The sequence below is a fragment of the Thioclava kandeliae genome (assembly GCF_040297545.1).
Taxonomy (GTDB): Bacteria; Pseudomonadota; Alphaproteobacteria; order Rhodobacterales; family Rhodobacteraceae; genus Thioclava; species Thioclava kandeliae.
Genome location: NZ_JAYWLC010000006.1, coordinates 168,826 through 223,899, shown reverse-complemented (window position 1 = coordinate 223,899; position 55,074 = coordinate 168,826). Strand labels below are relative to the sequence as shown.

General features: G+C 60.4%; 52 protein-coding genes (1 of these 52 only partly in view). 33 read left to right on the top strand and 19 right to left on the bottom strand.

The window, feature by feature from the left end; translation table 11 throughout:
• Nucleotides 1–287 precede the first annotated feature (287 nt).
• The 3 genes from VSX56_RS10140 to VSX56_RS10130 are packed head-to-tail and all read left to right on the top strand — an operon-like array spanning nucleotide 288 to nucleotide 4,669.
• Nucleotides 288–851 carry a PAS domain-containing protein gene (locus VSX56_RS10140; RefSeq protein WP_350936815.1) on the top strand — a complete coding sequence of 188 codons (564 nt, stop codon included), beginning with the start codon at nucleotides 288–290 and terminating at the stop codon, nucleotides 849–851.
• Between the two features lie 7 nt (nucleotides 852–858).
• Complete coding sequence (locus tag VSX56_RS10135) at nucleotides 859–4,284, top strand: chemotaxis protein CheB (RefSeq protein WP_350936813.1); 3,426 nt, start codon at nucleotides 859–861, stop codon at nucleotides 4,282–4,284.
• Nucleotides 4,268–4,669 carry a response regulator gene (locus VSX56_RS10130; protein ID WP_350936811.1) on the top strand — a complete coding sequence of 134 codons (402 nt, stop codon included), beginning with the start codon at nucleotides 4,268–4,270 and terminating at the stop codon, nucleotides 4,667–4,669. Before VSX56_RS10135 ends, VSX56_RS10130 begins: the two co-directional genes overlap by 17 nt.
• A 105-nt stretch (nucleotides 4,670–4,774) precedes the next feature.
• On the opposite strand, the gene VSX56_RS10125 is transcribed toward VSX56_RS10130, so the two are convergent.
• Entirely contained in the window at nucleotides 4,775–6,388 is a 1,614-nt protein-coding gene (locus VSX56_RS10125) for a BCCT family transporter (RefSeq protein ID WP_339113857.1), read from the bottom strand.
• A gap of 227 nt (nucleotides 6,389–6,615) precedes the next feature.
• On the bottom strand, nucleotides 6,616–6,789 hold the full coding sequence (locus VSX56_RS10120; protein ID WP_038075379.1) for a DUF1328 domain-containing protein: 174 nt from the start codon (nucleotides 6,787–6,789) through the stop codon (nucleotides 6,616–6,618).
• Between the two features lie 301 nt (nucleotides 6,790–7,090).
• Here VSX56_RS10120 and VSX56_RS10115 point away from each other — a divergent pair, with 301 nt between their 5' ends.
• The 4 genes from VSX56_RS10115 (at nucleotide 7,091) to queC (ending at nucleotide 10,434) form a co-directional block, all read left to right on the top strand.
• The gene (locus VSX56_RS10115; protein WP_339113858.1) at nucleotides 7,091–7,504 is read left to right on the top strand and encodes a phage holin family protein; all 414 of its coding nucleotides are present in this window, start codon (nucleotides 7,091–7,093) and stop codon (nucleotides 7,502–7,504) included.
• Nucleotides 7,501–8,439: a hypothetical protein gene (locus VSX56_RS10110; RefSeq protein WP_350936808.1), complete on the top strand. Its 939-nt coding sequence runs from the start codon at nucleotides 7,501–7,503 to the stop codon at nucleotides 8,437–8,439. The genes VSX56_RS10115 and VSX56_RS10110 overlap by 4 nt, the downstream gene beginning before the upstream one ends.
• A 146-nt stretch (nucleotides 8,440–8,585) precedes the next feature.
• On the top strand, nucleotides 8,586–9,641 hold the full coding sequence (locus tag VSX56_RS10105; protein WP_339113860.1) for an AI-2E family transporter: 1,056 nt from the start codon (nucleotides 8,586–8,588) through the stop codon (nucleotides 9,639–9,641).
• A 97-nt stretch (nucleotides 9,642–9,738) separates the two neighbouring features.
• A complete protein-coding gene (queC, locus tag VSX56_RS10100) occupies nucleotides 9,739–10,434 on the top strand; it encodes a 7-cyano-7-deazaguanine synthase QueC (protein WP_339113861.1) in 696 nt (231 codons plus the stop codon).
• On the opposite strand, the gene mog is transcribed toward queC, so the two are convergent.
• Together mog and VSX56_RS10090 are read right to left on the bottom strand one after the other, a co-directional pair.
• Complete coding sequence (gene mog / locus VSX56_RS10095) at nucleotides 10,435–10,971, bottom strand: molybdopterin adenylyltransferase (RefSeq protein WP_350936804.1); 537 nt, start codon at nucleotides 10,969–10,971, stop codon at nucleotides 10,435–10,437.
• On the bottom strand, nucleotides 10,968–12,197 hold the full coding sequence (locus VSX56_RS10090; protein ID WP_350936802.1) for an argininosuccinate synthase: 1,230 nt from the start codon (nucleotides 12,195–12,197) through the stop codon (nucleotides 10,968–10,970). Before VSX56_RS10090 ends, mog begins: the two co-directional genes overlap by 4 nt.
• A 271-nt stretch (nucleotides 12,198–12,468) precedes the next feature.
• Here VSX56_RS10090 and ilvA point away from each other — a divergent pair, with 271 nt between their 5' ends.
• Nucleotides 12,469–13,716 (top strand): threonine ammonia-lyase IlvA, encoded by a 1,248-nt coding sequence (ilvA, locus tag VSX56_RS10085; RefSeq protein ID WP_339113864.1) that lies wholly within the window; start codon nucleotides 12,469–12,471, stop codon nucleotides 13,714–13,716.
• Nucleotides 13,717–13,783: 67 nt separating this feature from the next.
• Here ilvA and VSX56_RS10080 read toward each other — a convergent pair whose 3' ends face one another.
• The gene (locus VSX56_RS10080) at nucleotides 13,784–14,113 is read right to left on the bottom strand and encodes an Hpt domain-containing protein (protein ID WP_339113865.1); all 330 of its coding nucleotides are present in this window, start codon (nucleotides 14,111–14,113) and stop codon (nucleotides 13,784–13,786) included.
• Between the two features lie 155 nt (nucleotides 14,114–14,268).
• On the opposite strand from VSX56_RS10080, the gene VSX56_RS10075 reads away from it, so the two are divergent.
• Nucleotides 14,269–15,552 carry a PP2C family protein-serine/threonine phosphatase gene (locus VSX56_RS10075; RefSeq protein WP_339113866.1) on the top strand — a complete coding sequence of 428 codons (1,284 nt, stop codon included), beginning with the start codon at nucleotides 14,269–14,271 and terminating at the stop codon, nucleotides 15,550–15,552.
• Nucleotides 15,553–15,555: 3 nt separating this feature from the next.
• On the opposite strand, the gene VSX56_RS10070 is transcribed toward VSX56_RS10075, so the two are convergent.
• From VSX56_RS10070 to VSX56_RS10050, 5 genes are all read right to left on the bottom strand, one after another.
• Entirely contained in the window at nucleotides 15,556–16,728 is a 1,173-nt protein-coding gene (locus VSX56_RS10070) for an HlyD family type I secretion periplasmic adaptor subunit (protein WP_350936799.1), read from the bottom strand.
• A 3-nt stretch (nucleotides 16,729–16,731) separates the two neighbouring features.
• Nucleotides 16,732–18,993: a type I secretion system permease/ATPase gene (locus VSX56_RS10065; protein WP_339113868.1), complete on the bottom strand. Its 2,262-nt coding sequence runs from the start codon at nucleotides 18,991–18,993 to the stop codon at nucleotides 16,732–16,734.
• A gap of 14 nt (nucleotides 18,994–19,007) precedes the next feature.
• Nucleotides 19,008–20,276 carry a TolC family protein gene (locus VSX56_RS10060; RefSeq protein ID WP_339113869.1) on the bottom strand — a complete coding sequence of 423 codons (1,269 nt, stop codon included), beginning with the start codon at nucleotides 20,274–20,276 and terminating at the stop codon, nucleotides 19,008–19,010.
• A 71-nt stretch (nucleotides 20,277–20,347) separates the two neighbouring features.
• Nucleotides 20,348–23,170, bottom strand: a complete 2,823-nt coding sequence (locus VSX56_RS10055; RefSeq protein WP_350936796.1) for an Ig-like domain-containing protein — start codon at nucleotides 23,168–23,170, stop codon at nucleotides 20,348–20,350.
• A gap of 185 nt (nucleotides 23,171–23,355) precedes the next feature.
• Nucleotides 23,356–23,805: an NUDIX domain-containing protein gene (locus tag VSX56_RS10050; protein ID WP_350936794.1), complete on the bottom strand. Its 450-nt coding sequence runs from the start codon at nucleotides 23,803–23,805 to the stop codon at nucleotides 23,356–23,358.
• 132 nt (nucleotides 23,806–23,937) lie between these two features.
• Here VSX56_RS10050 and hslO point away from each other — a divergent pair, with 132 nt between their 5' ends.
• The 6 genes from hslO (at nucleotide 23,938) to VSX56_RS10020 (ending at nucleotide 30,464) form a co-directional block, all read left to right on the top strand.
• Complete coding sequence (gene hslO, locus VSX56_RS10045; RefSeq protein ID WP_350936791.1) at nucleotides 23,938–24,960, top strand: Hsp33 family molecular chaperone HslO; 1,023 nt, start codon at nucleotides 23,938–23,940, stop codon at nucleotides 24,958–24,960.
• On the top strand, nucleotides 24,953–25,549 hold the full coding sequence (locus VSX56_RS10040) for an NUDIX hydrolase (protein ID WP_339113873.1): 597 nt from the start codon (nucleotides 24,953–24,955) through the stop codon (nucleotides 25,547–25,549). Before hslO ends, VSX56_RS10040 begins: the two co-directional genes overlap by 8 nt.
• Entirely contained in the window at nucleotides 25,546–26,691 is a 1,146-nt protein-coding gene (locus tag VSX56_RS10035) for a CCA tRNA nucleotidyltransferase (protein WP_350936788.1), read from the top strand. Before VSX56_RS10040 ends, VSX56_RS10035 begins: the two co-directional genes overlap by 4 nt.
• A 64-nt stretch (nucleotides 26,692–26,755) precedes the next feature.
• Nucleotides 26,756–28,582 carry an ABC transporter ATP-binding protein gene (locus VSX56_RS10030; RefSeq protein ID WP_339113875.1) on the top strand — a complete coding sequence of 609 codons (1,827 nt, stop codon included), beginning with the start codon at nucleotides 26,756–26,758 and terminating at the stop codon, nucleotides 28,580–28,582.
• Nucleotides 28,583–28,644: 62 nt separating this feature from the next.
• Nucleotides 28,645–29,877, top strand: a complete 1,233-nt coding sequence (locus tag VSX56_RS10025) for a class I SAM-dependent RNA methyltransferase (RefSeq protein ID WP_350936786.1) — start codon at nucleotides 28,645–28,647, stop codon at nucleotides 29,875–29,877.
• 83 nt (nucleotides 29,878–29,960) lie between these two features.
• Nucleotides 29,961–30,464: a L,D-transpeptidase family protein gene (locus tag VSX56_RS10020; protein WP_350936784.1), complete on the top strand. Its 504-nt coding sequence runs from the start codon at nucleotides 29,961–29,963 to the stop codon at nucleotides 30,462–30,464.
• A 74-nt stretch (nucleotides 30,465–30,538) separates the two neighbouring features.
• Here the strand turns inward: VSX56_RS10020 and dalA are convergent, their stop codons facing one another.
• Together dalA and hemH are read right to left on the bottom strand one after the other, a co-directional pair.
• Entirely contained in the window at nucleotides 30,539–31,048 is a 510-nt protein-coding gene (gene dalA, locus VSX56_RS10015; RefSeq protein WP_339113878.1) for a divisome-associated lipoprotein DalA, read from the bottom strand.
• A gap of 122 nt (nucleotides 31,049–31,170) precedes the next feature.
• Nucleotides 31,171–32,232, bottom strand: a complete 1,062-nt coding sequence (gene hemH / locus VSX56_RS10010; RefSeq protein ID WP_350936782.1) for a ferrochelatase — start codon at nucleotides 32,230–32,232, stop codon at nucleotides 31,171–31,173.
• Between the two features lie 158 nt (nucleotides 32,233–32,390).
• Here hemH and otsB point away from each other — a divergent pair, with 158 nt between their 5' ends.
• Both otsB and VSX56_RS10000 read left to right on the top strand, forming a co-directional pair.
• Entirely contained in the window at nucleotides 32,391–33,122 is a 732-nt protein-coding gene (gene otsB / locus VSX56_RS10005; RefSeq protein ID WP_350936780.1) for a trehalose-phosphatase, read from the top strand.
• A gap of 1 nt (nucleotide 33,123) precedes the next feature.
• Nucleotides 33,124–34,470 carry an alpha,alpha-trehalose-phosphate synthase (UDP-forming) gene (locus VSX56_RS10000; protein ID WP_350936778.1) on the top strand — a complete coding sequence of 449 codons (1,347 nt, stop codon included), beginning with the start codon at nucleotides 33,124–33,126 and terminating at the stop codon, nucleotides 34,468–34,470.
• On the opposite strand, the gene VSX56_RS09995 is transcribed toward VSX56_RS10000, so the two are convergent.
• Complete coding sequence (locus tag VSX56_RS09995; RefSeq protein ID WP_350936775.1) at nucleotides 34,467–35,300, bottom strand: methyltransferase domain-containing protein; 834 nt, start codon at nucleotides 35,298–35,300, stop codon at nucleotides 34,467–34,469. The two genes, VSX56_RS10000 and VSX56_RS09995, sit on opposite strands and share 4 nt — an antisense overlap.
• On the opposite strand from VSX56_RS09995, the gene VSX56_RS09990 reads away from it, so the two are divergent.
• The 3 genes from VSX56_RS09990 to VSX56_RS09980 all read left to right on the top strand — a co-directional run bounded on the left by VSX56_RS09990 (nucleotide 35,299) and on the right by VSX56_RS09980 (nucleotide 36,867).
• A complete protein-coding gene (locus VSX56_RS09990) occupies nucleotides 35,299–36,105 on the top strand; it encodes a double zinc ribbon domain-containing protein (RefSeq protein ID WP_350936773.1) in 807 nt (268 codons plus the stop codon). The two genes, VSX56_RS09995 and VSX56_RS09990, sit on opposite strands and share 2 nt — an antisense overlap.
• A gap of 36 nt (nucleotides 36,106–36,141) precedes the next feature.
• Entirely contained in the window at nucleotides 36,142–36,399 is a 258-nt protein-coding gene (gene grxC / locus VSX56_RS09985; protein ID WP_339113884.1) for a glutaredoxin 3, read from the top strand.
• A gap of 63 nt (nucleotides 36,400–36,462) precedes the next feature.
• Complete coding sequence (locus VSX56_RS09980) at nucleotides 36,463–36,867, top strand: MarR family winged helix-turn-helix transcriptional regulator (RefSeq protein ID WP_406871127.1); 405 nt, start codon at nucleotides 36,463–36,465, stop codon at nucleotides 36,865–36,867.
• A 139-nt stretch (nucleotides 36,868–37,006) separates the two neighbouring features.
• Here VSX56_RS09980 and VSX56_RS09975 read toward each other — a convergent pair whose 3' ends face one another.
• The 3 genes from VSX56_RS09975 to VSX56_RS09965 all read right to left on the bottom strand — a co-directional run bounded on the left by VSX56_RS09975 (nucleotide 37,007) and on the right by VSX56_RS09965 (nucleotide 39,479).
• On the bottom strand, nucleotides 37,007–38,122 hold the full coding sequence (locus VSX56_RS09975) for a site-specific DNA-methyltransferase (protein WP_339113886.1): 1,116 nt from the start codon (nucleotides 38,120–38,122) through the stop codon (nucleotides 37,007–37,009).
• Nucleotides 38,123–38,292: 170 nt separating this feature from the next.
• Entirely contained in the window at nucleotides 38,293–38,925 is a 633-nt protein-coding gene (gene rnhB, locus VSX56_RS09970) for a ribonuclease HII (protein ID WP_350936768.1), read from the bottom strand.
• Between the two features lie 56 nt (nucleotides 38,926–38,981).
• Nucleotides 38,982–39,479 carry a hypothetical protein gene (locus VSX56_RS09965; protein ID WP_339113888.1) on the bottom strand — a complete coding sequence of 166 codons (498 nt, stop codon included), beginning with the start codon at nucleotides 39,477–39,479 and terminating at the stop codon, nucleotides 38,982–38,984.
• A 207-nt stretch (nucleotides 39,480–39,686) separates the two neighbouring features.
• On the opposite strand from VSX56_RS09965, the gene VSX56_RS09960 reads away from it, so the two are divergent.
• The 13 genes from VSX56_RS09960 (at nucleotide 39,687) to VSX56_RS09900 (ending at nucleotide 52,258) form a co-directional block, all read left to right on the top strand.
• Nucleotides 39,687–39,971 carry a hypothetical protein gene (locus VSX56_RS09960; protein WP_339113889.1) on the top strand — a complete coding sequence of 95 codons (285 nt, stop codon included), beginning with the start codon at nucleotides 39,687–39,689 and terminating at the stop codon, nucleotides 39,969–39,971.
• On the top strand, nucleotides 39,943–40,647 hold the full coding sequence (locus VSX56_RS09955) for a winged helix-turn-helix domain-containing protein (protein ID WP_339113890.1): 705 nt from the start codon (nucleotides 39,943–39,945) through the stop codon (nucleotides 40,645–40,647). The genes VSX56_RS09960 and VSX56_RS09955 overlap by 29 nt, the downstream gene beginning before the upstream one ends.
• 98 nt (nucleotides 40,648–40,745) lie before the next feature.
• The gene (nspC, locus tag VSX56_RS09950) at nucleotides 40,746–41,843 is read left to right on the top strand and encodes a carboxynorspermidine decarboxylase (RefSeq protein ID WP_339113891.1); all 1,098 of its coding nucleotides are present in this window, start codon (nucleotides 40,746–40,748) and stop codon (nucleotides 41,841–41,843) included.
• Nucleotides 41,844–41,892: 49 nt separating this feature from the next.
• Entirely contained in the window at nucleotides 41,893–43,137 is a 1,245-nt protein-coding gene (locus tag VSX56_RS09945; RefSeq protein WP_350936765.1) for a saccharopine dehydrogenase family protein, read from the top strand.
• Between the two features lie 175 nt (nucleotides 43,138–43,312).
• Nucleotides 43,313–45,412 carry a methyl-accepting chemotaxis protein gene (locus VSX56_RS09940; RefSeq protein WP_339113893.1) on the top strand — a complete coding sequence of 700 codons (2,100 nt, stop codon included), beginning with the start codon at nucleotides 43,313–43,315 and terminating at the stop codon, nucleotides 45,410–45,412.
• Between the two features lie 97 nt (nucleotides 45,413–45,509).
• Nucleotides 45,510–45,773, top strand: coding sequence for a DUF6525 family protein (locus tag VSX56_RS09935; protein WP_350936763.1), 264 nt, complete (start codon nucleotides 45,510–45,512; stop codon nucleotides 45,771–45,773).
• A 176-nt stretch (nucleotides 45,774–45,949) separates the two neighbouring features.
• Nucleotides 45,950–46,315, top strand: coding sequence for a ribosome silencing factor (gene rsfS, locus VSX56_RS09930; RefSeq protein WP_339113894.1), 366 nt, complete (start codon nucleotides 45,950–45,952; stop codon nucleotides 46,313–46,315).
• Nucleotides 46,316–46,327: 12 nt separating this feature from the next.
• Nucleotides 46,328–46,795, top strand: coding sequence for a 23S rRNA (pseudouridine(1915)-N(3))-methyltransferase RlmH (gene rlmH, locus VSX56_RS09925; RefSeq protein WP_350936760.1), 468 nt, complete (start codon nucleotides 46,328–46,330; stop codon nucleotides 46,793–46,795).
• Nucleotides 46,796–46,803: 8 nt separating this feature from the next.
• Entirely contained in the window at nucleotides 46,804–47,529 is a 726-nt protein-coding gene (locus VSX56_RS09920; RefSeq protein WP_339113896.1) for a hypothetical protein, read from the top strand.
• Nucleotides 47,530–47,617: 88 nt separating this feature from the next.
• Nucleotides 47,618–49,150 (top strand): 2,3-bisphosphoglycerate-independent phosphoglycerate mutase, encoded by a 1,533-nt coding sequence (gpmI, locus tag VSX56_RS09915; RefSeq protein ID WP_350936758.1) that lies wholly within the window; start codon nucleotides 47,618–47,620, stop codon nucleotides 49,148–49,150.
• Complete coding sequence (locus tag VSX56_RS09910; RefSeq protein WP_350936756.1) at nucleotides 49,150–50,304, top strand: murein hydrolase activator EnvC family protein; 1,155 nt, start codon at nucleotides 49,150–49,152, stop codon at nucleotides 50,302–50,304. Before gpmI ends, VSX56_RS09910 begins: the two co-directional genes overlap by 1 nt.
• A 21-nt stretch (nucleotides 50,305–50,325) precedes the next feature.
• Nucleotides 50,326–51,732: a S41 family peptidase gene (locus tag VSX56_RS09905; protein ID WP_350936754.1), complete on the top strand. Its 1,407-nt coding sequence runs from the start codon at nucleotides 50,326–50,328 to the stop codon at nucleotides 51,730–51,732.
• Nucleotides 51,733–51,778: 46 nt separating this feature from the next.
• A complete protein-coding gene (locus tag VSX56_RS09900; protein ID WP_350936752.1) occupies nucleotides 51,779–52,258 on the top strand; it encodes an RNA pyrophosphohydrolase in 480 nt (159 codons plus the stop codon).
• On the opposite strand, the gene VSX56_RS09895 is transcribed toward VSX56_RS09900, so the two are convergent.
• From VSX56_RS09895 to dnaQ, 3 genes are all read right to left on the bottom strand, one after another.
• Entirely contained in the window at nucleotides 52,259–53,818 is a 1,560-nt protein-coding gene (locus VSX56_RS09895) for an L-aspartate oxidase (RefSeq protein ID WP_350936833.1), read from the bottom strand.
• 2 nt (nucleotides 53,819–53,820) lie between these two features.
• The gene (nadA, locus tag VSX56_RS09890) at nucleotides 53,821–54,873 is read right to left on the bottom strand and encodes a quinolinate synthase NadA (RefSeq protein WP_350936750.1); all 1,053 of its coding nucleotides are present in this window, start codon (nucleotides 54,871–54,873) and stop codon (nucleotides 53,821–53,823) included.
• Nucleotides 54,874–54,970: 97 nt separating this feature from the next.
• Nucleotides 54,971–55,074, bottom strand: partial view of a DNA polymerase III subunit epsilon gene (dnaQ, locus tag VSX56_RS09885; protein ID WP_339113903.1) — the final stretch only. The gene runs 583 nt beyond the window's last position; only the last 104 of its 687 coding nucleotides appear in the window; its start codon lies beyond the right edge, outside the window; its stop codon occupies nucleotides 54,971–54,973.

Here is a 55,074-nt window from a genome sequence, read left to right as displayed (position 1 = left end):
CCCAAACACCGCAACCCCTTTTTCAACGAAAATCATAAATTCATACAAAAATTCAAATAACATGCTGAAATATATGTATTTATTTCGATCAGTTTTATGACACAGCCACCATCCTGACACACCCGCCACACCGCCAAACCGGAATCACCACACACAAACATCAACGCAGATACGAGCGGGCGAACCTTCAGACCGACTTGACCCGCCCTCCGTCTCGCCGATCACAGTTGGCCGCGCGCGCCGGTCTGCGCTTGCCAAGTGCCGCTGTCGATGCACATTGTGTCCTCATGAGCCAGATAGATGCCCCCATTCATGATCCTCAGGATCTGCCCCCCGCGCTCGAACGCTATTTCGAGAGAAGCCGGATCGCACTTGCCCTCTCCGAAGTTGGCGAGGATGTCCCGTTATGTCTGGTCAATGACGCCTTCCTGGCGCTCACCGGCTACACACGCGAAGAGGTGCTGGGGATCAACTGCCGCTTCCTGCAAGGGGAGAAGAGCGACGCGGAAGACAAGGCCGAACTGAGCCGCTTCGTCCATGACGATATGCGTGACAGTGGACGTTTCCATGTTCTCAACTACCGCAAGGATGGCTCGACCTTCCATAACCTCGTTTTCATGTCGCGCCTGCGTGACGAGGATGGCGTCACACGCTACATGCTTGCCTCGCAATTCGACATGTCACCCGTGCTTGACCGTGCGCGGCTTGATTCGAATGACGTGACACTGGCGCGGAACCTGTCCGATATCGACAAGATCGCCAAGGAATACGGGCTCGCTATGATAAGTTCTGCCCAGTTGATCGCGGATTCGATTTCGTTGATTGCCCGTTTGAGTGTTCCAAGGACCTGAAGAGCCGATGGCCGAACTTGATAAAGACCGGATTTGCGTTGTAGGCATCGGTGCCTCGGCGGGCGGGTTGGAAGCGATCCGTGAAATGCTGGCGCAGGCCTCGCCGGATGCCAACCTTGCCTATGTCGTGATCCAGCATCTCGACCCCAATCACGAGAGTCTGCTCGCGGAACTGCTCGGGCGCCAGACATCATTACAGGTTACCCAGGCCACAGATGGGGTGACCATCGAGCGTGGGCGTGTCTATATCATCCCCCCCGGACACGGGCTTACAGTGCATAACCGCGTGCTCCACCTCACCGATTTCGCGCAACCGCGTGGCTTGCGCAGACCGATCGACGATTTCTTCGAGAGCCTCGCCCGCGATCAGGGGCGCTATGCCTCCTGTGTGATCCTGTCCGGCACCGGCGCCGATGGCAGTGCCGGTCTGCGTGCCATCAAGGAATTTGGCGGGCTATGTATCGCGCAGGATCCGGAATCGGCCAAATATGATGGGATGCCGATGTCGGCCAAGGCCACCGGGCTTGTCGACTTCATCCGCCCGCCCGGTCGCATCATCGAGACCATCAGCCAGTTCTATTCCCATAGCTCCCTGCAGTTCGATGACGACAAGCTCGGCCGTTCTATCGAGGAGCTGGTCCCTGATATCTGCGCCGTCGTGCGCAAGACCTCGGGTCACGACTTCACGCTCTACAAGGTCTCGACACTGGTGCGCCGGATCGAGCGACGTATCCGCGTTCTGGGGCTGGCCGATGCCATAGACTATCTGCGCCGCCTGCGGGTCGATCCGAACGAATGCGACAAGCTCTTCCGCGAGCTGCTGATCAATGTCACACGGTTCTTCCGCGATCCGGAACAGTTCGAGATCCTGCGCCAGCGCGTGGTGGAACCTCTGGTGCAGGAAAGCACCCGCGACGAGATCCGGATCTGGGCACCGGGCTGCTCGAGCGGCGAGGAGGCCTATTCTCTGGCCATGCTGTTCCACGATGCCCAGGCCCGCGCCGGACGTCACCAGCAGCTGCAGATCTTCGCCACCGATATCGACGAGCAGATGCTGCGCCTCGCGCGGCAAGGCACCTATCCGCAGGCCGCCCTTGCCGATATTCCCGAGCATTTCCGCGAACTGTATACGGTGGGCCGTGACGGCAAGTTCCAGATCACCTCGCAGCTGCGTGATTGCGTGCGCTTCTCGCTGCATAGCGTGGTCCGAGATCCGCCCTTCTCCAATATCGACCTCCTGTCCTGCCGCAACCTGCTGATCTATTTCGGCGACAAGCTGCAGGCCGAAGTCATGCCGATCTTCCATTTCGCCCTGCGTCCGGGAGGCACGCTGTTTCTGGGTCCTTCGGAAACGGTCGGCCAGTATGACAAGCATTTCACGCCCGCGACCGTGGGCGCGCGACTCTTTACCCGCGATGACAGCCGTTCGGGCTATCCGGGCATCATCAAGGGGCAAGTCGGCAATCCGCAAGCCGGCAAGACCGACATTACGAATTCCGATGACCGTCAGACAACACGCAGCATCGACACCACCGATGCCGAGACCCGCCTTCTGGCTGCCTACACCAACCCCGCGATGGTGGTTGACCGGTCCGGCCAGATCCTGAAGACAACGGGCAAGCTGGGCAAATATGTCGATTTCGATCTGATGGACACGCATGTGCGTCATGCGCAGTCTGTGGCCCGTCCGGGTCTGAAAGAGGCAATCTCTGCAGCGATCCGGCATGTGTCCGAGACCGGTCGCAAAACAGTAAACAGGAATCTGTCGGCGCATTCCGAATTCGGGCTACAGAACCTGGAACTGGTCGGCGAACCCCTTCCCGACCATACGGTGTTGCTGATCTTCCGCGACGAAGGGCGTTTCAGCCCGATCGACGATCATGATTATGACGATGTCGAACCCTCCGACAGCCATGTGCAGAGCCTCGAGGAAGAGCTGCGCGCCACCCGCGCGCGCCTGCATACCACGGTCGAGGAGCTGGAAACCGCCAATGAGGAGCTGAAAAGCTCGAACGAAGAAATGATGTCGATGAACGAGGAGCTCCAATCGACAAACGAGGAGCTCTCTACGGTCAATGACGAACTGAAGAACAAGATCGAAGAGCTTTCGGTCGCCAATGCCGATCTGCAGAACTTCTTTGCTTCGACCGCTTTGCCACTGATCGTGGTGGACCAGCGCCTGCATATCCGCAACTATACGGAATCGATCCTGACGCTCTATCCGTTCCGCCATGGCGACCGTGGCCGACCGTTGACCGATGTGACGAGCTATCTCTCCGAGAACGAGGAGATCTTCCACGCAGTCGAGCATGTGATCCGCAATCAGGAAGTGCAGCAGCTGACCGTCACCCAGCGCGAGAGCGACAAGACATGGTCTCTGGTGATCAACCCCTACCGGATCCGCAATGGCGAGATCGACGGGGCGACGCTGGTCTTTACCGATATCTCGCAGGCCTTGACGCTGGAACAGGAGCTGGCCCGCGAGGGCGAGCGCCTGAAGCTGGCACTGGATGTGGCGGGGCTGGGCGTCTGGGAATATGACCGCCGCTCGAACCTGCTGGACATGGATGCACGCTGCCGCTCGATGTTCCGCCTGACCGAAGAGGACGATCTGTCCAAGCCGCGCACATTGCTGCGCCATGTGCTACGCGAGGATCGCGAGATCCTGCGGCAGGGCCTGCGCCAGATGGCGGGGCCGGAAGGCGCGATGGATATCACAATCCGGATCGATACCAAAGATCTCTCGCCCCCCACGCTGAGGCTTGTCGGGCGCAGGCTGAACCATGATGCGCTGGGACGGCGCGTCGGGGTCATCTTCGATGTGACCGATGCGCAGGAAGCCATGCAGATCCGCGAGGCGATGCTGCGCGAGATGAATCACCGCGTGAAGAACATGTTCTCGATCATTTCGGGCATGACGCGGATCGCGGGACGCAAAGCCAGCTCGGTGCGTGAGTTCACCACCGAACTCGAGCGCCGGATCGCCGCCCTCGCACGGTCGCATTCGCTCACCCAATCGGGCAGCAATGGCCATGGGCTGATGCTGCGCGAGGTGGTGAAGGTCGCCCTCGAACCCTACGAGAAACAGGCTGTTCTGCGGATCGAAGGGCCTGATGTCTATGTCCAGACCAAGGAAATTAATGCGCTGTCCCTGCTTTTCCACGAATTGGCAACCAATGCAGCCAAATATGGGGTTCTGGGACCTGCGGATGGCACGCTACAAGTAACTTGGTCGGTGACCCGCCAAAACAAATTGATTCTTGAATGGAACGAACTCTACACATCGCGCGTTGAGCCCAGCGAATCGAAGATTGGAAACGGCTTCGGATCGACACTGATCAAACTGTCCGCCGCGCAACTGCATGGCGATATCGAGGTCGAAACGAGCGAAGAGAAACGAACCACTAGGCTAGGCTATGGGCTGTCAGACTAACGAGCATGTACAAAAAACGGTCCTGATCTGTGAAGACGAGCCCATTGTTGCAATGGATCTCGAGATGATGGTCGGGGATATGGGCTATCGGGTGATAGGCCCCTGCGCCTCGCGCTCCGAGGCGCGGCTGATGATTATCAAGGAACGCCCCGATGCGGCGATCCTCGACGTTCAACTGCGCGATGGCGAGGTATTCCCGCTGGCAAAGCGCCTCCATGAATGCGGCACGCGGCTCGTGTTCCAGTCCGGTCATAGCCGTGCCGAAGAGATCGAGGACCGTTTTCCTGGTGCGATCTTCTGCGAGAAGCCGGTCTGGGGGCACCAACTGGAGGAAGCCCTGCGCCAGTTCCTCGATAGCGAGCCGGAAACCGACGCGACCAACTGAACCCGTTTTAGTGTTCCGTTTGTAAGAAAGACCCGCATTACGGGTCTTTTTCTTTTGCCAAAATGGTGCTGGACAAGAAAAGGGCGCCAGTGGCGCCCTTCCTTATCAGTCGAATTCCGAGAGTTTCGGTCTTTTGCCAATGGTCACATGGTCGATATCCTCGGCCGCAAAGCCACGGATAAGCGACGGAATCATCATCGTCACGAGGATGAAAATCGGCAGCCCGACCACCGTGATCACCTGTTGCAGCGCCGTCAGACCGGCATCGCCCGCCAGAACGATCAGCATAACGGCCACCAGACCCTGTGCTACGCCCCAGAAGACGCGCTGAGGCACCGGGCCTGGTTCTGGCGTGCCGGTGCAGAGCATATCCACCACCAGCGAGGCCGAATCCGCCGAAGTTGCAAAGAAAATCGCCACGATCACCACGCCGAAGCCCTGCAGGAACCCCGACCAGGGGAAATGCTCGAAGAAGGCGAACATCGCCAACGGGACAGAATTGGCCACCGCTTCGCTGATCTGGCCTGCCTGATCGCCCATCGCGGCCCGCGCCGCCGATCCGATCCCGTCGAACTCCATCGCCTGCCAGCCGAAAATGGCGAACCAGATGAGGGTGAAGAGCGAGGGCGCGGCCAGCACACCAAAAACGAACTCGCGGATCGTGCGCCCGCGCGAGATCCGCGCGACGAACAGACCGATGAAGGGCGACCATGTGACGGTCCATGCCCAGTAGAACACCGTCCAGCTACCCTGCCAGCCCCAACCGGGCGTGGCTGGGTTCTCGTCGGCCAGCATATCGTTCCAGAAGGCAAGCCGCGGCAGATTGTCGAAATAGAGCCCGAAGGTCTCGACGATCCCGCGCAGCAGGAACAATGTCGAGCCTGTCACCAGCACGAAGACCATCAGCGCCACGGCCATACCGATATTGAGATTCGACAGGAACTTTACGCCCTTGTCGAGCCCTGCGGTGATCGACAGAACGGCGACCGCCGTCAGGACGGTCAGGATGATGACCTTCAGCACCGTGCCATCTTCCAGTCCGAAGAGCGCCGAGAGGCCAGCCGCAATCTGGCTGGAGCCAAGCCCGAGCGAGACCGCCACACCGAACAACGTGCCCAGAATGGACGCAATATCGATAGCCTTGCCAATAGGGCCGTAGATCCGCTCTTTCAGGAGGGGATAGAAGACCGAACTTACGCGGATCGGAAGGTCGTAACGGTTGATGAAATAGGCAAATGCCAGCCCCGGAAGGGTGAAAATTGTCCATGTATGCAGACCGAGGTGATAGATCGCGATCGACATCGCGTCATCGGCGGCCTGCGCGCTATAGGGCTCGACCCCCGGAAGAGGCGGGTTCGAGAAATGGCTGATCGGTTCGGCCACACCCCAGAACATCAGCACCGTGCCGATACCACCGGCAAAGAGCATCGTGAACCAGCTGAGATTGGAATATTCGGGACGGGAATCGCGCGGCCCTAGCCGGATATGGCCGTGGCGCGACATGGCGGCCCAGATCAGGAACCCAAGCCAGACATTGACCCCGAGGATAAAGAACCACCCCAGATTAACGGTGATCCATTCGCGCCCCGCAGCGAAAGCATCGCCGATCGGGCCCGGTGCGATCACCAGAAGCAGAACAAAGACAACCGTGAAGATTGCCGAGATGAAGAAGATATAAGGATCGGTTCGCAAACCGAGCTTGCGCACAAGAGACTGCACGTCGTTCCCCCTGTTTCGGGCCTGCCGGAGATTACCGCACAGGCATTGCGTTTCTTGAACGTCGTCGTTCGTGGCCGGATGCGGGATCCGGTCCATGGCGCATCATTACCTAGCGCAGATTGCCCCCAAACCCAACCGCAGGCCAGAAAACCCGCAAAAACATTCAAAAAAGGCCGCATCCTTGCGGATACGGCCCTTTCCAGATGCGTTATCGCATGTCGTTTCCGTCAGACCGGCGGTTTGCCACGGACCGCACGGGCGACCATCGCAACCACGAACAGGATCAGGAAGACGACGAAGAGGATCTGAGCGATCCCGGCAGATGCGCCAGCAATGCCGCCAAAACCAAGAGCGGCAGCAATCAGCGCGATGATCAGAAATGTAAGAGCCCAGCCAAGCATAGGAGCCTCCATTGAGTGTTTCTAAGCAATTATCTTGCGTTCTGGCAGGTCAACGCCGGCTTTCCGGCCAAGGTTCCCTGAAAAGATCGCCGCTTCCTACTGGAACCCAATGGCCTCATCAGGCGTTCGCGCATGGTCTGTCTTTCCGCAGCCTTCGCCCCAGCACGCGATAGCTTGACGGAAAATATCGCCGGACATGCCCTCGGGAGACGGGAACCTTCCTGCAGGACCGGCGTTGGGTATTCAGAAGCGGGTCGGATGACCGCGCCTCGAGATAGAGACGACCAGAAACGAGACGATTATGACCGAGCATAACCCCGAAAACACGTCCAGCGTCGGAACCGGCCTGACCGATACCGCGCTGCGTGCCTTCGAGAAAGGGCGCCAGCTTGGTCGTGACGAGATGGCCTTTGCCCGCGCCGAGATCGCGCAGGCCGGGTCCAATCTGCGCGTTGCTGCGATCTGCCTGGGTGTGGCTTTTGCCACGGCCATCGCATTGCTCGGCGCGCTGACGCAGACATTGATCTTTGCGATCCAGACCGCGGGCCTTGCGCCTGTCTGGGCGGCGCTGATCACCACTGCGATCCTCCTCGTTCTTGGTGGTCTTCTTGCGCTGCGGGCCTTTGTGCTTTTGCGCCGCGCGGCCGCCACCCCGCAAACCATCATTACCAAAATCTCTGCCGATCTGCAGAATCTCAAGGAGAGCCTGAAATGAGCGAGAAAACTACTCTTAAAGAAATCGAGAGCCGTCTGAACCAAGACAAGGCCGATCTGGCAGGCACGCTGGCCGATCTGACCGGCCGCGTTGCACCGGGCCTTCTGGCGGATCATGTGTCTGACTTCATCCGCGAGAACGCGACCCCCTATGCGAAACGTGCCGAAGCAACGATCCGCGAAAATCCGGTGGCCTTCGCGCTGGCGGGTGCCGGTCTGGCATGGTTCCTGCTGGGCCGCAAGAATGGCACCGAAGACAGCAAGACCGAAGAGGCCGTGCAGACCGCTGACACCGTTGCCGAGGACTGGTCCGACGAGATCGACCGCCTGCGTGCCAGCGCGACCCTCTGTCTGCGCGAACTGGAGAACGAAGCCGCCGATGACAAGCAGTCGGGCCGCGATTTCGTGAAAGAACGCGCCGAAACCATCTCGAAATTCTCGGGAGATGTGCGGGCGAAGCTGTCGAAAGATCTCGACGAGCTTTCGGCGGAGACCCGTAAGCGAGTGATCGAAGCGCGCGAGCGCGCCTACGCCGCCAAGCTGAAAGCGCAGGAATACGGCACCCGTGCCGCAACCGAGACGCGCCAGTTTGTGGCCGACCATCCGGTCGTGATCGCAGTGCTCGGCCTGGCCGTGGGCGCAGCCGTGATCGCAGCGCTACCCAAGGACAGGCTGCGCAACTCGGCCGCTGGTCCCTATATCGACCGCGCGAAAGAGGAAGCCCTTTCCTTTTACCGCGAAGAGAAAAAGCGCGCCGAAGAACTCGCCGCCCGCCTGAAAAAGGAAGCCTATGACGCTGCGCGCGATGTTGCACGCGCAGCGGAGAAAGAGGGCTCCGATCTGGGCGACCGTCTGGCAGAGGAATTTTCCAAAGAGGCAAGCGCTTCGGTTAAGAACCTCCGCAGCCATCTGCACGCCAATGGCGTGGCGCATTGAGCAACGATATATCGTGAAACGGAAAGCCGGGATTTTCCCGGCTTTTCTATTGCCGGAAAACTACTCAACATACTGATATAGTTATTAATATTGTCAGGAACAATTCCTGAAACCCGCGCGTTGGGCGCAAAACAGAGGATATCTTCATGAGTCGCCTAGAGACCCTGTCACGGATCGCCATCATCCTTATCGGAGCGATCGGCGTTGTCTTTGCGCTTGTGCAGGTGGAAAGCATCTTTGCCCCGATGATACTGGCTCTTGTCGCGGGCATCGTCCTTTCACCCGTTTCCGACACATGGGAGAGAATGGGGTTTTCGCAGGTCTGGGGTGCGATGACTTCGATACTGTTTTCACTACTGATTGTGGCGATGGTCTTCCTGATCTTCCAGCCACTGGTCTATCAGATCGTCGATCAGGCGCCTAAGGTCTGGCAGGATATGCGCTCAACCATCGACAGCTACAAGGATGCGATTCAGAACCTCAATTCCATGAGTGACCGCATTCAGGAAGCTGTCAGCGATACTGCGGCCAAGGCGGGCGAGGACAAGGGCGGCGTGCAGATGCCAACCCTTTCGGATGCGCTGATGCTGGCGCCATCATTTTTCGCACAGTTTCTGGTGTTTATCGGGACGCTCTTCTTCTTCCTGCTGACCCGCAACGAGATCTACGCATGGGCCGCGCGCCATCTGTCGGAACCCGCCGAGCGCGCCTCCACCGCCAAACGCCTGCGGGCCGCAGAGCGGAAAGTGTCGCGCTATTTCCTGACCATCACGGTGGTGAATGCGGGGCTGGGCGTCGCAACCGGTGTGGTGCTGACAGCGCTTGGTATGCCCGGTGCCATGCTCTGGGGGCTTGTGGCCTTCCTCATCAACTATGTCCTCTATATCGGCCCTGCCTGCCTGATCGTGGCACTCCTCTTTGCGGGTGTGGCGGCCTTTGACGGGTTCTATGCGGTGCTGCCTGCATTGCTCTATGCCTGCCTCAACGGATGTGAGGGCCAGTTTATTACCCCTGCCATGATCGGCAAACATATGCGCCTGAACCCGCTTCTGGTCTTCCTCGCGCTGATCTTCGGGATCTGGCTCTGGGGTCCGGTGGGCGGTATCGTCGCCATTCCGCTGCTGCTCTGGGGACTGGTGCTGACGAACAGCATGCCCGAAAGTCAGGCAGAGCGGCTGATGGCCACCAAGATTGCCGAATAAGACTTTCGTGAAGACCCTTGGGTTAGGCTGCATTTCGCGGTAGTGGCAGAGTTCCGGTCGCAGCCCACCCGGATGTCTTCAAAACAGGGAAGTCTTCATGAAAACCATCGTCATCTGTTCCGGCGGCCTCGATTCCGTCACCCTTGCCGACAAGATTTCCGCCGAGCATGAGCTTGTCGGGCTCGTTTCCTTCGATTACGGCCAGCGCCATCGCAAGGAGCTGGATTATGCCGCCCGTGCTGCAGAGCGTCTTGGTGTGAAACACGACATCATCGACATGCGCGGCATCGGCGCGTCCCTGACCGGATCCGCGCTGACCGATGATGTTGACGTGCCAGACGGCCATTATGCCGAAGAGACGATGCGTATTACCGTGGTCCCCAACCGCAATGCGATCATGTTGACCATCGCTTTCGGGATTGCGGCAGCGCGCCAAGCCGATGCCGTGGCAACGGCCGTGCATGGCGGCGACCATTTCATCTATCCCGACTGCCGCCCCGCCTTTACCGAGGCATTCGAGGCCATGCAGAAACAGGCACTGGATGGCTATGCCGATGTGTCACTTTACACGCCCTTCGTGCGGGTGCCGAAATCGGCAATCGTCGAGGAAGGCGCGCGGTTGGGCACGGATTTTGCGCAGACATGGTCCTGCTACAAGGGCGGCGCGCATCATTGCGGGCGTTGCGGCACCTGTGTCGAACGGCGCGAGGCCTTCGATCTGGCGGGCGTTACCGATCCGACCGTCTATGACGATCCCGATTTCTGGAAAGCAGCCGTAGAAAAGGCGCGCTGATCACTTCGCCTTCGGGCGGAAGGCTTTGATTTTGGCGGGGTCTGTCTCGATATACCCCGCCCCGATCAGATCGAGGCAATAGGGCACCGCCGCAAAGACGCGGTTGAGACAGGTCGCAATGGCCGAGGGCTTGCCCGGCAGCGTGATGATCAGGGATTTTCCGGCAATGCCAGCGGTCTGACGCGAGAGGATCGCGGTCGGGACCTCTTCGAGCGAGGCGCGGCGCATCTCCTCGCCAAAACCCAGCAATTCCTTCTCCATCACATCGGCCACGCCTTCGGGCGTTTCATCGCGGGGCGCAGGCCCCGTGCCGCCGGTGACAAGGATCAGATCAGCCTCGAGGGCCACCAATTCGCGCAGCTTTTCTGCCACGCTCTCGCGCCCATCGGGGATGATATGACGCGTAATGCTTAGCGGCGAGGTGACCACGCCGCCAAGCCAGTCCTCGCAGCCCGGACCGCCCTTGTCTTCGTATTCTCCCGCAAAGGCGCGGTCGGAGACGGTGACGATGGCGGCATGGGGCTGCGATTTGCTCATTTTGCCACGCGAGCGTTGCGGGTGGCGATCAGCTTCAGGCGCAGGGCGTTCAGGTTGATGAAGCCCGCCGCGTCTTTCTGGTCATAGGCGCCTGCATCTTCCTCGAAGGTCACATGCTTCTCGGAATACAGCGAATAGTCCGACCAGCGCGCCACGGTGCGCGACGCGCCCTTGAACAGCATCAGCTTCACAGTGCCGGTGACATATTCCTGCGTCTTGTCGATCAGCGCCTGCAGCGCCTCGCGCTCGGGCGAGAACCAGAAGCCGTTATAGATCAGCTCGGCATAGCGCGGCATAATCGAATCCTTCAGGTGGCCTGCGCCGGAATCGAGCGTGATCTGCTCGATGCCACGGTGCGCTTCCAGCAGGATGGTGCCGCCGGGGGTCTCGTAGACGCCGCGCGACTTCATCCCGACAAAGCGATTTTCCACGAAGTCAAGACGGCCGATGCCGTGCTTCTTGCCCAGCTCGTTGAGCTTGGTCAGGATCGTTGCGGGGCTCATCGCCTCGCCATTGATCGAGACGGCATCGCCCTTCTCGAACCCGATCTCGATATATTCGGGCTCGTTGGGAGCGTCGAGAACCGGATCATTGGTGCGCTGGTAGACGTAATCGGGCGCCATATCGCCCGGATTTTCCAGAACCTTACCCTCGGACGAGGTGTGCAGCAGGTTCGCGTCGACCGAGAACGGTGCCTCGCCACGCTTGTCTTTAGCAATCGGGATCTGGTTCTTCTCGGCGAAGCCCAGCAGGGCCGTGCGCGAATGCAGATCCCACTCGCGCCACGGCGCGATGACCTTGATCTTGGGGTTAAGCGCATAGGCCGACAGCTCGAAACGAACCTGATCGTTGCCTTTACCGGTCGCGCCATGCGCCACCGCATCAGCGCCGGTCGCTTCCGCGATCTCGACGAGACGCTTGGAGATCAGCGGACGCGCGATCGAGGTGCCGAGCAGATAGAGACCTTCATAAACCGCATTGGCGCGGAACATCGGGAAGACGAAATCGCGCACGAATTCCTCGCGCACGTCTTCGATGAAGATATTCTCGGGCTTGATGCCCAGCAGCTCGGCCTTCTTGCGCGCGGGGTCCAGCTCTTCGCCCTGCCCCAGATCGGCGGTGAAGGTCACGACCTCGCAGCCATATTCGGTTTGGAGCCATTTGAGGATGATCGAGGTATCGAGGCCGCCGGAATAGGCGAGCACGACTTTCTTGGGCGCGGACATTGACATCTCCCGAGGAACAGATTTTGACGTGGGGATAGAGCGTTTTTTTCTGTGCCACAAGGGGCGGGGCGGGTTTCCTCCCATCAAATGCGCTCTCTGGCGCCGATGTTTGCCGGAATGGCCTGAAAAGCGGCACCCGATTGCGCAGATCCCGTGCCAAGCCGATTGACAATCTGCCGCAGGCTTAGGATCACGGGGACCATATAGCCATAGGCGCACTCCTATCACCGATTTGGCTTGCCCCCTGACCAAACAAGCGATCCGATACGCCATGACCGATTTTGCCCTCAATGCCCAAGCCTCCGCCCGCGCGCTGCGCGATCTGTTTGAACCTACGCCGCTTTTGCGCAACGACTTTCTGTCGGAGCGCTACGGGGCGGAGATCTGGCTCAAGCGCGAGGATCTGACGCCCGTGCGCAGCTACAAGCTGCGCGGCGCCTTCACCGCCATGCGCAAGCTGCGGGCCGCAGATCCTACCGCGGATCATTTCGTCTGCGCGAGCGCGGGCAATCACGCGCAGGGTCTGGCCTATGCCTGCCGCCATTTCGGAGTGAAGGGCACGATCTTCATGCCGGTGACCACGCCACAGCAGAAGATCGACAAAACCCGCAGCTTTGGCGGCGAGAATGTCGAGATTGTCCTGACGGGCGATTATTTCGACGACACACTGGCCGCGAGCCAGACCTTCTGCACCGAGGCGGGCGCGCATTTTCTGGCGCCTTTCGACAATGGTGACGTGATCGAAGGTCAGGCCACCGTGGCCGTGGAAATGCTCGATCAGCTCGGCCATGCGCCCGATTTCGTGACGATCCCCGTGGGCGGTGGCGGCCTTTCGGCAGGTGTGACGCGTTATCTGGGCGCGGCGAGCCCTAGCACCCAATTCCGCTATGTCGAGCCGATGGGCGGGCGCAGCCTGCATGCCGCCCTAGAGGCGGGCAAGCTTGTGACACTGCCGCATGTCGATAGTTTCGTCGATGGCGCTGCCGTGGCGCGGATCGGCCAGACGCCTTTCGAAACATTGCGTGCCATTCCTGCCGATCACGTCCTCGGCGCACCGGAAGACCGGATCTGCCGGACCATGCTGGAATTGCTCAATGTCGAGGGCATCGTGCTCGAGCCCGCCGGGGCGATGTCGATCGATATGTTGCAAGACATGCGTGAGGAGATCGCAGGCAAGACGGTGGTCTGTATCGTCTCGGGCGGGAATTTCGATTTCGAGCGGCTTCCTGATGTGAAGGAGCGGGCGCAACGCTACTCGGGGCTTAAGAAATATTTCATCCTGCGTATGCCCCAACGCCCCGGCGCGCTGAAAGACTTCCTGCAAATGCTCGGACCGCAGGACGACATCGCGCGTTTCGAATATCTGAAGAAATCCGCGCGGAATTTCGGATCTGTGCTGATCGGGATTGAAACCCGTGATCCGACCAGCTTTGGCCGCCTGACGCAACAGTTGGACGAGGCAGGCTTTTTCTATCGCGACATTACCGAAGACGCGATCCTCGCGGAGTTTCTGATCTAATCCCGCTCGGGGACTTCGGCATCGAAACATCGGCCGCTTTCGGGGCCGATGTTTTATGTCCAGCGGTTCAGGCCGCGCTCAGGAACTCGTTTACCCGCGCCATGAAATCCTTCTTCGATGCGGAATAGACATCGAGAACGGCCTGGATATCGACATCGCCGGAGCGGCCCATTGCCGCCAGACGCTCGCCTTCCTGACACATGACGCCGAACGCGCGGAACCCCAGATTCCATGCAGAGCCCTTGAGGAAATGCAGATCCTCCTCGAGCCTGTCCGGACGCGTTCCCAATTTCATAACAACGCCTTCGACTTCATCCATAAACAGCTCGACGACTTCGCCGAAGCCATCAGAACCGATTTCGGATTGCAACTCGGCAACCCGATCCCAATCAATCATCTCAACCTCCACCAAAGGGCATCACCACCTTGCTTGAGGCTAGGCAATAAAGCTTGCCAAAAACTTAAGCTCGGAAACTTACTCGGGTTTACCCCAAATTAAGACTGCCTGCGCCAAAGATGGCCAACAGTAGTGTTACGAGGAGCGGAATCGGCTTGCAGGATCCTCTGTATAAGCTTTCGACGGCAACACCCAAGCCGGACGAGACTGCGCGTCGCAGTGTGCTTGTTGTCGATGACAGCAAGATGCAGCGCCGCATTCTCTCGGCGCAGCTATCGCGGTCTGGATATGACGTGACAGAAGCGGCCTCTGCCGAAGAAGCCCTTGAAATATGTAACCAGTTCGAACCCGATATCGTCATCTCCGACTGGATGATGACAGGAATGTCCGGCGTCGACTTCTGCCGCAAATTCCGCGAGATGCAGCGGAGCAGCTATGGGTATTTCATCCTCCTGACCTCGAAATCCGAAAAAGCCGAGGTCGCTTTAGGTCTGCAAAGCGGGGCGGATGATTTCCTGTCCAAGCCCGTAAACGGGAATGAACTGCGCGCCCGTCTGCAAGCGGGCGACCGTATCTTGCGCATGGAACGGGAACTGACCCGCAAGAACCAGCTACTGAGTTCGACGCTGGATGAGCTGAAATCCGTCCATGACGGAATCAGGCGCGATCTGTCCGAGGCACGCCAGTTGCAACAGAGCCTCGTCAAGGAGCGCTACCGGAGCTTCGGGAGTTCCGAGGTGACCCTGATGCTACGCCCCTGCGGACAGGTCGGCGGCGATCTGGTGGGCTTTTTCCCGATCAACGCCCGTCGCGTCGGTCTCTACGGGATCGATGTCTCGGGCCACGGGATCACCTCGGCGCTGATGACGGCTCGTCTTGCGGGCTATCTCTCGGGCTCCTCGCCCGACCAGAATATCGCGCTCGTGCTGTCGGATTTCGGGATCTACGAAGGTATGGATCCGGGCGAGTTGGCAGGTTATCTCAACAAACTCGTGCTCGACGAGATGCAGACCGAGAGCTATTTCACGCTGGTCTATGCGGATGTCGACCTGGTCTCGGGCGAAGTCCAGATGGTGCAGGGCGGGCACCCCCATCCCGTGAAACAGAGGGTGGATGGCACGGTCGAACATCTCGGGCAAGGCGGCCTGCCCGTCGGCCTGATCGAGGAGGCGCAATACGAGACCTTCTCCACCATCCTCGCGCCGGGCGAGCGGCTCATCCTGATGTCGGATGGTATCACCGAAGCCACCGCACCTGACGGTCAGCTCCTGATGGAGAACGGGCTCGACGGGATGCTCCAAAAGCTCTCGGGCCTCAATGGCAATGCGTTTCTCGACGCGCTCTATTGGGAGGTCGAGAACTATGCCGATGGCAGCCTGACCGATGACGTCTCGGCGGTGTTCTTCGAATTCAATGGCGCGAAGCGTAACGCGGACTGAGCCTTACGGCTCCCGCAACGCTTCGCGCGACTTATAGAGCGGCTTCAGAAGATATTGCAGGATCGTCTTCTCGCCCGTATGCAGCTCGACCGTGGCCTGCATACCGGGCCGGATTTCGAGATTGCGCTGGCGCTCGGTCAGATCATCCAGATCCACGCTCAGCGTCACCTTGTAATGCGGCTGGGCATTCGGATCCTTGTCATCCTTGAACGTATCGGCCGACACCACGACCACCTGCCCCTGAAGACTGCCATAAATCGTATAGTCATAAGCCGATAGCTTGATGGTCGCGTCCTGACCGGCACGGACATTGGCGATATCCTTGGGCGCGATCTCTGCATCGATATAAAGTTCTTCGCCCTCGGGAATGATCTGCATAATCTGCTGGCCGGGCTGAACGACACCGCCGATAGTGGTCACCGACAGCTGGTTGACGATGCCGCGCATCGGCGCCACCAGCGTCGTCCGTCCCAACTGGTCTTCGGACAGTTTCAGCTGCTGGCGCAGCGTCCCCAGCTTCGAGAGCGTATCGGAGTAATCCGAAGCGCGGTCCAGATCGGTCTTGGTCAGGATCTCGTTGAGCTGGTTCTGCGCATCCTCGAAAGCCTTGCGCGATTTCGTCACCTCGATCAGCGGCGCGACCTGTTTGTCATACATCCGCTCGACAAGATCCCGCTCGGCCTTGGCCTGCTTGATGACCGCTTTCGCACCCGAAACGCGGGCATGGTAATCCTCGAGCCGAGCCTCCAGCAGCCCCGATTCAGACGCAATCATATCCGGCACTAACTTGATCTGCTCCTTGGTCGGATTGAAGACGAGCGTGTCGTTCATCTCCGCTTCCAACCGCAATTGCCGCACCTCGAGCGCCGCGATCTGGTCGCGCAGATCATCGGTCTGGGTCTGGTATTGCGTGGCAAAAAGCTTGGCCAGAACCTGCCCTGCATCGACATGATCGCCCTCGGCCACATCCAGTTCGGCAAGGATACCGCCCTCGAGGTTCTGGATGATCTGCGGACGCGAAGAGGAGACGATCTCACCTGGACCGCGCACGATCTGATCGACCCAGGCCATCGAGGCCCAGACCAGAAACACCGCAAGCGCGATACCGACCAGCCAGACCGTCAGACTCATCCGCTTGGTGCGGGTGACAATCACGCTGGGATCGATCGTGGCCATTTATCAGCTTCCGGTTTTTGCTTTGGTGAGATGGGCAAGAACGGCGTCACGCGGGCCGTCCACTGCCAGTTTCCCATTCTGCAGGATAAGGGTGCGCGAGGTCAAAGTCAGGATCGGGACGCGGTGCGTCGCGATAATCGCAGTGCGACCTTCCAGCCACGTCTGCAACCGGCTGACCAGCGTGTTTTCAAGCGTCGTATCCAGTGCGGAGGTCGGCTCGTCGAGGATCACGACCGATGGATCCTGCAGCCAGAGCCGCGCCCAGCCGATCGACTGGCGTTGGCCGACCGACAGCCCCTCCCCGCCATCGCGCAACAGCAGATCCAGCCCCTTGGGATGGCTGCGCACGAACGGGCCGAGCCCTGCGAAGTCGAGCGCCTCGTAGAGGCGACTGTCATCGCGTTCGAGTTGGGTCAGGTTCAGGTTCTCGCGCAGCGTGCCCGCAAACAGCCGCACATCCTGACTGAGATAGCCCAGCGAGCGGCGCAGATCGCGCGGATGTAGCTGGCTGATCTCGATGCCATCCAGCAGAATGCGGCCCGATTGCGGATCATACAGCCCCGCCATCAGCTTCAGAAGCGTGGATTTACCCGATCCGTTGGTCCCCAGGACGGCAATTTTCTGGCCCGGCGGGATCTTCAGGTTGGGGATATCCAGAGTCAGCGAACTGTCCTGATCATACTGGAAGTTCACATGGCGCATCTCGTATTCGCCGCGCACCTGCGAGGTCCGCAGATAGGACCGGTCATCGGCCTGCGCCTGATCGGATTCGATGATCGCATCCAGTCCGTTCAACGCATGTTTCACGTTCGACCAACGCGACAGCGTGCCCGCAAGCTGCGTCAGCGGCGAGAGCGTGCGCGAGGTCAAAATGCCGATGGCAATGATCGAGCCCACAGTAAATTCGCCCGCAAAGACCTTATAGGCCCCGATTACCACGGCGGCGATATAGGTGCCCTGCTGGACCATCTGGGCCCAATAGGTCAGGGCTGCGGCCAGTTTGCGCTGCTCGGAGGATTTGACCGCCGACAGGGTGATCAGCTCCTCCCATACACGCTTGAACCGGTCCGCCCCGCGCGAGGTGGCCACGGTCTCGTGCTCGTAGATCGCCTCGTGCAAGAGGCGCGAGGCCCGCACCGAGGCGCCTTGGGTCGCCTCGGTCAGCCGGATCATCCTGCGCTGGAAAAAGAACCCCGGCAGCACCATGAGCACGGCCCCTGCAAGAAGCACCCAGAAGAGCGAGCCCCCGATGGAGGCCACAAGGAACAGGAACACAAAGATGAAGGGCACATCGGCGAGTGTTCCGATTGTGGAGGCGGTAAAGAACTCGCGCACCGAGGAGAATTCGCGCATCGCCGAGAACAGCTGGCTGGGCGATCGTTTACCCGGCGCGACCTTCATCCCCAGCAGGCGCTCCATCAGAAGCTGCTGGACCGAAAGCTCGATCTTGCGTCCCGCCATATCCATCAGCCCTGAGCGCGCCACCTTGAGCGCCATCTCAAGGCCCAAGGCCAGAAATGCCCCGATCGCCAGCACCCAGAGGGTCGCCGTGGACTGGTGCGGGATCACGCGGTCATAGACCTGCAGGCTGAAGAGCGCCACAGCCACCGCGAGCAGGTTGGCAAAGAGCGATCCCACGGCCACCTCGATAAAGGCGCGGCGCTGTTTGTGGAAAGCGCCCCAGAACCAGTGTTCACGCTCGGGAGTAACCTTGTGGCGCTCCTCGAGCTGTTTCAGCGAGGTCCGCGCGCGGATCACCGTCCCCGAGAAGAAGCTGAGGAAATCGCTGACCGGCACCTCGGCGCGCTGATCCTTGCAGGTCTTGTCATAGACGAAGAGGGTCTGTCCCTCCTGTCCGATCACCAGCACCATCTGGCCATTGGTCATCTGTGCCAGTGCAGGCCATTGATCGGGGGTGATCGAGGGGATCTTCTCGACCGAGGACACGAGCCCCGCCACGCGCAGAACGGCAGCGATATGCTCGGGCTTGATCTCGGCGGCCTCCTTGGCATCGCCGGTCAGCGCCGCCGTCGCCTCGCCCACCGCGCGCAACATCTGTTCGAGGATATCGAGAGCCGGAATGTCGGCCCCCAGAAGCCCCGCATAGATGGCCGCCAGTTCGGCGCGCGCCCGCGCCCGACCGGTCGCGGATTGCGCAGGGGCGGCTTGGGCCGTCTCGGCCTCGCTCCGCGTCGCGCGCACCTCTCCCTTCGCCCCATTCACATGGGACGCGTTGATATCAAAGGGGATGATGCGCTCTGCCAAATCTCTTTACCTTGTTAGATGACGCTCCCGTCGACGAGAAGTCCGTGTCGGCGGGCGATTTCCAGCCTTATCAACGCTATATCGTATTTCTGTCCAGCAAGGTCTTGCCGCATCTGGGCATAATTTTCAAACTGATTAACAAGCTCCATCAGGGTGCGGCCCCCAAGACGGTATTGTTCGGTATAAAGCGAGAGGCTCTTTTCCATCTCGGCCACCACGCCTGCATCGCGGCTCTGCTTGGCTTCGGCCATATCGAGCTTGGATTTCAGCGTCACATAGTCCTGGAAGGCTTCCTGACGGGTCTGGTCGACCTGCTGCTGCGCCGCCTGACGTGCGGCATCATAGGCCTTCAGCTGGTCGCCGGTGCCAAAACCGAAGCCTGCGCTCGTGCCGAGATCGACCCCGACATCGGGCTTGCCGGTACCGACAGAGGCGCTGGCCGAGAGGCCCGGCAGCAGACCGGCGCGATTAATCTTGGCCTGGGCCACGGTCAGGTTGCGGGTCCCCTGTGCGGTCTTGATGGCGAGCGCCTCGGGCAATGGCTCAGGAACCTTCAGCGGCTCGATCCCCTGTCCGCGCACCGACACGCCGCCTGTGAGGCTGTCGAGCTGCGCGGTCTCCGAGCGCACGGTATCGCGCAGGGTCGCCTCGGTCGCTTCCATATCGATCAGCTTCTGCGCCAGAACTCGGCGTTCGGACATGTCCGACAGACCGCCCTCCACGCGTTGACGCATGATGTCATCATATTCGGCCAGTTTGTTGGCGGCCTGCGTTGCAGCCACGCCCTCGGCTTCGGCCTGACGGGCCTTGATGTAATGCGACAGCGCCGTATAGACCTTGTCGTTGTAATCGGCCGAAAGGTTCACAGCAGCCAGCTCGACATCGGCTGCGGCATATTCGCGCTCGGCCCGCTTGGCGCCATTGTCGAACAGGACCTGATCTAGAACGATGGAGGTCGCCAGATCACCCAGCGAGGTCAGGCTGACCCCGGGTTTCAGCGACGGCAGCCAGTTCTTGGATTTGGCCTTGGCGGTCAGCTGCTTCACCAGAAGCTCGGACTGGGCCGCACTTTTCTGATAGGCTAGGACAGCCTTGGCGACCTGATCATAGGCCCCGCCCTGCGGCAGGATCGACCGCCGCGCCGCCAGATCGCCGATGATGGCGGAGCTTTGCGCCGTGGTGCCCGGCTGGGTTTCGGCAAAGCCGTTACCCGCGGGCGCATAGGCGGCCCGACCGGAGGGAAACGGCGTCCCCCCGCCCAGACAACCGGAAAGCGAGGTCATCACGACACTCAGAAGTGCCGCCCGGACGAGGACTGTCCGGGAATTGCACATTTTATCCATTGGCCAATGCCTTAGATGACGGTGGTTGAAATACTATCGTCGACATAGAGCTTGGCGTCTCCGTCATCGAGCGTATAGAGCGTATAGCCGTCCATATCCTGTGCGTCATCGGTCGCAACAGTCATACCGGACACATTCACGCTATCATCGCTATCCCCTTCGATCACCAGCGTATTCTCATGACCGGTCATGGCCATGATCTGGTCTGCCGAGATGGTCAGGTTCACATCCGCAAGGTCGAGATCGATCTTGGAGAAGTCGAACTGGTCCAGCCCGTCACGATCGAGGTTCAACGTGATTTCCGACTCGCTCGTTACTGTGAGGGTCGAGCTTTCATTGCCTGCCGCATCGACATCGGTCACCGCGAAATAGGTGCTCATCGCTTGCGAGTCGAAGGAGTAGATATCCTCGCCCGAACCGTCATCCGTAGCGGTCGCGGAGTTATCCAGCTCGGTCACAGTGCCATCGCTGTTGATACCGGACACGGTATAGCTGTCGGCTTCGCCGTCACTATCGGTATAGATCGCGCGGACCTTGCCCGATTGGATGGTGGCCCAGGTCACATCGGGCGAGTCCGGCGCTTCAAGATCATAGATAAAGCTGCCATTGGCCGCGCTGGCATTGGTGCCGTCAAGCACGTTGCCATGCACATCCGTCGCGCTGATCGAATAGGTCGCCGTGCCGGTGCCCTCGGGCAGATCATCCACGTCGAAGGCAGCAGACCATGTGCCATCCTCGCCCACCACGATCGTCTGGGTCGCGCCCGTCTGGTCGATGGTCACGGTGATGGTCGATCCTGCTTCCACCGTGCCGGAGATCGCGAAGCCTTCAGTCGCCTCCGCGCCGTTCACCGTATTGTCGGCGGTCACGGATGCGACCGAGAAATTCTCGACAACCGTGTCGAACACAACATCCAGTGTGGTCGAGCCGCTATTGCCATAGGCATCCACGGCAGTGACGGTCAGGGTTTCGGTGGCATCACCGCTATCGGGCAGATCCGCCGCATCGATGGTTGCGGTCCAGGTGCCGGCTTCGGCATCGACCGTTGCAATCACCGTGGTCCCGTCCGCCAGCGCAACCGTCACCGATTGCGCCCCGACTTCGACCGTGCCGGTCAGCAGCAAACCGCCCGAAGCTTCGCTCGCATTGACAACCCCATCCGCAAGCACGCTGTCCGGCGTGCCGGTTGCCACTGTCAGCGTATCAAGCACCGTATCGACCTTAATGGTCTGGCTGGTGGTCGCGGTATTGCCATAGCTGTCGGTTGCCGTTGCAGAAATCTCGGCCATATCGGTATCGGCAGGCACTTCGCTGGCGGCGAAATTCGCGCTCCATGTGCCATCTTCGCCCGCCACGACCGTGCGGGTGCCGGAGCCGAAGCTGATCGTCACGGTCGACAGCGCTTCCGCCGTCCCCGTCAGGATCACGCCCGTGGTTTCCGAGCCGCTGATCACATTATCGGCCATTTGCGTGCTATTGATTCCAACCGAGATCGAGCTGTCGACCGTCACGGCCTTGGTATCGGTGGCCACGTTGCCCGCGAAATCGGTTGCCGTAACGGTCGCCGTATAGGTGCCATCCGCAAGCGCGCTATCGGTGACAGTCGCCGTCCAGCTGCCATCTTCGGCCACAACCGCGTCATAGCTCTTGCCATTCAGCGTGACGGTGACCGAGGCCGCATCGGTATCGGTCGTGCCGCTTAGCGTGAAGCCCGCAGAGGCTTCGGCAGCATTCACGATATTGTCCGAGGTGACGCTGGCCGAAGAGAAGGCCACATCCATATCGGTATCGACGCTCACCGTATCGGTGATTGTCGAGACGTTGCCCGCCGCATCCGTCGCCGTGATGCTGACCGTGTAATCGCCCGTCACAAGGCTCGCGTCGTCGATGACCGCGCTCCAGCTGCCATCCTCGGCGATGACCGCCTCATAGCTCGCACCATTCAGCGTGACGCTCACCGAGGTGGCGTCCGTATCGGTCGTCCCGCTTAACGTGAAGCCCGAGGATACTTCCGCCTCGTTCACGATGTTATCCGAGGTGACGGCATCGGCGTCGTCGGTGGTGTCCTCGTCGTCCGGCTCTTCATTGCCGTCATCCGTGGTGTCATCATCGTCTTCGTCGGTGGTGTCCTCGTCGTCCGGCTCGTCATCGCCGTCATCCGTGGTGTCGTCATCGTCTTCGTCGGTGGTGTCCTCGTCATCCGGCTCTTCATTGCCGTCATCCGTGGTGTCATCATCGTCTTCGTCGGTGGTGTCCTCGTCATCCGGCTCGTCATTGCCGTCATCCGTGGTGCCATCATCGTCTTCATCGGTGGTGTCATCGTCATCACCGCTTCCGCCGCCAAGAGCCGCAGCGCCAGCCAAGGCTGCACCGCCCGCGAGCAACGGTCCGACCCCCATCAGGGGCGCGAATCCGGCCATACCGGCCGTATCTTCCTCTACAGGTGCCAGAATGTCATCGCCATCAAGGAAGGCGAGTTCGTCATTCGGGCTCCATTTGCCGATAATTTCCGGCTCGGAATAATTGGCAAACAGGACACCTTCGCCACTGTCTTCCAGATTGACCTGCGTAATCTCGCCATCGGCGGAGATATAAAGCTTGTTGGAGGGCACATCGAAATAGCCCGTCAGCTCGACGACACGCCCATCGGTCAAGACAACATGCAGGTCGCTGCCCGCGCGTTCGTATTTGAGAATGTTGGTTTTGCGCAGGTTGAGCGAGATCGCGTCGCCATCGCCCACCTGAATGAAATCACCGGCGCCGTCGCCGGCCACCGTACCACGAGAAACGCCGCCCGCAATATCACGGACAGCAAAGTCGACTGACTTCGCCATGATGTCTGCTCCGCCTCAAAGGATATGCGGCTCTTTTGACCGCTATTATTCTTGCTCGAGGTCATCGGTAGCGGAATTTTGCTGATACGCCTAGCTAAAAGTTTCTTAACGTCAATTAATAGCCATACTTATGACACAGGCGACACGCATGTGACAAAAATACGCCAAAATTCAGAGCCGGAATTTTAGGCTTTAAACGTGCCAAAAAATCGCTCCAGAAATACCTTATCCGCTTTGGATGAAATAATTTCTATCGTATTACCAATAGGTTGCCAGACAGCCTGATGTCCGGCCTCGCTCGGCTGCCCATAGCAAATCGTTGGTCTGGCGGTGTGAATATGGCAGATTTTCTCAGCCCACATATCATAATCAGGCATATAGACGAACCGCCGATAGGTGCCGATACGGCGGATCTCCGCGATGCCCCATCCGGTCTCCTCGCGGACCTCGCGATGCAGTGCGGCGATCGCGCTTTCGCCCGGATCTATGCCCCCGCCGGGCAACTGGAATTCCGGCACCGGAGCAGCCTGATGGGTCAGCAGGACCTGATCACCACGACATAGAAGCGCATAGGCTCCCGGTCGCATCCGGTATTTCTGCCCGCGGCGCGCCGCCTCCCCCAAACGTGGAATCATCTCTGGAATCCTTCTCCATATCCCGACAAAATAGCGCCAAACCCCTGCCCCCCTTGGGATCACGGGTTGTCGCGCCCATATGGGCAGGGTAATCCCGCCGCCAAGCCAAAGGCAAACCCCTCGAGGATCTATATGAGTACGCTATCCCAAATCGCCTGGGACGATACAGTTCTGCCATTCCAGCTCGACCGTTCCGACATCCGTGGACGTGTTGCACGGCTGGACGGGGTTCTGGAGAACGTCCTGATGCAGCATGACTACCCTGCCGTCGTCGAGGCGCTCGTGGCAGAGGTCGCCCTGCTGACCGCAATGATCGGCCAGACCATCAAGCTGCGCTGGAAACTGTCGCTGCAGGTGCGTGGTGACGGCCCGATCCGCATTATCGCGACCGATTACTACGCGCCTACCGCCGATGGCGAGCCTGCCCGTATCCGCGCGTGGGCCAGCTTCGACAAGGAGCGCCTCGATGAGGCCGCTTCCGGTTTTGAGCAGATCGGCAAGGGCTATTTTGCGGTTCTGATGGATCAGGGCGAAGGCACGACCCCCTATCAGGGCATCACGCCTCTGGCTGGTGGCTCGCTGACCGCCTGCGCGCAGGCCTATTTCGCGCAATCCGAACAGCTGCCGACCCGCTTCCAGCTGGCCTTCGGCCGCGCCACCCTGCCCGGCCAGTCCGAAGCATGGCGCGCCGGTGGTGTGATGCTGCAGCATATGCCGCCCGCCTCGCCCCTGCGCGCGCCCGAAGAGGGCGGCACCGAGAGCGAGGGCCTGCTGACCGCCGAGGACATCCTTGACGGCGAGGAAGGCGAGAACTGGAACCGCGCGAATATACTTCTGGACACGGTCGACGAGATCGAGCTGATCGGGCCGCGCATCCATGCGACCGATCTTCTGGTGCGATTGTTTCACGAGGAACAACCGCGCGTCTTCGATCCGCAGCGCGTGGAATTTGGCTGCACCTGCTCGGCCGACAAGGTCCGCAACAGCCTGTCGATCTACTCGGCCCGCGATATCGGCACGATGACCACCGAAGCCGGCATTGTCACCGCCGATTGCCAGTTCTGCGGTGCGCATTACGAGTTCGACCCGAAATCGCTCGGCTTCGAGGCCACGATCAACCCCGATGGATCGCCCGTCGAGGCCAAGGATGAGTGACCTCTCGTCCCGGTTACAGGCCGCCTTGGCCCGACCGGGGCGGCCCTCTTCGGATTATGATCTGAACGAGGCGATGACTTTGCCTGCGGGGCGCGTCCTGCGCCCTGCGGCCGTGCTGGTGGCTTTCGAGGACACGGCTCGGGGACCGCAGCTTTATCTGACCAAGCGCTCCTCGCATCTCAAGCACCATCCCGGCCAGATCGCCTTTCCGGGCGGCAAGGTCGATGCCGGTGATGCCGATGTCGTGGCGACCGCTCTGCGCGAGGCGCGCGAGGAAATCGGCCTGCCCTCCGAGAATGTCGAGATTCTGGGCCAGCTCGACCCGCATGAGACGGTGACCAGCTTCTCGATGGTGCCGGTTCTGGCCCGCGTCACCACACCCTTCATCCCGAACCCCGAGCCGGGCGAGGTAGAGGAGGTCTTTACCGTGCCGTTCGCGCATATCACCCCCGCCAATTTCCGTATCGAGGGCCGGCGCTGGCGCGGCACATGGCGCAGTTATTATGCCGCGCCTTATGGACCCTATTATATATGGGGCGCGACGGGGCGGATCCTGCGGTCTCTGGCAGACAGGCTGGCGCAGGTATGAGGCTGAGCGATGATTGGCTGAAGGCCCCCGCCACACGGGCCGTCATGCGCATGCTGGAAGAGGCTGGGCATCAGGCGCTGTTCGTCGGGGGATGTGTGCGCAACGCGGCCCTCGGTGCGGAGGTCAGTGATCTCGATATCGCCACCGACGCTCCGCCCGAACGGGTCATTCAACTGGCCGAACAAGCGGGGCTGAAGCCCATTCCCACAGGGATCGATCATGGCACGGTGACGGTGATCTCGGATCACATCCCGCACGAGATCACCACCTTCCGCCGCGACGAGGAAACCGATGGGCGCCATGCCGTCGTGGCCTTCTCGGACGATATTGCCGAAGATGCCGCGCGGCGCGATTTCACCATGAACGCACTTTATGCCCGTTCGGATGGCGAGATCCTCGATCCTCTGGGCAGCGGTCTGGCGGATCTGCAGGCCCGTCATCTGCGGTTTGTGGGCGTCCCCGAGGACCGTATCCGCGAGGATTACCTGCGCATTCTGCGGTTTTTCCGCTTCACCGCGTGGTATGGCGCGCCCGAGAACGGCCCCGATGCCGAGGGTCTGGCCGCCTGCGCCACCTTGGCCGAGGGTATCGACGGGCTGGCCCGCGAACGGATCGGGGCGGAGATGCGCAAACTACTGGCAGCCCCCGACCCTGCGCCTGTTCTTGCAACAATGGCCCGGAGCGGCATCCTGACCCGCATCCTGCCCGAGGCGGATCCCAAGGCCCTTCCGATCCTGATCCATCTCGAGGACGGCCTTCCCCCCGATCCGCTACGGCGGTTGGCCTGCCTCACCCCGGGCCCTGCAACCGCATCTTTACGACTGTCCCGCGCCGAGGCCAAACGGCTGGCGCGCTTGCGCGAGGCCGCTCAGGAGATCGGCTCGGCCACCGAGATGGGCTACCGGCTCGGCGCCGGCGACGGGCGTGACGCATGGCTCATCCGCTCGGCTCTGCTGGAAATGCCGGTTGCACCGGACTGGGCCGCGCAAATCACCCATGGGGCCGCACAGGTCTTTCCCGTCAGCGCCAAAGACCTGCTGCCGCAGGTGCAGGGCAAGGCGCTGGGAGAAAAACTGGCCGAGCTCGAAACCCGCTGGATCGGCAGCGGGTTCACACTTGATCGTGCGCAACTGCTGGACTGATCGCACGCGCAGCCTCTTGCCATATGGGATGCGCAGTCTAGCCTAGCGCCAAAGGAGCCTGCTTATGATAAACCCCTTCCGCCATGCCAGTTCCGCGCCCCCCACCCGTCTAGGCCGCTTTCTCGTCTGGTGCCTGCGTGGTGCATGGGGCGTGATTACGCTCTCGGCGGTGCTTTCGGCTGCGGCAGGCGCGATGGAGGTTGTCTCCGCATGGCTTCTGGGCCGCGTGATCGACAGCCTGATCTCTACGACGGCTGGCAGTCTCTGGTCCGATCACGCGGTCATCCTAGGCGGCTTCGTGCTGTTCTATCTGGTGATCCGGCCGCTGGTCTTCGGCCTGTCCTCTGCGGCCAACCACCTGCTGTTACAACCTAATATCTTCCCTCAGGTGCTCTCGCGCCTGCATCGCCATACGATGGGCCAGTCCGTTACCTTCTTCGATAACGACTTCGCGGGCCGCATCGCGCAAAAGCAGATGCAAACGGCGCGCGCGGTCACGGATGTCGCGCAGGGCAGTATCGAGACTGGCATGTTCGCGCTCTCCTCTATCCTGGGCTCGGCTGCAATGTTGGCCGCAATCGACGGCTGGTCAGCGCTGGCGCTGCTGTTATGGATGATCGCGATGGTTCTGGTAATCCGCGCCTTCCTGCCCCGTGTGCGCGTGCGCTCGAAAGATCGCGCCTCGGCCCGCGCGATGGTTTCGGGTCAGGTGGTAGATACGATCACCAATATCAAGACCGTCAAACTGTTCGCCAATACCCAGCATGAGGACCGCGAAGCCCTGGAGGCGATGGAGAGCTTCCGCATGCGGGCCATTTCCTTCGGGCGCGTCTCGACCAGCTACCGCACCGCCCAGATGGCCCTATCGGGGCTCCTGCCGGTCATTCTGGTGGGGGGCACGGTGCTGTTATGGCGGCAGGGCGGGGCAAGTGCGGGGGATGTCGCTGCGGCCGGTGCCATCGCCATGCGTATCGCGCAGATGTCGGGCTGGGTCTCGATGTCGCTCATGCAGATCTATGGCTCGATCGGCGAGGCCGAGGACGGGATGAACACGCTCGCCGCCACCCATGGGCTGACCGACAGCCCTGACGCTGCGGATATCGAGCGTGCACAAGGGGCGCTCCGCTTCGATCATGTCAGCTTCACCTATGGTCGTGGCGAGGGCGGGCTGCAGGATGTCTATCTCGATATTCCCAAAGGCCAGCGCGTCGGCATCGTAGGGGCGTCGGGCGCGGGAAAATCCACGCTCGTGGCCCTCCTTCTGCGGCTATATGACACCGAAAAAGGGGCTGTCCGGCTGGATGATACCGATATCCGCACCCTCACCCAGGAGAGCCTGCGCCGCCAGATCGCGATGGTCACGCAGGAGACGGCCATGTTCAACCGCTCCGCGCGGGAGAACATTCTCTATGGCCGCCCTGATGCCAGCGAGGACGAGATTATCGCAGCCGCAAAAGCGGCAGAAGCCCATGAGTTCATCCTCGATCTCGAGGACCACAAGGGCAATCGCGGCTATGACGCGATGCTGGGCGAGCGCGGCGTGAAACTGTCGGGCGGACAGCGCCAGCGGATTGCCCTCGCACGCGCCTTCCTCAAGAACGCACCCATTCTGGTGCTGGACGAGGCCACATCCGCACTCGATTCCGAGGTGGAGGCACAAGTGCAGGAAGCCCTGACCAATGTCATGTCAGACAAGACCGTGCTGGCCATCGCCCACCGCCTGTCAACCATCGCCGAGATGGACCGGATCGTGGTCATGGATAAAGGCCGGATCGCCGAGGATGGCACCCATGACGAACTTCTTGGCCGGAACGGGCTCTATGCGCGATACTGGAACCGCCAGTCGGGAGGCTTCATCGGCGCAGAGGACGCGCTCGATGCGGCGCAATAGGCTTTGCGTTACGGCCAAGGGCTGCTAAAGCCCCCTCAGCCAAAGCCAGCCGGATAGCCATCATGACCGATCAGACCCATATCATCGACCGCCTCTCCATTCAGGCGGATGGCGTTATCCGCACCGAGGATGGCACGATCTACGCGCCCCTCACGCTGCCCGGCGAGGAGATTACCGGCGAGGTCGCTGCTGGCCGGATCGCACAACCGAAGATCGTCACGCCCTCGGCCAGCCGGGTCCGGCCTCCCTGTCCGCATTACCGCAGCTGCGGGGGCTGCAGCCTGCAACACGGCGCGGACGAGTTCGTCGCCAACTGGAAGGCCAGCGTGGTCGAGACCGCCCTCAACGCTCGCGATATCCAGGCCAAGGTGACCGAGGTCATGACCTCGCCCGCAAACTCGCGCCGCCGCGCCACGCTGTCGGGGCGGCGCACCAAGAAAGGCGCGCAGGTAGGCTTCCACGGGCGCGCCTCCGGCACGATCACCGAGATCTCCGGCTGCACGCTTCTGCGCCCCGAACTTCTGGCCCATCTCCCTACCGCCGAGGCCCTGACCATGGCGGGCGCCAGCCGCAAAGGCGAGCTGTCGATGACCCTCACCCTCTCGGAAGCAGGCGTCGAGATTGCCTGCTCGGGCGGCAAAGAGATCTCTGCCGACCTATTCACCACGCTCTCCGAGATCGCCCATAAGAACGGTTTGGCGCGGATTTCGTGGAATGGCGAGATGATCGCCGCGATCCGCCCCGCATGGCAGGCCATGGGCCGCGCGCAGGTCGCCCCGCCCCCCGGCGCCTTCCTGCAAGCCACGAAGGAGGGCGAGGCCGCTCTGACCGAATTTGTGCTCGAAAATCTCGGCAAGGCGGCGAAAGTGGTCGATCTCTTCTCGGGATCGGGCACCTTTACGCTGCCGCTGGCGAGCCATGCCGATGTGCATGCGGTCGAAGCCGAAGCGCCCATGCTCGAGGCGCTCGATCAGGGCTGGCGCAAGGCCCAAGGACTTCACCGCGTGACCCATGAGGTCCGCGATCTTTTCCGTCGTCCGCTTCTTCCCGACGAGCTGGACCGTTTTGACGTAATCGTGATCGACCCGCCACGGGCCGGTGCGGAGTCCCAGATTGCCGAAATTTGCAGCTCGAAGGCCAAGCGCATCGTGCATGTTTCCTGCAGCCCCATTACTTTCTCCCGTGATGCCAAGACCTTGCTGGAAGCAGGTTTCGTTATGGAAAAGCTAATTGCCGTCGATCAGTTCCGTTGGTCAGCCCATATCGAAATCGCAGCGCTGTTTACTCGTTGTTAACCACGAATAAAGCAGACTCGATTTAAAGGCAGATAAAGGCTACAAGGCCTATCGAGCAGACCTACCAAACAGGCAAAAAACAAATGCAACGCAGAATGCTACTGACGGGCCTCAGCGCGCTGGCCCTTCTTTCCGCTTGTGGCGGGGATAGCACGAAATTCAAGAATTATAACGGGGCTCCCGTTACGCAGATCCAGGTCTTCAAGAAAGACCGCAAGATGTATCTGTTCTCGGGCGATCAGGTGGTGAAGACCTATGATATAGCTCTGGGCGGCCAGCCGGTCGGCCCCAAGCAGTTCGAAGGCGATGGCAGGACGCCGGAAGGCGTCTACTATATCGACGGGCGCAATCCGAATTCGGCCTATCACCTGTCGATCCGCGTGTCCTATCCGAACCCGCAGCAGGTCGCTTTTGCCGAGAGCAAAGGCCGGAACCCGGGCGGGGATATCTTCATCCATGGCGAGAATAACGCGGATAAGCGCGGCAAGAAGGACTGGACCGCTGGTTGTATCGCGGTGACCGACGCACAGATCGAAGAGATCTATTCCATGGTGCTCAACGGCACCCCGATTTTCATCTATCCCTGAGTGCCAGACAGGCACCGGATGGATATGAAAAAGGCCCCTTCGCGGGGCCTTTTCTTATGGCTTCTTATGGCAGGTCAGCGACCCGTCAGCATGGTCCACCAGATCTTGCCCGAAGGTTCCTGATACCATGCAAAGCCCATCTGCGTCGCCGCCGGGTTGAGGATCACGTCGCGCGTTTCCGGATCGGACATCCATGCCGAAAGCGTCTCGGTCTCGGTTTCGTAGGTCTCCGAGATATTCTCGCCCACGACCTCGCCATAGAACCCCGCACGTTTGGCGCGATCGAGCGGCGAGGAGCCATCCGAGCCCCAATGCCACGGACGGTTCTGTTTCGCCATATCCTTGCTATGCACGGTCGCGGCAATCGCCAACTGGGTGTTGAGCTGCATCGGGCCGGTGCCACGCGCGGCGCGCAGGCTGTTCACCGCTTCCAGCGCGCGGGTCGGGATGACCTCCGCATCGCTTTTGGTGATCCGGTAGACCTGCGGCATCGGCTTGCCATCAGGTGCCAGCTGGACGTCGTTTGATGTGGTCGCGCAGGCCCCGAGTGCCATGAGCAGCGCAAAGAGAGGGAGTGCTTTCATACCATCCACCGTCGAATTCGTTGATCGCCAGCGATACACGCAGGCATACGGGCCTTCAAACCCACAGTTCCGTGATAATACCGAATGATCCGCCCCTGCGGCAAGAACGCCATGATCGCGGCTCAGATACGGTTGATCCAGCCTTGCAGGTTCTCCTCGATCACCTCGCTCAACAGCGCGATATGGGCATCGTCATCGTTGAGACAGGGAATATAGGTGAAGCTCTCGCCTCCCGCATGCTCGAAGGCCTCGCAGATCTCGCCCTTGATCTCCTCGAGCGTCTCGATGCAATCGGCCGAGAAGGCGGGCGAGATGACGGCGATGCGTTTCTTGCCCTCTTTCGCCAGCTCGGCCACATGTTCGACCGTATAGGGCTTGAGCCATTCCTCGCGACCGAAGACCGACTGGAAAGTGGTATGGACGCGGTCTTTCTCCCAGCCCAGACGCTCGCGCAGAAGGCGCGTCGTCTTCTGGCACTGGCAATGGTAGGGGTCGCCTTCCATCAGATAGCGTTTGGGCATCCCGTGATAGGAGCAGACCAGAACATCGGGTTGCGCGCCGTCGGGATAGGCCTTGAGGACCGATTGCGCCAGGGCCTCGATATAGTTCGGACGGTCGAAATATTCGGGGGCGACACGAGCGGCGGGCTGGCGTTTCTGTTTCATCAGCGCCTTGAAGAACGCGTCATTGGCCGTGGCCGAGGTCGCGCCTGCGTAATGCGGATAGAGCGGGAAGAACAGGATCTTCTCGCAGCCGTTCTTCACCATCCGGTCCACCACGGATTGTGTCGAAGGATTGCCATAACGCATGCAGAAATCGATCTCGACCGCCTCGCCGAACAGGGCCGCCATAGACTGTTTCAGCTTGGCCACCTGCTGTTTGGTAATGGTCATCAACGGGCTTTCATCAGCCTCGTTATTCCAGATGGTCTTGTAATTGGCACCCGAGGTAAAGGGACGTTTGGACAGGATAATCAGCTGCAGAAGCGGTTGCCATTTCCAGTTCGGGATATCGATCACGCGCTTGTCGGACAGGAACTCCCCCAGATAGCGCCGCATCGACCAGTAATCCGTTCCATCCGGCGTACCGAGATTGGCCACCAGAACCCCGATCTTGGCCTGAGGAGGCACCTTCGGGTGGTCTGCAGGCGCATGTGCGAGGCGGGAATTGGCGGGCATTGTCATCGAAAGATCCTGTCGCGTTTTCGGAACCAACCCGCAGATAACGCGTTCCGTGGAAGTGTCAAAGCGCAAATTGGCACAACCGCGTTCCGGCTCCGGCAGAACGCGCCACCCGTTTCTTTGACACATAAAGCATTCTGGACTTACTCTCAGGTATGGATATGACCGAACCACGCACCGAGGTGCCCCCGCTCGATTGCAGGACCAAAGCCCTGTTTCTGGATTTCGACGGGACATTGGTCGATATTGCGCCAACCCCCGATGCCGTGATCATTCCCGCGGATCTCGGGTCGCTCCTGGCGCGGCTGAACACCGCACTCGGCGGGGCGCTGGCCATTGTCTCGGGCCGTTCCCTGAACGAGCTGGAAAGCTTCCTGCGCGGCTTTGACGGGATCATGGTCGGCTCGCATGGCTCCGAGGCGCGCGGGATGACGCCACCTCTGGACAGACTGCCCGAAGGTCTGGAAAGCGCGCAGACCGAAATGCGCGACTATGCCACCTCGCGCGGGCTCCTTTACGAGCATAAATCCATGGGTGGGGCGATCCATTTCCGCGCTCTTCCCGATGCTGGCCCCGAGGTCGAGGCTTTCATCGAACGCCTTGCCATCACCAATCCGCGTTTCGAGGTGCAGCCCGCCAAGATGGCGTTCGAGCTGCGTCCGGCCGGATTTTCCAAGGATGGCGCCTTGCAGATCCTGTCCGACCAGCCCGATTTCAGGAACCGCTCGCCGATCTATATCGGTGATGACACAACCGACGAGCCCGCACTGGCCTGGGCGGAAACGCATGGCGGTTTCGGCATCAAGGTGGGCGATGGCAAGACCCGCGCAAGTCAGCATCTGCCAGACCCAGCCGCTGTTCTGGACTGGCTGAGGGCGGGGCTGGAGCATTAAGATGGGACGTCTGATCTGTATCTCGAACCGCATTCCTTCGGGGCCGAACCCCTCGGGCGGGTTGGTCGTGGCCCTGCATGACACGATCAAGGAAACAGGAGGCATCTGGATCGGCACCTCGGGCGAGATCGTGGAAAATCCCGAGAACCGCCTGCGCGAGATCAATGACGGTCCTTTCCGGCGCATGGCCTTCGATCTTAGCGAGGCCGAACAGCAGAATTACTATTTCGGCTTTTCCAATCAGGTGCTGTGGCCGCTCTTCCACGGGCGCACCGATCTTCTTGAAATCCACGCCGAATATCTGGATGGCTACAAGGAGGTGAACCGCCGCTTCGCCAAGATGCTGATGGAAGTGATCAGGCCCGATGACCGGATCTGGGTGCATGATTACCACCTGATCCCTTTGGCGCTCTATCTGCGCCAGCTGGGTGCCACGAACCGGATGGGATTTTTCCTACATACCCCCTTCCCCAATCCGATCACGCTCGAAGCGCTGCCCAATGCCGGCGATGTCTGCGAGTGGCTGGCCAATTACGAGGTTGTCGGCATGCAATCCGAACGCGATGCCCGCGCCGCGATTGCCTGCCTTACCGAGGTGGCCGAAGGAAGGGAAATGGCGGGTGGTTTCGTGCAGCTGGGCGCGCGGCAATGCCGGATCGCCGCCTTCCCGATCGCCATCGATGCGCAGGAATTCCGGTCTCTGGCCGAGGCACAGGTCGACCGTCTTCCATCTGGCGTCATCAAGCCCGAGCGGCAACTGATCATCGGGGTGGACCGTCTGGATTATACCAAAGGCGTGCCGCAGAGGTTCAAGGCGTTTGGCGAATTTCTGGCGCGCCATGACAACTGGCACCGCCACGTCTCCTATATCCAGATCAGTCCGCCCACCCGCGAAGGGGTTGAAGCCTATGACAATATCCGCGAGGAGACCGAACATCTTTCGGGCTGGGTGAACGGGCAATATGCCGATATCCAATGGGCGCCCATCCGGTTCATCAACCGCCCCGTGCCGCGCGAGACACTGGCGGGGCTCTACCGCGCGGCGCAGATCGCACTGGTGACACCCCTGATGGACGGGATGAACCTTGTGGCCAAGGAATTTGTGGCAGCCCAGAACCCCGAGGATCCTGGGGTGCTGATCCTGTCGCAATTCGCAGGGGCCGCCGAGCAGATGGAAGATGCGCTGATCGTCAATCCGCACGATATCGAGCAGATGGCCACCGCCATCATGACCGCGCTCGCCATGCCACTCCAGGACCGCAGACGCCGCCATGAAGCCCTGATGGACGTGCTGCTGAGCAAGGATGTTGCGTGGTGGTCGAAAGGGTTCCTGACCGCTCTGGGCTAAACCGGCCTGTCACCCGTAGGCAGCTCGAACGTGCCCAGAGCCTCGGCCAGCCTTGCGCGGGCCGAGCCCGGACGGAGCGGTTGCTGCTGGCTTGCATGGGGCTTCCATCCGGTCAGCCAGATGGTCTCGAAGGTTGCATGGATGCGCCCCTCGTCATCGGCATAATTGGCCAGATAGGTCTCCAGCGCGCGCATCAGCACCGCACGGCGCGTGAAATGGCGCGGGCGGGCGGCTTGCGCATTGGTCTCGCCCATCGCGCGCAGATCCTCGAACAGGCGCATCGGATTGGCATAGGCCACATCACGGGTCACGCTATCGGCCACCGGCAGCGCCAGCCCGACCCGCTGTAACAGCGCCCCCAGATCACGCATCTCGCCCATCGGCACCACACGCGGGCTCAGGCCACCTGTGACAGCCACCTCGGCCTCGGCCAGAGAGGCGCGCAGCTCGTGCAGCGTCTGCCCGCCAAAAAGAATGCCGATGAATAGCCCATCCGCCTTCAGGGCGCGGGCGGCCTGCACGATCTGGCCCACCGGATCATTGGCCCAATGCAGCGCGAAAGCATGCACCACCAGATCATGCGCTCCCTCTTCCAGACCCAGCACATCGGTATCGGCCACAATCTTGGCATCCGGCAGCACGGGCGCGAAGATTTCGGGGAAAGGCGCGATGAGAGCGGGTGATGTAAAGGTTCTATTAACCTCGATCAGCCTCTCCTGAAGATCGCCCACCGCTTCCTCCTGCAGGAACAGGTCAAGCCCGCGCGCCCGTGCGCGCAGGCGTTGGCGGTCGAGGGCTTGGCGGTCGGTGAGAAGCGGAGGTGTCGTCATGATAGGGCCAGAAGATAGATCCGAAGATCCGCGAAGGCCAGAGGCGATTACAGGGCTCCACTTCCACGCGCGCCGTCATGCCGGCCGTCATGCACGGGCGCTTCTACGCATGATCTACCCGCCGCTCTGCCTTGCCTGCCAGACCCCCGTGGTAGAAGAGGGCGCCCTGTGCAGCGCCTGCTGGCCCAGAACCCCTTTCATTCGCGGGCTCTCCTGTGAGACCTGCGGCGCACCTCTGCCTGGCCAGTCCGATCGCGCAGCACGTTGCGACACCTGCCTGCGCGATCCGCCGCCCTGGCCTAAGGCCCGCGCTGCCCTGCGCTATGACGACAATGCGCGGGCAATGATCCTCGGGTTCAAACATGGCGACCGCACCGAGCTTGCCCGCCCTTTCGGGCGCTGGATGGCACAGGCGGGGCGCGATATTCTGGGAAAAGATTGTGTGCTGGTTCCGGTGCCCTTGCATCCGTTCCGGCTCCTGAAGCGCAAATATAATCAGGCCGCCCTTCTGGCACGGGCCGTTTCACGCGAAACAGGCGTCGATCTCTGTGTCGATCTGCTCAAGCGGATCCGGTTCACGCCGCCGCAGGAGGGACTCGACCGCGCGGGCCGTGCCGAAAATGTCGCGGGGGTCTTCGCCCCCCATCCAAAACGCGCAGGCGTCGTGCAGGGGCGGACGATTGTTCTGGTGGATGATGTGATGACCTCGGGCGCGACGCTAAGGGCCGCCCATGAAGCCCTGCGACCATTAGATGCACGCAAGATATATGTCCTGTGCCTTGCCCGCGTTGCAAAAGATACCTAGATCGCGGTAAATCGCCTGTAACCGAAAGGAACCGCTATGAAACGCGTCGAGATCTACACGACCCGCACCTGCCCCTTCTGTGTGGCGGCCAAACGCCTTCTGGACAAGAAGGGCGTCTCTTACGAGGAAACCGATGTGGGTGCCGATCCGGGCCTGCGTCAGGCGATGACCGCGCGTGCGGGTGGCAAACGCTCGGTGCCCCAGATCTTCATCGGCGATATCCATGTGGGCGGCTGTGACGACCTCCATGCGCTGGAGGCGAAGGGCCATCTCGACCCGATGCTGGCCGACTGAAGGTAAATGCCGGTGAGCGAGCAATTCGACCCCCTTGCAGCGGCCCTGTTTTCCGAGGTCTTCATGGCCGACCAGCTGGCGCGCAACGTGGTCAGCCGAGTGCTGCCCAAGGGCATGGAACTGTCTCATTTCTCGGTGCTCAACCATCTGGCCTATCTGGCCGAAGAGCGCACACCGGCCCAGCTTGCCGCCACCTTCCATGTGACGCGCGGCGCGATGACCAACACCCTGTCCAAACTGGTTTGGGCAGGGCATGTCCATATCCGTCCCGACTGGGATGATGCGCGGCGCAAATTCGTGTCGATCAGCCCTGCGGGGAAATCCGCCCGCGATGCCGCCTTTGCGGCACTGATGCCGGTGATCACCGATATCGTGCGCGATATCGGCCCCGAGAAAGTCCGTCAGGCCCTGCCGGTGATGCGCGAGCTGCGCGCCAAACTGGAAGCCGTGGGCCAGAGCGGCAGATAATCCGATACCCGGAATCAAAAAGACCCCGCCGGCAGTCGGCGGGGCAAGGTAGCGCCCAAATGGCAGTATACATGGGCGCTGGCGGTTAACGCCCTGCCGCCCGAAAGCCGCAGGGTCTCATTCCGTCATAATGCCCAGATCAGTTGGGACGATCGCCCATCTCCGCGCGGATCTGCTGGCGCAGCGTGTCGATCGGCACCAGTTTGCCATCGCGCTTGTAATGCCAGTAGGTCCAGCCATTGCAGGAGGGCGCACCCTCGAGCTGTGCGCCGACCTGATGGATCGAGCCTTTGATATCCTTGCCGATCAGCGTCCCATCGGCGCGCACCTTGGCAGTGTAGCGGTTGCCTTGGCTCACCAGTTCCTCGCCCGGACGCAGCATGCCACGCTCCACGAGCTGGCCGAAAGGCACACGCGGTTCTGCGCGTTTGGAGGTGGTGACCTCCAGCGCCTCGGCATCGAGCTTGCGGGTGCGGGCCAGACGCTTGGTCGCCGCCTCGCGATAGCTCTCCTCGCGCTCGATCCCGATATAGTTGCGGCCCAGCATCTTGGCCACGGCGCCGGTGGTGCCTGTGCCGAAGAACGGATCGAGGATCACATCGCCCGGATTGGTGGTGGCGATGATCACGCGGTGCAGAAGCGCCTCGGGTTTCTGGGTCGGGTGGGCCTTGTTGCCCATGTCGTCTTTCAGACGCTCGCCGCCGGTGCAGATCGGGATCACCCAGTCGGAGCGCATCTGCACGCCTTCATTGAGCGCCTTGAGCGCCTCGTAATTGAAGGTCGGCTTGGCTTTCTCGGATTTCGAGGCCCAGATCAGGGTCTCATGCGCATTGGTGAAACGCTTGCCGCGGAAATTCGGCATCGGGTTCGACTTGCGCCAGACCACATCGTTCATGATCCAGAAGCCCTGGTTCTGGAGCTCGGCGCCCATGCGGAAAACGTTGTGATAGGATCCGATCACCCAGATCGCCCCGTTGGGCTTGAGGATGCGGCGTGCAGCGGCCAGCCAGTCGCGGGTGAACGCATCATAAGCGGCGAAGCTGTCGAACTGGTCCCATGCGTCATCGACGGCATCGACCTTGGAATTGTCTGGGCGGTGAAGCTCGCCCTTGAGCTGGAGATTGTAAGGCGGGTCTGCAAAGATCAGATCAACGCTGTTTTCCGGAAGGGCGTTCATCTGTGCGATGCAATCACCTGCCAAGATCTGATTGAGCGGGAGATCGGCCTTAGCCGCCCGCGTACCTGCTTTTGTCATACTTGCCTCATGCCTATCCTGTCCCGTGAAAGACAGGTTACCGCCGAATTTTATCGGTCTGATTTGACTGATTTTACTGCTCTTACCATGCCGGCATTTTTGCCGATCTTGTGGGACCAAACATGGCGGAACCGGCCGAGAGCGTCAATTTCTTTAATTGCTTCCGAGGCCTATATTTTGACTTGGCACAAGATATTGTGGACGGGCTTGAAGCTTTTGCGATGGACTGGGGTCACACCAAATTCCGCAAGTGCTGCAAGATGTTGTGCCGTAGGGTAACCGGCATTCTGCTCCCAGCCATACTGCGGATACTGTTGCGCCAGCGACACCATCAGCGCATCACGTTCTTCCTTGGCGAGGATCGAGGCGGCGGCAATGGAGACAGAACGTCCATCGCCTTTCACCAAAGGCTCGGAAGCGATCTGCAGATCCTTGGGCACGCGATTCCCGTCCACCAGTGCATAGTCCGCCTGACGCGAGAGGCGCGCCACCGCCCGCACCATCGCCAGATGCGAGGCGTGGTAGATATTGAGCGCATCGATCTCTTCGACGCTGGCATGGGCGACACACCATATAGAGTGTTCCTTGATCGCCTCGACGAGGCCGGCCCGCCGTTTCGCGCTAAGCTTTTTGGAATCGTTCAACCCCTGCGGGATATACGCCGGATCAAGAATGACCGCCGCTGCCGTTACAGGGCCACACAGCGGCCCGCGTCCAACCTCGTCAACACCGGCCACGGAGTGAAAGCCGCGGGCGTGTGCCGCGGCTTCGAAAGAATAATCGGGAGTGGTTTTTGTGCTCATATCCTGTCTTGGCATAAAAGGCCGCCTCCCGACAATGATCCGTTAGCGGCGATCCCTTAGCGACGACTCATGCGGAAGCCGCGATCCTCGAGGCAGTTCTGGCCGTAAACCTGCTGGCGGCGCCCGTCCTGACGGATGTCGATCACGCAATTCTGCGGCAGGCGGCGGTCGGCGGTATGGTCGGCACAGCGCTTGTCGACAACCTCGCTCCAGCCGCGCGGGGTGCGCACCTTCGAAACGCAGGATTGCGAATAGCTCGGGCCACGATCGAAACGGCTATCGCGGCGATCATCGCGGCGGTTATCATAACGGTCACGACTGAAATGGTTATCGCGGTTGTTCTCCCAGCCATAGACGGGGCGCTTCGGCTGATGGTCTTTCTTCTTGTCATCCTTGTCGTTCATCTTGTCGATCAGCACGGCGGCCGCGCCGATTCCGATAAGGATGCCGAGCGCCTTCTTCTGGTCGGCATCCATGGCGGCCGCGGGCGAGACGGCAGTGAGGCTGAGGGCCAGCGCGGTGGTGGCGGCGATGATGCGGGTCGCGAGGGACATGATCGAACTCCTGATAAAGAGGCTTCGGAAGGACCCCGAAGCGGATGGGACCAGATGCCCCTCTGGCTGCAAGACAGGCAATATCAGCCCCCTGTCATCGGATAACATAGGCAGAATGGCGCGGATCGGGCCTCTGTCATCGGATAACATCCGCGCAAAAAGCCTTTGCTATTGAATGGCAAAGCACAGTTGCGCAAGATCCGGCCTATGAAACATCTCTTTCTGATCCTCGCGCTCATATGCGCTATAGCAGCACCGGCGCAGGCGGACTGTTATGCCGATTACAAGGCCAAGCAGGACGATCCCTTGCGGCTGCATTACGGGGTTGCGAAACTCCCTGACACTGCCTGCAGCCGTGACGCGGCGCGGGCCGAGCTGGCTCCGCGCCTCAAGCGTGGCGGCTGGACGCTTTTGAATATCGTCTCCACCTTCGGGGACGAGGGGTTGGAAAAAAGGAAGCAAAGTGCGGGAAGCTATTTCCTCCGTTACTGAAGGGCTCAGGGCGGGCCAGCGCGCGCTGGTCTGGGGAGTCGTGGCGATCACCGCGATTCTGGGTCTGGCGGCGGCGTTGCTGTTTCTGGCGCTGCCGGATGCGGATGCCTTCAACACGCGGGTCGAGCAGATTTTTGTTGCCAATGACGCACTGACCCAACCCACCCAGCTGCGGCTTCTGGAGGTGCTGGCGCAATCGGGCACCGCATTTTCCGAAGTGCTGCAAAGCTACCGGATGATCATCTTCATCCTTCTGGTCTTTGCCACAGCGCTTCTGGTCGTGGCGCTGGTCTTTCTGATCATGATCATCGCCCAGAACAAGCGCATGGCCGAGATCAGCCGTCAGGGGATCGAGGTGCAATCGCTACGCATCCTGCGAGCGGAAAACATGGTGATGCTCAATGATATGGGATTCACCCTCACTCCCGCCGCGATCGAGACGCTGGCCGTGCTGGCCGAGGCGCGGCTGGATGACGACATCCTGACAGGCACCCAGATCGAGGCGATGATCACCGGCAAGCCCGAAACCGATTGCGAGGAATCCGCCGGCGCCACGCGGATCAAGCGCCTGCGCGACAGTCTGGGCAACCAGCTGGTGGCCGAGCTATTGGTGCGCAATATCGCCCGCAAGGGGTATACGCTGGCGGTCGAGCCTGCCCGCCTGAGGGTCGATTAGGGCGCTGCTTCGGTGCCTTCGTTACAAAGGCTTCGCTTGCGGGCGGGTCGCATCGGCCCTATATGGCCAAACGACTGTCCCGTAGCCGGAGATGCCCTATGCAAACGCCTTTCTATCTGCTTGATCGCGCGAAGCTGGTCCAGAACATGGAAAAGGTTGCCCGCCTGAGGGAGCTGTCGGGCGCCAAGGCGCTTCTGGCGCTCAAGTGCTTTGCCACCTGGTCGGTCTTCGACACGATGCGCGACCATATGGATGGCACGACGTCCTCCTCGCTTTACGAGCTGCATCTGGGGCACGAGAAATTCGGCAAGGAAACCCATGCCTATTCCGTGGCTTGGGCCGATCACGAGATCGACGAGGCGATTTCCTATGCCGACAAGATCATTTTCAACTCACTGAGCCAGCTCGACCGCTTTGCCGCCAAGGCGCAGGCCAAGGGCATCCAGTCCGGTCTGCGGCTGAATCCGCGGTTTTCGACCTCGGGATTCGATCTTGCGGACCCCGCACGGCAGTTCTCGCGCCTGGGCGAATGGGATCTGGAGCGGCTGGAAAGCGCGCTTGACCGAATTTCCGGCGTGATGATCCATTACAATTGCGAAAACGGCGATTTCGACCTTTTCGACCGCCAGCTGACGCGGATCGAGACCGAATTCGGCTCCTTCCTGAAAAAGCTTGATTGGGTCAGCCTTGGCGGTGGCATCCATTTCACCGGCGAGGGCTATCCGCTTGAAAAGCTGGCCGCGCGTCTGAAGGCGTTTTCCGAAAACCTCAGCGTGCAAGTCTATCTCGAGCCGGGCGAGGCGTCGATCACCAAGACCGCAAGCCTTGAAGTGACGGTGCTGGACATTGTCGATAACGGCAAGAAGGTTGCCATCGTCGACAGCTCGATCGAGGCGCATATGCTGGACCTGCTGATCTATCGCGAAACGGCGAAACTGCCGCAGGGCGGCACGCATGACTATCAGATCGCGGGCAAGACCTGCCTGGCCGGCGATATCTTTGGCGATGCGCGTTTTGACAAGCCGTTGGAAATTGGCGACCGTATCAGCATTGCCGATGCGGCAGGCTATACGATGGTCAAGAAGAACTGGTTCAACGGTGTGGCCATGCCCGCCATTGCCATCCGCGAAGAGGACGGCTCCATCACGCCGGTCCGTGAATTCACCTACGAAGACTACCGGTCTTCGTTGTCCTGAGGGTTAAAAGCCCCCTTCCCCTGTCCAAGAGAAAAAGGAGACAGCCGAAGTGAAAAAGAACGTGCTCATCATCGGTGCCGGTGGCGTGGCGCAGGTCGTGGCGCATAAATGCGCCCAGAACAACGATGTTTTCGGAGATCTGCATATCGCATCGCGCACCAGGTCGAAATGCGACGCGATCGTTGCCAGCGTTCGCGAGAAGAACGCGATGAAGCTCGACGGCACGTTCGGCACCCATGAGGTCAATGCGCGCAATACCGCCGCCGTGGCCGAGCTGATCCGCAAGGTGGATGCGCAGATCGTTATCAATGTGGGCTCCGCCTTCGTGAATATGTATGTGCTCGATGCCTGCATTGAGACCGGTGCCGCCTATATCGACACCGCCATCCATGAAGAACCCGAGAAGATCTGCGAGACCCCGCCGTGGTATGCCAACTACGAGTGGAAGCGCCGCGACACCTGCACCGAAAAAGGCATCACCGCTATTCTGGGCGCAGGTTTTGACCCGGGTGTTGTGAATGCCTTTGCGCGGTTTGCCATCGACCAGATGGACGAAGTGAAATCGATCGATATCGTCGATATCAACGCGGGCTCGCATGGCAAATATTTCGCGACCAATTTCGACCCCGAGATCAATTTCCGCGAATTCACCGGCACCGTCTATTACTGGGAAGACCAGAAATGGAAGGAAACCTCGATGTTTGCCTCCGGCAAGACGTGGGATCTTCCGGTGGTCGGTCCGTCCAAGGCCTATCAGTCGGGTCATGACGAGGTACACTCGCTGGCGACTAACTATCCGCAGGCCGATGTGCGCTTTTGGATGGGCTTCGGCGACCACTATATCAATGTCTTCACGGTTCTGAACTCGCTGGGTCTCTTGTCCGAACAGCCGGTGAAAACCGCCGAAGGTCAGGACGTCGTGCCGCTGAAACTGGTGAAGGCGGTGCTGCCCGATCCGTCGTCGCTGGCACCCGACTATACCGGCAAGACCTGCATCGGCGATCTGGTAAAGGGCACGAAAGACGGCAAGGATGTGGAGCTGTTCGTCTATAACGTCGCCGATCACAAGGAAGCCTATGAGGAAGTGGGCTCGCAGGGCATCTCCTATACCGCGGGTGTGCCGCCAGTGGCGGCCGCTATGCTGGTCGCCTCGGGTGAATGGGATGCCAAGACGATGAAGAACGTCGAGGAGCTGGATCCCAAACCCTTCTTCACGATCCTCGACCGGATCGGTCTGCCGACCCGCGTGCAGATCGGCGGTATCGGTGGCGAGGACAAAGCGTGGAACGCGTGAGTCTCGCTCTTTAAGTGTATTCTGGAAACCCGCCTCTCTCAGGGCGGGTTTTTCTCTTGAAAACTGCCAGAACATATAAAGAAAATACAGGTTTGATCACTTATTCCCCAGAGCGGAAAGGAAGGATTCATATCTGAGCATTAAGACTACTTCCGACGATTTCAGGAGTGTTGTCATGACGTTTGTTTCGAATCTGCGAATCTCGACGCGGATTTATTCGATTATTGGGTTCTCCGTCCTGACGAGTCTGGCCATCGCCGTGACGATGTTCAGCTTCATGGTCAGCAATACCTATGACATGCGTGAGGCCCATCTGCGCGATGTCGTGGATAGCAGTGTCAGCCAGCTTGCCGCATTGCAGACCGAGGTCACCGCCGGAAAACGGACGCTTGAAGAGGCCAAGACTGAGGGCGCGCGTATCTTGAATGCAGCGCGTTACGACGATGGCAACTATCTGTTCGCGTTCAGCAAGGACCTGAAACTCGTCGCGCATGGACGCGACCCGCAACGTGCAGGCGAGGACCAGAGCCAGTTCAAGGATCCGAACGGCGTGTTTGTCTACCGCGATCTGGGTAAGCTCGCCGCAGAGGGTGGTGGCCTGCTACATTACAGCTCCAAACGGACTGGCGGCGATGGTGCGGACGAACAGATCCCGAAAATCAGCTATTCCCGTGCTTTCGAGCCTTGGGGTTGGGTCGTCGCGACAGGCTCCTACATCGCGGATATTCAGGCGCAGATTGCGCAGATCCGCAACATCGCGGCCGCAATTTTCATTGCCGGTTTCCTTCTTGTCGGAGCGGTCTGCTGGCTTATCGCGCGGTCCATTACTTCCCCGATCCGTGGCCTCAAGGAGCGTATGGGCGCCCTGTCCGATGGTGACGTCGATAATGCCATTCCCTTTACCCATCAGAAAGACGAAATCGGAGAGATGGCCCGGGCTGTCGAAACCTTCCAGCTTTCCATCCGCCGTGGCGCGGAGATGGAGGAAGAGGCCAACCGACAGAAAGCCGAACAGGAAGCGGTGAAGGCTCAGGCCGAAGCCGACCGCCGTGCTCATGAACAGGAAGCCATCGAAGCCGAACGCCGCGAGATGGAGCGCAAAGCTGCTGATCAAGCCGAGCGCGAACGCATGCGGGCCGAAACCGAAGCCGAGCGTGAAGCCCATGCCGAGAAGCAACGCAAGGTCGTGTCCGAACTGGCAATCGCCCTTACTGCGTTGGCTGAAGGGGATCTGACCCAACGCATCGACACCGTATTCCCCTCCGAATATGAGGCCCTCCGCAACGACTTCAACCGGACAGTGACGAAACTGGAAGGTCTGATTGGAACGATTAGTGCAACAGCGGCAGTGATCGAGCGCCAGGGCCATGATATCACGGTTTCCTCGGAAGATGTTGCCCGTAAAACCGAAACCACGGCAGCAACGCTGGAAGAAACCGCTGCAGCCCTGCAGGAGCTGACATCTTCGGTGCAGCAGGCGGCTCAGGGTGCCAATGAGGCGGACAAGGTCGTGCAGGAAGCACGCGGCGAGGCCGAACGCAGTGGGGACGTGGTTTCACAGGCCGTAGATGCCATGCAACAGATCCAGGACAGCTCGAGCCGGATTTCCCGCATCATCGATGTCATCGACGATATCGCCTTCCAGACCAACCTTCTGGCACTTAATGCCGGTGTCGAAGCTGCCCGCGCGGGCGAAGCGGGACGTGGTTTCGCAGTCGTGGCCTCCGAAGTGCGGGCACTGGCCCAGCGATCCTCCGAGGCAGCGCGTGAGATCAACACCCTGATTTCCGAAAGTGGCGATCATGTGTCAAAGGGTGCTACCATGGTGAACGAAGCAGGGAGTGCATTACAGCGCATCGCCGCCTCTGTGTCGCGGATCTCGCATCACGTCTCCGATATTGCCCGTTCCGCGACCGAGCAATCCTCTGGAGTGACCGAGATCAATAACTCTGTGGCCCATCTTGATGCCAATAGCCAACAGAATACTGCCCTGTTCCAGGATACCCTGATGGCCAGCAAAGAGCTAACCGCAGCAGCCGTGGATCTGCGCAGCTCGACGGCACAATTCAAATTGCGATCCACGACTGCAAGTAGCACCGATCGCAGTGGTTCTTGGAAAAGCGCGCCGGCTGCGCCAAAACCCGCGTCCAAGCCCGCTGCCCCGCCGCGCGCCCAAAAGCCGATGGCACCTCCGGCACCCAAACCCCAACCGGCGCCCGTGACCAAGAAGCAGGTGAACGGACCGGATTTAAATGACGACTGGGAAGATTTCTAAGGCCGATACTAACCGAAGCCGCCCTCAGGGCGGCTTCATTCTGGTCTCTCGACACCAGATTTCAAGCCGATTATAGATATGATATATCATTACTAAAATGGGCTTGAAAATGGCAGGAAACCTGGGATCGACAAAGCTTAAAAGGCCGAACAAATCCAACGCGATGCAGAATTATGACGCCCTACCCGCCGCTTTGCGGCGATGGGTTGCACAAGCCGCTTTACCGTGGTCTGCCAAATCCTGCCACAAGATCTGGTCACGAAGTCATGCACGCGGAGAAACGCTTCAGAATATTCTCATTCGGCTTGATCGCGCCGAGCAGCGCGCACTGGCACGGGATCGCCGCCTACGGCAGATTTGAGCCTGTTTTGCTTGTAGTAAGGAATTTGCGCCTACCAAAGTTGAGATTTCTATCCGCAGATGCTATTTTGACAATATGCCTAGCGTCGGGGCTTGGACGGCGTGCAACTTTCGGAGGACTATGTCCTGTCTCATCCTGAACTCGCAGCGGTCGACACCGGTGCAATGGTGGTGCCTATGACTGCTGATACCGTGGCCAATACCAACCTGAAAAGCGATCAAATCCTTCAATGCGTCCTGACCTCGCTCGACGATGACAAGGCTGAGGAAGTCGTCACGATCAGCCTCGCAGGCCGTTCGTCGATTTCGGACCATATGGTGATTTGCTCGGGCCGTTCCAGCCGTCAGGTCGGCGCTATTGCGGAAAAGCTGAGCGAGCGCCTGAAAGAAGAATTCGGCGTTTTCTGCAAGATCGAAGGCAAGGATGCGGGCGACTGGGTTCTGGTCGATGCGGGCGATGTGATCGTGCATGTCTTCCGTCCCGAGGTGCGAGAGTTCTACCAGCTCGAAAAAATGTGGGTGCCGACCAGCGACGCCAGCTGATCCAGTAACATCATGAAACTGACTGTTCTTGCAGTGGGCCGGCTTCGTAAAAGCCCCGAGCTGACACTGATTACGGACTATCTCGACCGTTTCAACAAAGCGGGCCGTAGCCTCGGGCTAGGGTCCGCTTCTGTTGTTGAGGTTGAAGACAAGCGCAATCTGGGCATGGCCGAGGAAGCCAAACTGCTGGAGCGGGCCATTCCCGATGGCGCGGCTATCGTCACGTTGGACGAACGTGGGCAGATCATCTCTTCTCCCGACTTCGCCGATAAGCTCGGGAATTGGCGCGATCAGGCCCGCGATGTCTGCTTCATCATCGGTGGCGCCGACGGGATCGACCCATCGCTCCGGCAGCGCGCGGACTTCTCGATCAGCTTCGGACAGATGGTCTGGCCCCATATGCTGGTGCGCGTCATGCTGACCGAGCAGATCTATCGTGCGGGCCAGATTCTGGCAGGCACCCCCTATCATCGCGTCTGATCAGACAGATGGCGGGCGATCCCGAGTTCCAGACGATTTCGGACAAGGCGCTCTCGCCGCGCGGCATGGCGCTTCTGGGCTATCAGCGCACCAAGCATATCTCGAAACAGGCACAGAAGGCTTGGGCTGAAGGAAATCCTACGCCCCTGATCCTAGAGACCTCCGCCAATCGCCGCGAAATTTTCGAAGCGATCTTGGCCGAGATCAAAGCGGATTACGATCCGCTTTCCGAAGCGCTTGCCAAGGCCGAGATCGTCCCGAAATCCATCATCGATATCGGATGCGGGCAGGCGCTGGGGGATCTGTTCTTCCTGATCGAATTCGATCCCGCTTTCATTCTGGTCGATATCGAGGAAACCCGTGAGCAGTATCACTTCTGGGCCGAAAGCGGTGCGGGCTATGCCTCGCTTGCAGAAGCCTCCGGCCTTCTTCGGGAAAACGGTGCACGGCTGGTGCGCGCTATCAACCCGCGCAAAACGCCCGAGCAACTTGCAGGCCTCCATGCTGATCTTGTAATATCAACTATATCTTGTGGGTTCCACTACCCTATTACGCCTTATATTGACTTATTCCAAAATACATTGCGGAAGGGCGGCGCGATCATTCTCGACTTGCGCCGGTCTTATGCAGATGCGCCCGACAAAGCGTTGGAGACCCTGTTCGAGATGTCTCTGCTGACCGAAATCCCCTGCTCCGAGCCAAAATCTGCGCGGCTGCTTTTTACCCCTGCCTGACGCGACAATATGAATGATCCGCATCGATAAACTTGCCGCATGGCAGTAGAACGCTTATGCAGAACCTGCTGATTTGAAAGAGGCCGCCATGACCCATCCCAAACCCGTTGTTCTTTGCATTCTTGACGGTTGGGGCGAACGCGCCGAGACGACCGGTAACGCTCCTGCCCTTGCCAAGACCCCGAATATCGACCGGATCTGGGCGGAGAGCCCGAAATCGACGCTGATCACCTTCGGTCCCGATGTCGGCCTACCGACCGGCCAAATGGGTAATTCGGAAGTGGGGCATACCAATATCGGCGCGGGTCGTGTGGTGGCAATGGATCTGGGCCAGATCGATCTGGCGATCGAGGACGGGTCTTTCTTCAAGAATGAGGCGCTTCTGGATTTCACCCAGAAGATGAAAGCCTCGGGCGGGAGCGCGCATCTGATCGGCGTGGTATCCGATGGCGGTGTGCATGGCCATATCGAGCATGTGCTGGCAGGCTGCCGCGCATTGACCGAGGCGGGCGTGCCGGTTGTGCTCCATGCGATCACCGATGGCCGCGATGTGGCCCCCGATAGTGCCGCACGGTTCATGGATGACCTGATGGACCGCCTTCCCGAAGGCGCCACCGTGGGTACCGTGATCGGCCGTTATTGGGCGATGGACCGCGATAACCGCTGGGAGCGCGTGGGCCGTGCCTATGACGCGATCACCAAAGCTTCGGGCGATGTGTCCCATGCCGAGACGCCGCAGGCGGCAGTCAAACAGAGCTATGACGGGGGCAAGATGGATGAATTCATCGCGCCGACCGTCATTGGCGATTACAAGGGCACAAAATCCGGCGACGGGTTCTTCTGCCTGAACTTCCGCGCCGACCGCGCACGCGAGATCCTGAAGGCGCTGGCCGAACCCGAGTTTGCGGAAGAAGGCATCGACACCTCGGCACGTCCCGAATGGGCGGCCCTGCTGGGCATGGTCGAGTATTCGGATAGCCATAACGCCTATATGACCACCGCCTATCCAAAGGCGAAGATCGTCAATACGCTGGGCGAATGGGTCTCGAAACAGGGCAAGACGCAGTTCCATCTGGCCGAGACCGAGAAATATCCGCATGTGACCTTCTTCCTCAATGGCGGCAAGGAAGAGCCGTGGGAGGGCGAGGACCGCTTCATGCCCAAATCGCCGAAAGTGGCGACCTATGACCTGCAGCCCGAGATGTCCGCCCCCGAGGTGACCGACAAATTCGTGGAAGCCATCGAGAAGGGCTATGACCTGATCGTGGTGAATTACGCCAATGGCGATATGGTGGGCCATACCGGCTCGCTCGAGGCGGCGATGGCGGCCTGCGAGGAGATCGACCGCGATATCGGGCGCGTGCGCGAGGCGCTCGAAAAGGCGGGTGGCGCGATGATCATCACCGCCGATCACGGCAATTGCGAGACGATGATCGACCCCGAAACCGGCGGTCCGCATACCGCGCACACCACCAATCTGGTGCCGGTGGCACTGGTGGGCGGGCCGGAAGGTGCCAAGCTGCATGAAGGCCGTCTGGCCGATCTGGCGCCAACGCTGCTGGGCCTGATGGGTCTGCCTGTGCCGGAAGAGATGACCGGCCAGAGCCTGATCGACCTCTGATGAAATTCGGCTTCCGGTTTCTTGCTACGGTTCTTCTGTCCGGCCTCCTGTCACAGGGGGCCGGTGCCGCGACCAATCCGGCGATGGATAATGCGTTGCAGGCGGCCGAAAACCTGCGCGGGGCGATTGCGGCCATGGACGGGGCGAAGACCAAAGCGGAGCGGATCGAGAGCCTGACTGCCACGATCAATGCCTATGAGCACGGGTTGAGCGCGCTGCGCGACGGGCTGCGGCGGCTGGCCATCCGTGAAGCCGAGATCAAGCAGAGCTTCGATGGAAAGCGCGATGAGATCGGCAGGCTACTGGGCGTGATGACCACGATGCAACAGACCGATGGTCCGATGCTTCTGTTACACCCGTCAGGACCGGTGGGCACAGCGCGCTCCGGCATGATCCTCGGTTCGGTCACGCCCGCACTGCAGGAGCAGGCCAAAGAGCTGTCGGTCAAGCTGGAGGAGATCCAGCAGATGCGCGACATCCAGCAGGGCGCGATCGACGTGCTGGCCAAAGGCATGGAGTCGGTCCAGACTGCCCGCACCCAGCTGGCCGAGGCGATTGCCAAGCGCGAGGCCCTGCCCGGTCGTTATCTGGAAACGCCCGAGGACCTGCAGCAGCTGGTGCAGAGCGCCGATACGCTGGAAAGCTTTGCCAGCGGCATTCTCGATCTGGATAGCGATATCGGTGCGCCGATGACCAATTTCCAGTCGGCGATGGGCACCCTGCCGCTACCGGTGATCGGGTCGGTCCTGCGCAAGTATAACGAGGCCGATGCCGCAGGCATCCGTCGCCCCGGCTGGGTGATCGCCACCGCCCCATCGGCGCTGGTTACCGCGCCCTGGCCCGCAACTATTCGTTACCTCGGCCCACTTCTCGACTACGGAAATGTGATGGTGATCGAACCATCCGATGGATATCTTTTGGTTCTAGCGGGCCTTGGAACCGTGTATGGAGAAACGGGTGACGTTGTGCCGCAAGGCGGTGCATTGGGCATGATGGGTGGCAAAGAGCCGAGCGCCCGTGAATTCGGTGTCGATTTTGTCGACAGCGCCGTCAAAGGCAGTAGCGCCGACCGAACGGAAACGCTTTATATGGAATTACGCAAGGGCGATGAGCCGATTGATCCTGCTGATTGGTTTGTTCATGGTTCGAAATGACAGGACGGGATTGAGGTTAGGATGAGAAAACTGGTCATGGCGGCTCTGGGCGGAACGGTCGCAGGGGTCCTGCTCTCCACGCAGATTGCCGCGCCCCTGATGGCGCAGGAAGCGGATGACTCGGCCGCCACTTACGAGCAACTGGACCTGTTCGGCGATATTTTCGACCGTATCCGCAAGGACTATGTCGAGAAGGTCGACTCCAAGAAGCTGATCGAAGCGGCCATCAACGGCATGCTCAGCTCGCTTGATCCGCACTCGAGCTATATGCCGCCCGATGATTATCAGGATATGCAGGTCCAGACCCGCGGCAGCTTCGGCGGTCTCGGGATCGAGGTCACGCAGGAAGATGGCTTCGTGAAGGTCGTCTCGCCGATGGATGGCACGCCTGCGGCCGAAGCGGGCCTGAAGACCGGCGATTTCATCACCCATGTCAATGGCGAGAGCCTGCTTGGCCTGACGCTCGATCAGGCGGTTGACCTGATGCGCGGCCCCGTCGGTTCCGAGATCACCGTGACCATCGCGCGCAAGGGCGAGCAGGACCCCTTCGATGTGACGATGACCCGCGACACCATCAAAATGGCGGCCGTGAAAGGACGTCTGGAAGGCTCGACCGTAGTTCTGCGGATCTCGACCTTCAACGACCAGACCTATCCGAACCTCAAAGACCAGCTCGACAAGATGGTCGAGGAAGCTGGCGGTATGGACAAGGTCTCGGGCTTCGTGCTGGATCTGCGCAACAACCCGGGTGGTCTGCTGACGCAGGCGATCAAGGTGTCTGACGCGTTCATCGACAAGGGCGAAATCGTTTCGACCCGTGGCCGTAACCCCGAGGATAGCGAGCGCTTCAACGCCACGCCGGGCGATCTGGCTGATGGCAAGCCGATCGTGATCCTGATCAATGGCGGCTCGGCCTCTGCCTCGGAGATTGTGACCGGTGCGCTTCAGGACCACCGCCGTGCCATCGTGGTGGGCGAGAAGAGCTTCGGCAAGGGCTCGGTCCAGACCGTCATGCCGATCAAGAATGAAGGCGCGATGCGTCTGACCACCGCGCGCTATTACACGCCATCGGGGCGCTCTATCCAGTCGCTGGGCATTGCGCCCGATATCGTCGTGGCACAGCCCACGCCGGTCGCGAATGCGGATGATGAGGCCAATACCGACAGCACCCAGATGCGGTCGGAAGCGGATCTGCGCGGCGTGCTGAGCAATGACTCGATGACCGATGACGAGAAGAAGCAGGCCGAGGAAGAGATGAAGCGGGCCGAGGATGCGGCGGAGCTGCGCAAGGAAGACTACCAGCTTGCCTACGCCATCGACATTCTCAAGGGTCTGAGCGCCATCGCACCGGAAGTGGCAACCAAAGCCGCCGAAGATGCGACCGAGGCGCCGGCCGCAACACCCGAAAAGGCCGATGCCAAAAAATGACCAATCGGGGCCCTGCGGGGCCCCTTTTCTTTCAAGGACGACGGATATGCAGGATTACAGCACTCTCCCCTATCGCCCCTGTGTCGGCATCGTGCTGATCAACAAGGACGGGTTGATCTGGGCGGGCAAGCGCATCGATAGCAAGGCAGACGCATGGCAGATGCCGCAAGGCGGTATCGACGATGGCGAGAAACCCAAAGAAGCCGGTCTGCGCGAGCTCTGGGAAGAGACCGGCGTAACGGCGGATCTGGTCGAGAAGCTGGCCAAGACCGAAGACTGGGTGACCTATGACTTGCCCGAAGAACTGTTGGGCAAAGCATGGGGCGGTAAATATCGCGGCCAGAAACAGAAATGGTTCGCCTTCCGCTATCTGGGCGACGATAGCGCCTTCAACATCGCAACCGAACATCCCGAATTCTCGGAATGGGGCTGGAAAAGCTCGGCCGAGCTGATCGCCTCGATCGTGCCGTTCAAACGCGGGGTCTATGAGGCCGTGCTGGGCGAGTTCAAAGATCTCGTGAAATGATCACGCGGGTTGCTGCGCGAGGGTGATTGCATCGCGCAGCGCCTCCGCTTGGGCAAGCGTCATCAGACTGCGATTGGCCTGCGCCGGATCGGGCTGCGGGTAATCCGCGCGGAAATGCCCGCCACGGCTCTCGCGGCGCCCGTGAGCGGCACAGGCGATCAGGGTTGCCGTGGCCAGCATATTGCGCAAGGCGGTATTCTCTTCTCCCTGCGAGAGCATCCGAAGCGTCCTGATCGTCGCCTCTAGCCCCTCGCAGTTCCGCACGACCCCTACCCCATCGGTCATTGCCTGTCGCAATCGGGCGATTTTCGCCATATCGGGCTGGCTGCCGCCTTGCGGAAACTCGAGCACCAGCTCCGGCGCGGAGCGGGCAGAGAGCCCTTCTACGATATCATCGGCACAGATCCGGCCGTAGACGAGCGCCTCCAGAAGCCCGTTCGAGGCCAGACGGTTGGCACCATGTAAACCGGTGGAAGAAGCCTCGCCGCAGACCCAGAGCCCGTCAAGGCTACTGCGCCCCTGCGCATCGACCGCAATCCCGCCCATATGGTAATGGGCGGCCGGTGCCACCGGAATGGGCTGCACTGCAGGATCGATCCCCGCCGCCATACAGGCCTGCGCCACAGCCGGAAACCGCGCATGGATCTCGGCGCCCAGCACCTGCCGCGTGTCCAGAACGGGCACGCGCCCTGCCTGATATTCACGGTAGACGGCCCGCGCCACGATATCGCGCGGTGCAAGCTCGGCATCGGGATGTTCACCCAGCATGAAGCGCTGACCGAGCGAATTCACAAGGATCGCGCCTTCGCCGCGCAGAGCCTCGGTTGCCAGCGGCGCAGGGTCCAGCCCGACCGCGATGGCGGTAGGATGGAACTGCACGAATTCGGCATCGGCAATCACCGCCCCTGCCCGCGCGGCCATGCCGATCACCTGCCCTCGGATTCGTGCCGGATTGGTGGTGACCGCGTAAAGACCGCCGGAACCTCCCCCTGCCAGCAGGATCGCAGGCGCATGGATAGCGAGGCTCCCCGAAGGCTGGTCCGCGCGGGTCAGGCGCACCCCCGTTACCCGCTTCCCCGTCGTCAGAAGATCGACTGCCATCACACCTTCAAGCACCTGAATCGACGGCGTGGCGCGCACCTTGGCAATCAGGCTCTGCATTATTTCGCGCCCTGCCTGATCGCCTTTCACGCGCACCACGCGCGCCGCCGAATGGGCCGCCTCGCGCGACATGACATAGCCGCCCTGTGCGTCGCGGTCGAAGGGCGCACCGATATCGGTCAGCTGGAGGATATGACGCGCGGCTTCTGCCGTCACCATGTTCGCGATCTCGGGCAAGACGGTCCCTGCCCCAGCAATTTCAGTATCGCGGGCATGAGCTTCAGGGCTGTCGGAGGCATTCATCGCCGCCGCAACTCCGCCTTGTGCCCAAGCGGAAGATGCCCCCTCGCCCAATTTTTCGGGCGAAATCAACACCACCGGCTGCGGTGCCAAACGCAAGGCCGCATAAAGCGCGCCAAGCCCCGCACCGACGATCACGACGCGGTCCGTCCGATGGATGGTCACTTCGTGACAGCCCTGGACAGCTCGATCATCCGCTCGACTGCGATGCGCGCCTTACCGGCCACCAGCGGATCGACCTCGACCGCCTCGCTGCCCGTATGCAGAGCCCAGAGAATTTTCTCGAGCGTGATCTTCTTCATATAGGGGCACATATTGCACGGGCCGGTAAATTCGATCTCGGGCAGGGCATCCGATATATTGGATGCCATCGAGCATTCGGTCACCAGCATTGCCTTGGCCGGCTTATGGGTGGTGACATAGTCGATGATCCCGCTGGTCGAACCGGAATAATCGCAAGCATCGACCACGTCAGGCGGGCATTCAGGATGCGCGATGATCGTGGTGTCGGGATTCATAGCGCGGAATTCATTGATATCTTCCGGTGTATATTGCTCGTGCACGATGCAGGAGCCCTCCCACCAGACGATGTTTTTCTGCGGCACCATATTGGCCACGTTCTGCGCCAGATACTGATCCGGCGTCATGATGATCGTGTCTTCAGGAAGAGCTGCCACGATCTGCGCGGCATTGGATGAAGTGCAGCAGATATCGGAGGCGGCCTTCACCTCGGCGGTGGTGTTCACATAGGACACGACAGGCGCACCCGGATATTTTGCGCGCATCTGGGCGATACCGTCGGCGGTAATGCTCTCGGCCAGCGAACAGCCCGCCTCGACATCGGGGATCAGCACGGTCTTGGCCGGATTGAGGATCTTCGAGGTCTCGGCCATGAAATGCACGCCGCATTGGACAATGATCTCGGCCTCGACCTTGGTGGCCTCGATGGCCAGTTGCAGGCTGTCACCCACAACATCTGCCACTCCGTGATAGATCTCCGGCGTCATATAGTTATGCGCCAGAATGACCGCGTTTTTCTCGGCTTTCAGCTTGTTGATCGCGGCGATATAGGGCGCGTAGCGCACGAAATCCGGAAACGGGATGACCCGATCCATCTTCGCGTGAATATCGGACATGGATTGCGCCAACTCGACCGAGGGTGTCAGATCGTAAACCTCGGCAAGCTGCGCGCGCATCGCGGTAAAATCAAGCATGGCTTCCTCCCAGACCCCTCACTCGGGCTGGGCTTTACGCTATTTCCTCTCTGAATTGAACGAAAAAATAACGATCAGCCAATGTTTTACCAAATAGTCAGCGTTTCCAGATCGCATTCTCGCCCAGTTTGGCGATGAAGGCGGCGTGGGCCGCAGCCTCTTCATCGGTCAGCCGCGAGGGCAGAACATGAGGGCGCGGCG

Coding starts and splice junctions, on each gene's coding strand:
- VSX56_RS10060 (WP_339113869.1), bottom strand. CDS start 20,276: ATGACCTCGCTTTCCGGTTGTCTGGGCGGGGGGACGCCGTTTCCCTCC.
- VSX56_RS10030 (WP_339113875.1), top strand. CDS start 26,756: ATGATAAACCCCTTCCGCCATGCCAGTTCCGCGCCCCCCACCCGTCTA.
- grxC (WP_339113884.1), top strand. CDS start 36,142: ATGAAACGCGTCGAGATCTACACGACCCGCACCTGCCCCTTCTGTGTG.
- VSX56_RS10040 (WP_339113873.1), top strand. CDS start 24,953: ATGAGTGACCTCTCGTCCCGGTTACAGGCCGCCTTGGCCCGACCGGGG.
- nadA (WP_350936750.1), bottom strand. CDS start 54,873: ATGCTTGATTTTACCGCGATGCGCGCGCAGCTTGCCGAGGTTTACGAT.
- VSX56_RS10115 (WP_339113858.1), top strand. CDS start 7,091: ATGACCGAGCATAACCCCGAAAACACGTCCAGCGTCGGAACCGGCCTG.
- VSX56_RS09910 (WP_350936756.1), top strand. CDS start 49,150: ATGAAATTCGGCTTCCGGTTTCTTGCTACGGTTCTTCTGTCCGGCCTC.
- VSX56_RS10090 (WP_350936802.1), bottom strand. CDS start 12,197: ATGTCCGCGCCCAAGAAAGTCGTGCTCGCCTATTCCGGCGGCCTCGAT.
- rnhB (WP_350936768.1), bottom strand. CDS start 38,925: ATGAGCACAAAAACCACTCCCGATTATTCTTTCGAAGCCGCGGCACAC.
- otsB (WP_350936780.1), top strand. CDS start 32,391: ATGACCGAACCACGCACCGAGGTGCCCCCGCTCGATTGCAGGACCAAA.
- gpmI (WP_350936758.1), top strand. CDS start 47,618: ATGACCCATCCCAAACCCGTTGTTCTTTGCATTCTTGACGGTTGGGGC.
- VSX56_RS10120 (WP_038075379.1), bottom strand. CDS start 6,789: ATGCTTGGCTGGGCTCTTACATTTCTGATCATCGCGCTGATTGCTGCC.
- rlmH (WP_350936760.1), top strand. CDS start 46,328: ATGAAACTGACTGTTCTTGCAGTGGGCCGGCTTCGTAAAAGCCCCGAG.
- VSX56_RS10140 (WP_350936815.1), top strand. CDS start 288: ATGAGCCAGATAGATGCCCCCATTCATGATCCTCAGGATCTGCCCCCC.
- VSX56_RS10070 (WP_350936799.1), bottom strand. CDS start 16,728: ATGGCCACGATCGATCCCAGCGTGATTGTCACCCGCACCAAGCGGATG.
- VSX56_RS10110 (WP_350936808.1), top strand. CDS start 7,501: ATGAGCGAGAAAACTACTCTTAAAGAAATCGAGAGCCGTCTGAACCAA.
- VSX56_RS09995 (WP_350936775.1), bottom strand. CDS start 35,300: ATGACGACACCTCCGCTTCTCACCGACCGCCAAGCCCTCGACCGCCAA.
- VSX56_RS09920 (WP_339113896.1), top strand. CDS start 46,804: ATGGCGGGCGATCCCGAGTTCCAGACGATTTCGGACAAGGCGCTCTCG.
- VSX56_RS10020 (WP_350936784.1), top strand. CDS start 29,961: ATGCAACGCAGAATGCTACTGACGGGCCTCAGCGCGCTGGCCCTTCTT.
- VSX56_RS10105 (WP_339113860.1), top strand. CDS start 8,586: ATGAGTCGCCTAGAGACCCTGTCACGGATCGCCATCATCCTTATCGGA.
- VSX56_RS09935 (WP_350936763.1), top strand. CDS start 45,510: ATGGGCTTGAAAATGGCAGGAAACCTGGGATCGACAAAGCTTAAAAGG.
- VSX56_RS09960 (WP_339113889.1), top strand. CDS start 39,687: ATGAAACATCTCTTTCTGATCCTCGCGCTCATATGCGCTATAGCAGCA.
- VSX56_RS09940 (WP_339113893.1), top strand. CDS start 43,313: ATGACGTTTGTTTCGAATCTGCGAATCTCGACGCGGATTTATTCGATT.
- VSX56_RS10055 (WP_350936796.1), bottom strand. CDS start 23,170: ATGGCGAAGTCAGTCGACTTTGCTGTCCGTGATATTGCGGGCGGCGTT.
- VSX56_RS10130 (WP_350936811.1), top strand. CDS start 4,268: ATGGGCTGTCAGACTAACGAGCATGTACAAAAAACGGTCCTGATCTGT.
- VSX56_RS09990 (WP_350936773.1), top strand. CDS start 35,299: ATGATAGGGCCAGAAGATAGATCCGAAGATCCGCGAAGGCCAGAGGCG.
- VSX56_RS09975 (WP_339113886.1), bottom strand. CDS start 38,122: ATGACAAAAGCAGGTACGCGGGCGGCTAAGGCCGATCTCCCGCTCAAT.
- nspC (WP_339113891.1), top strand. CDS start 40,746: ATGCAAACGCCTTTCTATCTGCTTGATCGCGCGAAGCTGGTCCAGAAC.
- VSX56_RS10035 (WP_350936788.1), top strand. CDS start 25,546: ATGAGGCTGAGCGATGATTGGCTGAAGGCCCCCGCCACACGGGCCGTC.
- VSX56_RS10080 (WP_339113865.1), bottom strand. CDS start 14,113: ATGATTGATTGGGATCGGGTTGCCGAGTTGCAATCCGAAATCGGTTCT.
- VSX56_RS09965 (WP_339113888.1), bottom strand. CDS start 39,479: ATGTCCCTCGCGACCCGCATCATCGCCGCCACCACCGCGCTGGCCCTC.
- VSX56_RS10000 (WP_350936778.1), top strand. CDS start 33,124: ATGGGACGTCTGATCTGTATCTCGAACCGCATTCCTTCGGGGCCGAAC.
- rsfS (WP_339113894.1), top strand. CDS start 45,950: ATGACTGCTGATACCGTGGCCAATACCAACCTGAAAAGCGATCAAATC.
- hslO (WP_350936791.1), top strand. CDS start 23,938: ATGAGTACGCTATCCCAAATCGCCTGGGACGATACAGTTCTGCCATTC.
- VSX56_RS10135 (WP_350936813.1), top strand. CDS start 859: ATGGCCGAACTTGATAAAGACCGGATTTGCGTTGTAGGCATCGGTGCC.
- VSX56_RS10025 (WP_350936786.1), top strand. CDS start 28,645: ATGACCGATCAGACCCATATCATCGACCGCCTCTCCATTCAGGCGGAT.
- VSX56_RS09905 (WP_350936754.1), top strand. CDS start 50,326: ATGAGAAAACTGGTCATGGCGGCTCTGGGCGGAACGGTCGCAGGGGTC.
- mog (WP_350936804.1), bottom strand. CDS start 10,971: ATGAGCAAATCGCAGCCCCATGCCGCCATCGTCACCGTCTCCGACCGC.
- VSX56_RS10050 (WP_350936794.1), bottom strand. CDS start 23,805: ATGATTCCACGTTTGGGGGAGGCGGCGCGCCGCGGGCAGAAATACCGG.
- hemH (WP_350936782.1), bottom strand. CDS start 32,232: ATGACAATGCCCGCCAATTCCCGCCTCGCACATGCGCCTGCAGACCAC.
- VSX56_RS09900 (WP_350936752.1), top strand. CDS start 51,779: ATGCAGGATTACAGCACTCTCCCCTATCGCCCCTGTGTCGGCATCGTG.
- VSX56_RS09980 (WP_406871127.1), top strand. CDS start 36,463: ATGGCCGACCAGCTGGCGCGCAACGTGGTCAGCCGAGTGCTGCCCAAG.
- dalA (WP_339113878.1), bottom strand. CDS start 31,048: ATGAAAGCACTCCCTCTCTTTGCGCTGCTCATGGCACTCGGGGCCTGC.
- ilvA (WP_339113864.1), top strand. CDS start 12,469: ATGACCGATTTTGCCCTCAATGCCCAAGCCTCCGCCCGCGCGCTGCGC.
- queC (WP_339113861.1), top strand. CDS start 9,739: ATGAAAACCATCGTCATCTGTTCCGGCGGCCTCGATTCCGTCACCCTT.